Raw genomic sequence first — 56,000 nt, forward strand, 5'->3', positions numbered from 1 at the left:
ACCCGCGCTCGTACAGGTGGTGGGCGGCCTGTCGGCCCGCGTCGAGATTGTCGGTGGCGACCACGTCGGTCGGGGCGCCGTCGACCCCACGGTCCACGAGCACCACCGGGATCCCCGCCTCGGTGAGCGGCCCCAGATCGGTGCGGACGCTGTCGACCGGGACCAGCAGCACCCCCGAGACGTGCCGGCTGACCAGCTGCGCGAAGCACTCCTGCTCGAGCGCGAGCTGATCCTCGGTGTGGGCGACGGTCACCGAGTGGTTCCTCTCCCGCGCGATCCGCTCCACCTGGCTGATGATCTGCGTGAAGTACGGGTTCTCGGCGTCGGGTGCGACCACGGCGATCTGGGAGGTGCCGCCGCGGCGCAGCGAGCGGCCCAGCGCGTTGGGGACGTAGCCGGTGTCCTTGACCGCGGCCTGGACCCGCCGGCTGAGCTCCTTGTCGACCGTGGTCGCGCCGTTGATGACGCGCGAGACGGTCGCCGAGGAGACGCCCGCGGTGCGCGCGACGTCCATGATCGTGGGCCTGGGCGTCACCACCGGCTCGTGCCTGCCATCCGCTGCTCCTCGTTCCGTGCCGTCCCCGGTCCGCTTCCCCGGCCCGCTCAGGACCCGACGATGACGGCGTCGCCGCACAGGTGCACCCACACCCCCAGGCGGTGGAACAGGGCCGCCTTGGCGGTCAGCGCCCGATCGGCCGACTCCGCGTCCTCAGCGTAGACGAGCTGGGCATGGTTGGCCTTGTGCCGTCCCATGAACTGGTCGCGGCTCACGCCGTGCAGGACCACGTGCGCGATCGGCCACTCGGGATTGGTGGCCTCCTTGCGCCGACGGGTCTCCTCCTCGGGCAGCTCGACGACGCTGCCGCGTCCGAGGTCCACGTGCAGCGCCTCGTCCTGGACGTAGACGCGGGACCAGACGATCTCGCCCGGTTTGGAGACCCCGTTGATGGTCGAGCCGCCGGCCGGGAAGAACTCCGGACCCTGGCGCCAGCCCTCGGCGTCGGCGTACCCGTTCGGGAGATGGCTGGGCGGGACGGAGCCGGAGATCTCGTAGACCCACACGTACTCGCCGTCGTACTCCTCCCCCCAGCGCACGTCATGCAGCGTGGTGGCGGGATCCATGCCCATCGCGTTCCAGACCCGGTGGGTGACCAGGGCGTCGACCGCGACGCCCTCGTCGACCTCGTTGAAGTTCGGCAGCGCCTGGTCCTCCCAGAGCACGCGCGAGCCGTCGCGGCTGGTGACCGGGGGGCGCCGGACGTTGTTGAGCAGGCCCTCGACGAGGTCCGAGGCGGGGCAGACGTCCTTCATCCCCTGCTGGTACTGGATCCCCACGGCGTCCAGTCCGAAGTCGTCGCTGATCCGCAGCGCGGCGACGTACATCTTGTGCTGCCAGCGCAGCTGCGTCTCGGTGAGCTCGGTGGCCTCGTCGGTGCCGAGGCGGAAGGTCATGCCGGCCTCGGTCAGCCAGGCGCCGATCGCGTCGGCCTCCTCGTCGGGGACGGTCTGCATCTCGGCCCACAGCGCGGACTGGCTGAGGCGCTCCTTGTAGATGCCCAGAGGGTTCAGCATCTCGTCGTCGATGATCGCGTTGTACATCCCCATGCAGCCCTCGTCGAAGATGCCGATGATGGCCTTGTCCTGCATCAGCTGATCGGCGAGGTCCCGGCCCAGCTCGACCTCGGCGGTCGAGGGGAGGGCGGGCAGGGGGCGCACGTGGCTGTCGTCGTGCTCGAGCCGGCCGGTCGCGATCCAGGTGGCGATGCCCTCGCGGAACCACTCGTCGGTGCCGTCGACGGTCCACAGCGTGGAGTACTCGCGCCCCATCTTGGTCAGTCCGCCGTTGAGGTTCAGCAGCCCCACCAGGCCCGGCCATTCGGGGGCGAAGTTGGCGACGGTGAGGATCGGGCCGCGATGGGTGCGCAGTCCGGCGAGGACATGATGGCTGTACTGCCAGTTCGCGGTCGCGACGATCAGCGGGGCGTCCGGCGGGATGTCCTTGAAGACCTCGATGCCCATGCGCTGGGAGCGGATGAAGCCGTGCCCGTACTCGGGATCGGCCTCGAAGGCGCGCCGCACGCTCCAGCCGGCGGCGCCGACGGCCTCGCCGACGATGCGTTCGAGCTCCTGCTGGAACGGCCAGGCCGGGACGTTCGCACTCTCCCGGAGGTCGCCGCTGGGGACGAGGAACGCCGTGCGCTCCGGGGCCGGGAGCTCCTCGCGGACGGACGGGTGCTGGTAGGTGGTGGTCATGAGGAGTCTCCCTCGGAGGTGACGGGGGCAGGGTCAGGCGCGGGCGGGGCCGACAGGACTGTGCGGGCCGGGACCGGTGCCGAGATGGATCTCCATCGCGTCGTAGCTCGGCGGCGCGGGCCGCGTCGTGGCGGGGCGGTCGAGGTAGAACAGCGCGGTGGAGGCGATGTCGTCGCGCAGCGGCAGGTAGCGGCCGGCGCTCTTCCAGCCCAGCGCCTGGATGTCCACGCGCGGCAGACCGGTGGTGAAGTGGATCGGGTCGGCGACGTGCCAGCGGTACATGCCGAAGCGCTGCTGGGCGACGTAGAGACCGTCGGGCCGGATCACCTGCGGCATCCCCAGGTACGGGGTGGAGAAGGCGGTGTACCCCTGCCCGGGGACGTCGAAGTTCCAGGCCCCGCCGAAGTAGTCCTCGGTGCCCGTGCCGACGATCGTGGGGAAGCCCGCCTCGGGATCGTCGTCGTCCATGTAGAACTTGATCTCGCCCTCGCCCCACCAGCCGTTGGAGTTCACGCCCCAGGCGAGGTAGGTGCCCACGTACTGGCCCTGGCCCTCGACGCCCTCGAGCAGCACGTGCGGCGCGGCCTCGTCCAGCGGGTTCGAGCGCCGCCACTGGGCATGGAAGTAGGCGTCCTCGCTGTGGTCGCCGCCGAGCTCGTAGGTCACCTGGTAGTAGACACGCGCATCCTGGTCGGAGGTGTTCTCGAGGGTGAGACGGGCGCCCTCGCGGAAGGGCATCGGCCAGTAGGAGTTGAAGCCGCCGTGCGGGTTCGCGGAGACCATCTGGGAGTCGACCTGCGCGAACACGCCCCAGCCGTTGGCGAAGAAGTCCCCGTAGGGCACCTCGACAGCGGGCTCCTCGGCGCCGTCCCAGTAGGCGCGCAGCACCAGCTGGCGCCAGTGGTCGGTGTGGGTGGTGATCCAGACGTGGGTGATCACGCCGGCGGAGTCGATGTCCGCCAGGGTGAAGGTCTCCCCCGCCTTCACGTCGACGCTGGGCGAGACCTTCCAGCCCTGACCGAGGTCGCGGGCCTCGCGGGCGCCGGTGCCCTCGGTGGCGCGGCCGCCGCCGCCCGGACTGCCGTCGACGTTCTCGGGACTGATGGAGCGGGTCCGCACGGGCCGCAGCGCGGCGAGGCCGGCAGGGGTGCGGGAGGGGATGGCGGGACGGGTCACGGAAGCACTCCCGGAGTCGTGGTGGTCACCGGCGCCGGCGGCGAGGCCGGAGCCCCGGACGGTCGCAACGGTGCGAAAACGTTTACTCACACGATAATGCCGAGGATGCGCGCCGTCAATCACCGGTCGATCACCGATGACAGGCAGGGACAAGACAGGGCGGTCCCGGACTTCGCGGGGGCCGTTGACGGGACGGAGCGGGACGCCTACGGTTCGGAGGAAACGATTACTAGCCACCGTTCACACATCGACGTGTCCCTCAGGAGGCTCCGCCTTGCGGCTGCGACCACACCGACCCCCACCCTCCTCCACGGTGTCCCGGCGCCTTCTCCTGGGAGGCTCCGCGGCCGCCGTCGGCGCCGGCCTGCTGAGCTCGTGCGGCGGCGGTAGGAGCGACGACGCTCCGCTGAGCTTCTGGAACTTCTACAGCCCGGCACCGCAGCAGGATCCGAACCTCGTGGCCCAGTCCGAGTGGTTCGCGACCGCGATCGACCGGTGGAACTCCGCCAACCGGCGTCAGATCGAGCCCGTGTACATGACCGGCGACCAGATGAACCAGCGCATGCCGGTCGCCTTCGCCTCGGGCGACGGGCCGGACATCTTCCTCATCTCCCCCGGCGACTACCTGCGCTACGCCAACGGCGGGGTTCTCGAGGACCTCGCGCCCTACATGGAGCAGGAGGCGATCGACGACTACTTCCCGCAGGCGCTGGCCACCCGCCGCGACGGCGAGGGGATCTACGGCCTCCCGATGGAGCAGGAGCCGCTGGCGCTGTTCTACGATCCGGACCTCCTCGAGGCCGCCGGGCTCTCCGAGGGCGACCTCCCCGCGGACTGGGAACAGCTCCTCGACCTCGGTGGGCAGCTCAGCGAGGGGAACCAGACCGGCCTCGTGCTGGACGTGGACCCCGGCTACTACCAGAACTTCACCTTCTACCCCTGGCTCTGGCAGACCGGCGGCGACGTCATCGACCCGAGCACCCAGACCCCGGTCTTCGACGCCGACGGCCCCAGAGCGGCCCTGGACCTGTTCGGCCGCGCGATCGCCGACGGCGCCACACCCCGGACGCGCCCCGCCAACGGGGACATCGTCGGCGCCTTCACCTCCGAGTTCGCGGCCTTCTGGCAGACGGGCGTGTGGGACGTCCAGAACCTGCTGCTCAACGCCCCGGACAAGAGCTTCGGCGTGATGCCGCTCCCCCCGCCCCCGGGCGGGGAGCAGGTGACCGCTCTCGGCGGGTGGGCCTGGTGCGTCAATTCCCGCGGGACCGACCCGGACGCGGCGGCCAGGTTCGTCGTCAGCGTCCTGGGCAGCATGGACGAGCAGTCCGTCGCCCACCACGCGGCCTGGAACAGCCCCACGATCAAGGGCAACATGCCCGCCCGCGCCTCGGTCGACGAGGTCCTCGACGCCGAGGACGCCTTCGCGGACGAGCGCTACCGGGTGTTCCGGGAGGACATCCTCCCCACCGGACGTGCCGAGCCCCGCTTCCCGCCGGTGGTCTACAAGGCCGTCTCCGATGCCCTGCAGGCCGTCCAGCTGGCCGGCGCGGATCCCGCGGAGGAGACCGAGCGAGCACAGACCTCTCTCGAGGGATACCTGGAGACCTACCGAGGAGGGAGCCTGATATGAGCACGCAGGCCACCACGACGACCGTCCCCGGGCCGGCGCCCGCACGGAACCCGGGCGCCGCTCCCAGATCCCTCGGCCGACGGCGACGGGAGACCCGGGCGGCGATGCTGTTCCTGGCGCCCGACGCCCTCGGACTGCTCGTCTTCGTCGCCCTGCCGATGGTGCTGTCCGTGGTCCTGGGCTTCTTCTGGATCGACGGCTTCGGGAACTTCGACTTCATCGGCGTCGACAACTACGTGCGCATGGCCCAGGACCCGCAGTTCTGGAACAGCGCCCGTGTCACGCTCGTCTATCTCGTGGTGCTGGTCCCCCTGATCTTCGTCACCGGGCTGGGACTCGCGCTGCTCGTGCAGCAGAAGTTCCCTGCCGTCGGCTGGATCCGCAGCGCCCTGTTCATGCCGTACGTGGTCTCGATCGTCGTCGTCTCGATGGTCTGGCAGTTCATGCTGACCGATCGCACCGGCGTGATCGCGGCGGTGCTGTCGTGGATCCGGGTGGACGGCATCTCGTTCCTCGGCGACCCGCGGTACGCCCTGGGGACCGTGATCGTCGTGACCATCTGGCTGCAGATGGGCTACTACATGATCATCTTCCTGGCCGGGCTGCAGGACATCCCCGGCGAGCTGTACGAGGCGGCCCGCATCGACGGGGCCGGCCCCTGGGCCCGGTTCCGCCGGATCACCCTCCCGCTGCTGGCTCCCACCAGCTTCTTCGTGCTGCTGACCTCGATGATCGCAGTGGTCACCGGCGGTCTGGACATGATCTTCGTGCTGACCAGCGGCGGCCCGGCGAACTCCACCTCGCTGCTGATCTTCTACATCTACCAGCAGGCCTTCCTGTTCGGCGACCTGGGCTACGCGGCCGCCATCGGCTCCGTGCTGGTCGCGGCGCTGCTGATCATCTCCGCGGCGATGTTCGTCGTGACCCGAGGAGGACGGTTCACCCATGACGACTGAGACCACTGCTCCCGCCGCACCTGCCGGCACCGCCCCGCTGCGGCCTCGGCGTCGGCGCCGCCCCGGTCGCTGGATCCTCCTGGCCATCGGTGTCGTGCTGGCACTGCTGACCGTCTTCCCCCTGGTCTGGATGGTGATGGGGTCGGTGAAGACCCCCGAGGAGGTCAACTCCCCCTCCCTCATCCCCTCGACGGTGACGCTCGAGAACTACGTCTACGTGTTCTCCCAGGTGCCCTTCGCCCGGTATCTGTTCAACAGCTTCTTCATCTCCGCCGCGGTCACCGTCCTCGCCCTGTGGTTCCACTCGATGGCGGCCTACGCGCTCGCGCGGCTCGATTTCCCCGGCCGCGAACGGATCTTCCTCGCGATCTTCGCGACGATGCTGGTCAGCGCTCCGGTGACCATCATCCCGACGTTCATCATCGTGCGCACCCTGGGCATGGTGGACAACTACGCCGGGCTCATCGTCCCGGCGATCTTCAACGCCTTCGGCATCTTCCTGCTGCGGCAGTTCTACATCTCGCTGCCGGACGAGCTGGAGGAGGCCGCCCTGGTCGACGGGGCCTCGTACTGGACCATCTACTGGCGCATCGTGCTGCCGCTGTCCAGGCCCATCCTGTCGGCGCTGGCGGTGTTCTTCTTCCTCGCGAACTGGAACTCCTTCGTGTGGCCGATGACGGTGACCTCGGATCCGAAGCTGCGCGTGGTCCAGCTCGGCATCCAGACCTTCCAGCAGCAGTACGCCGCGGACTGGAACTACATCCTCGCCGCCTCGACCGTCGCAGCCCTGCCGACGCTCGCGATCTTCTTCGTCTTCCAGAAGCAGATCGTCGCCTCGATCAAGACCTCCGGACTGAAGTAGTCCGTCAGCCCGCGTCCGAGGAGAGGTCCTCGGCGCCGAGGTCGAGGGCGCAGCACCAGTAGGCGGCGCCGGCCATGAGGGCGACCGGGACGGGCAGCAGCAGGATCAGCGAGGAGTGGAGAGCCGTCCCCGCCCAGGCGGCGAGGACGCACACCACCGCGGGGGCGAGGAACCTGACAGGCCACCGCCCCAGCAGATGCCACGCCGTGATCCACAGCCGCACTCCGCGCAGCCCCGGGCGTGCGACCGCGAGCGGAAGGAGGGCGAGGAGACCGACGGCGGTGAGCACCGAGCCGCTCGCCGCGAGCGCGAGCGAGACGACCACCGCATCGCTGCCGGTGCGAGCGTGCACCTCGAGCGCCGCGAGCAGCGCGCTCAAGCACAGGCCGACCGTCAGCGCGTGGGCCGTGCCGCGCAGGGCGGAGCCTCGCAGCGCCCGCGCGTAGAGCCGCAGCTCGGTGTCGTCGTGCACGAGCGCGTCCTGCACGACGGAGAACAGGGGCAGCAGCGTCGGACCGCACAGCAGGGCCGCGAGCAGCGGCGTGGGCACACGGATCCCGCCGGTGATCCACAGGGCGGTGGCCAGGGTCAGCGCGGTCGCGGCTCCCGCCGCCGCGAGCGAGGGCAGGTGCCGCCAGGGCGAGGTCCACACGCGCCGCAGGATCGTTCCCTGGCGCGCTGAGCTGCGCCGGCCGGCCGCCCGGGTCACGAGGCGGGTCCCGCCGGAGGTCACCCGCGCACTCCCGCCGTGGCGACGCTCGCGATGAACGCCCGCTGGAAGAGCAGGAACACCACGAGGGCCGGCACCACCACCGCGGTGATCGCCGCGAAGACGACCACGCTCGAGCCGCTCTGACCCGCCTGGAGGGTGACCAGCCCGAGCGGCAGGGTCATGTGCTCCTCCGTGCGGATGAAGATCAGGGGCCCGAAGTAGTTGTTCCAGGTGGCTTCGAAGATCAGGATCGTCATCGCCGCGATCGCGGGCCCCGACAGCGGGACCAGCATGCGGAAGAGGATCCACCCGTGCCCCGCGCCGTCGAGGGTCGCCGCCTCGTCGAGCTCTCGCGGGATCGAGGCGAAGTACTGCCGGAAGAAGAAGATCGCGAAGACGTTGATCAGCGCCGGCAGGATGAGCGAGCCCAGGGTGTCGACCAGTCCGAGGTTCCGCATGAGGAAGAAGACCGGGATCACCGTCATCTGCATCGGCACCATGAGTGCGGCGAGCATGAGCGCGAACAGGCGGTCCCGGCCCCTGAAGCGCAGACGGGAGAAGGCATAGGCGGCCATCACGCTGACCAGCAGAGCACCGACGGTCGCGGTCACCGAGACGACCACGCTGTTGAGGAACATGCGGCCGAAGGGGATCAGCTCCGCCATGGCCGTGAAGTTCTCCGTGGTGACGTCGCGCGGGATCCAGGACGGCGGCAGGTAGAACGCGGATCTCTCCTGCGTGAAGCTCTCGCTCATGAGCCATACCAGCGGAGCGAGCATGATGGCGCCGAAGACCACCAGGACCGTCGTGAGGATCCAGGTGCCGAATCGTCGAGCCCTCATCGATCGTGCACCCACTTCCGCGAGACCCAGAACTGCAGCGCCGTCACCAGCGCCATGATGACGAAGACGACGAGCGCGACGGCGGAGGCGTATCCGGCCTGGAAGGCCTGGAAGCCCTGCTGGTAGAGGTACATGACGATCGAGAGGGTGGACTCGTCCGGCCCTCCGTTCGGGGTGATGATCTGGATCGGGTCGAAGATCTGGAAGGCCCCGATGAACGTGATGACGCTGGCGAAGAAGATCGTCGGCGACATCATCGGGATGGTCACGTTCCACATCCGCTGCCAGGCGTTCGCCCCGTCGATGCGAGCCGCCTCGTGCAGCTGGTCCGGCACGGTCTGCAGTCCGGCGAGCATGATCACGAAGGTGAAGCCGACGGTGTGCCACCAGTCGATCCCGATGATGGCCGGAAGGGCCCACTGCGGGTCCGTGAACCAGTTCGGGGTCGAGATCCCGAGACGTTCGAGATAGTAGGTGCCCATCCCGAACGTCGGATCCAGGACGTAGCGCCACAGCAGGGCGACCGCCGCCCAGGAGATCACGAAGGGGAAGAACAGCGAGGTGCGCACGAAGTAGGACGCGATCCGGCTGCGCAGCCGGTTGACCGCGAGCGCGAGGACGAAGCCCGCGACCAGGTGGGAGATCATCGAGGCGAGGGAGAACGCGAAGGTGTTCCGCAGCGCGTTGTAGAAGCTCGCGTCGGTCGCGAGGGCGACGAGGTTCTCCAGGCCGATGAACTCCGGCGGGGTGAGCATGTCCCATCGGAACAGGCTGAGCCCGATGGCGACGACGAAGGGCCCGAGGACGAAGACGGCGAACAGGAGCATCGCCGGGCCGAGGAAGATCAGCCCTGCCAGCCGGTCCCCGCGACGGGCCGGTGCAGGACGGGACGGGGTCCCGGGTCGACCGGAGGACCCGAGCCCCGTGGCGACGGCAGCGCTCACAGCAGTTCCTGGATCGCCGCGTTCGCCGAGCCCAGCGCCTCCTCGACCGGCTGATTGCCGAGGATGGCGGCCTCCCAGCCCTTGTTGACCTCGGTGTCCACCTGGGCCTGCTGGTCGGGGCTGGGCACCGGGGTGCCGACCTCGATCGCGGTCGCGATGAGCTCGGTCCCCTCCGGAGCGTCGTCGAGGAAGGAGCTGCTGGCGGCCACGTCCTCGCGCACGGGGACGTTGGTGCCGCCCTGCTCCGCGTAGAACTCGGAGGCCTCGACGGACATCAGCCACTTCAGGAACGTCCAGGCGGCCTCCTTGTTCTGCGAGGACTTGAAGACGGCCCAGCCGTCCCAGCCGACGGGGGTGCCGGGCCCGGCGTTGTGCGGGAAGTTCAGGATCCTGGTCTGGTCGACCATCTCGAGCCGGCGGACGTCCGGCAGGGTGTACCGCCCGCCCGTGAGCGTGGCGAGGGATCCCCGCTCGTACTGGGTCGCTCCGTCGAACTCGCCGCCTGGCTGGGGCACGAGCTCGTCGTCGACCAGCGCCTTGACGAACTCCGCCGCCTCGATCGCCTCCGGGCTGTCGAAGGTCGCGGTGGCCCAGTCCTCGCTGAGCGTGCTCGCACCGTTGGTGAACAGCCAGGGCAGGATCTGTCCGAAGGGGAAACCCGCACCGGCCGTGGTGAGGAAGGCGCCGGTCTCCTCCTTCACCGTCTCGGCGATGGAGCGGAACTCGTCCCACGTCCAGTCTGTGTCCGGCAGCTCGACCCCGGCGGCGTCGAAGACCTCCCGGTTGGCGTACATGACCACGGTGTTGTACCCGCCGGGGATGAAGTACGTGCTGCCGTCCGGCGAGCCGTAGGTGTCGAGCCACTCCCCCAGCCGGGGTGAGACCTTCTCGTAGAACTCCTCGGTCACGTCGCTGTCGCGTGAGATCAGCTCGTCCAGCGGTTCGAACAGCCCTTTGGAGGACATCAGCCGCTGTCCCTCGGTCGCCACCGAGATGATGTCCGCCTTCTCGCCGCCCGCGATGCGGGTCGAGACGGTGTTGCCGAACGTCGCCCAGTCCCCGGCGGCGATGCCGTTCGCCTTCAGGGTGATGTCCGGGTGGTGGTCCTGGAACTCGTCGAAGAGCGCCTGGAAGGTCTCCTGCTGCGTCGCGTCCCCCATGTAGATCAGGGTCAGCTCTCCGGTGCCGTCGCCCGCATCGCCCTCACCGTTCCCGCCGCAGGCGGACAGCGCACCGAGGGTGGGGACGAGCGCGGCGAGGGAGCCCGCCTGGAGGACGGACCGCCGACGGAGAGGTGCCGTGCTGGACGGAGGCGTGGTGCTCATCGGAACTCCTTCGTTGTCGCAGTCAACGATTGCTCTCCTCGATGTCCGGACGACCGGGGGCGCCACCGCCACTGCAGTGTGGAGGGATCATGCCGTGCGTAATCGTTTTCTCATCGTCCCACACTCGTCGGCGAACTGCCAGGGGCCGGACCCGTCACGGCGTGCGGAGCGGCCGTCGGATCCGCCGCCGCGGAGTCCGCCGTGGAGTCCATCAGGGTCGGCCTGCTCCGGCGCGGCGACAGGCTTCAGTCCCAGCGCTCGCGCACCAGCGGCAGCAGGGAATCGCGACGTGCGCGTCGATGCGGCAGCAGGAAGGGCAGCGAGGGCTCGTGCGGCCACCGAGCGGCGTCGACGAAGAAGCCCAGCACGCCCGCGAACACGTCGGTGCCCACCTGTCGCGGCAGGTCGTGAGCTGCCAGCACGGCGTCGACCCGCGCATTCACCCCGAGGGAGCCGCCGGGGTCCTCGACGGAGGAGAGCAGCTGCAGCGCATCGGCGACGCGGCTGCCGCGCGAGGCCCAGGCCCAGTCCACGAAGCGCACCGTCCCGTCGTCCGCCAGGAGCATGTTGTCCGCCCGCACGTCGGCGTGGCAGAGCGTGTCCCCGTCGAGCGCCTCGATCCCCCGCTTCGCGGCGGCGCGCAGCGCGTCCAGCCGCTCCCGGATCCACGGGTCCAGGTCCTCGGGCGGGTCGGCGGCCACCTGCTCGAAGCCCAGCATGTCGGGCCCGAGGGTCTCGACCACGGAGCGCAGTCCGTCGAGGGGACAGGGCGTGGTCACGGCCTGCAGGGCGTCCAGTGCATCGAGCGCCTTGTCCAGCTGCGCGGGCGTCCACGGCTGACCAGGCAGGGCACCTCGAGCCACCTCGGTGACCAGAACGAACCACTCCCCCTGCGCGAAGGCGTCCACCAGGGCGGGGACCGGGGCGGATGCGGGCAGGGACGCGAGAACCCTTGCCTCGGCACGATTGAGGTCTCGTGACCTGGGGTTGTCGAGGTCCCGCACGGCCTTGACGAACAGCTCGCGACCCGAGGCGGCGGTGAGCACCTCGGCGCTGCTCGGGGAGAAGCCGCCCGTGCAGGAGCGGGTGCTCACCACCGAGCCGCCCAGCAGCCTCTCGAGCCGTCCTCGCAGCGCGGGCGGGAAGTCGTCCCAGGTGCGTCGGTGCGTCATCGGACCAGCCTGTCACGTCCTGCTCGACGGCACTTTCGACCCGGTGCGCCGGACGGAATCGGTGCGAAAGGACCATGGACGGGAGCCGCGGACCGGAATGAGGTGGAAGGACCACCTGCTCCCGACGTCGACCGGAGGCCATCATGGTGAGCCCGCACGACTCCCCCCGTCCCGACCCCTCCCACCCTGGGACCGGCGGCATCAGCCGCGGCTCCTTCCTCGCGCTCGGCGGGCTGACCGCCGCCGCGACCGGCCTCGGCGCCGTCGGGCTGCAGGCCGGGCCGCTCGCGGCCCGCGCGTCGGCCGCCCCCTCCGTGGCTCGCCTCGGCGAGGTCACCGGGCCCGGCCTGACCGACCGCTGGGGCGCGAACGCCACCGACCTGGGGATCCCGGTGCGCACGCCCGACGGCCGGATCCTCACGGTCTTCGGCGACACCTTCGACGCTCCCCGCGCGGAGGAGGGAGACCACCGGGCGCCGATCGCCCTGTACGCCGACCCGGACCGGCCGCTCGCGGACAAGGTCGCCTGGACCGAGGCCGTCGGCGGGGACTACGCCGCCGATCTCGTGCCCTACGACCTGCCCGTGACCACGATGCTGCCCGGGGACGTGATCACCCTCGGCGACACGATGTACCTGTGGCTGATGGCGAACCACGGGTTCGGCAACGTCGACCACACCGAGATCTGGACCTCGACCGACTCCGGGCAGACCTGGCAGCACGGCGCCACGATGTTCGGCGGCGCCGAGCAGGGCGGGCTCCTGCAGCAGGCCACCTGGACCTACAACCCCGAGGACGATCACGTCTACGTGCTCACCACGGGCTTCCAGCGCGACAAGCCGATCATCCTGCACCGGGTGTCCGGCGGCGCGATCCTGGACCCGAGCGCGTACGAGCCCTGGGGATTCGCGAACGGTGAGTGGGCCTGGGGCAACCCGCCCACGCCCGTGCTCGAGGGCTCCTTCGGGGAGATGTGCTGGCGGATCGTCGACGGGACCTGGGTGCTCTCCTGGTTCAACGCCGGCGAGGGCACGATGGACGTGCTCCTGCACGACGGGCCGACGGCGAACCTCCACGAGGCCACCCACCACCAGCTCCTGCACACGGTGCCCTGGGGCGCCGAGACCGAGACAGGCATCGCCCAGCCCTACGGCGGCTACATCGTGCCGGGCTCGACGCTCGAGGACCTCCACATCCTGGTCAGCCAGTGGTACAACGACGGCACCCCCACCAGCCCGAACTGGCCCTACTGGACCCAGCAGTTCCGCATCCGCGGGCTCGCCTGAGCTCCGCGCGCCCTCACACCCGCAGGATGCCGGCCGTGGTCCGGCGGAAGAGCCCCTCGGTCATGTAGAACGGCCCGAGGTCCTCCTCGAAGTCGACGTGGAGCCATTCCACGGGAGCGGCCCGGCACTCCTCGATCGCGCGGGTCACGAGCTCGCGGCCGATGCCGGTGCCCTGACGCTCGGGGTGGACGGCGGTGTCGAGCAGGAAGGCGTGGCGGCCGCCGTCGGTGATGATGTTGCAGAAGCCGATCAGCGCCTCGCCCCTCCGGGCCGTGACCCAGCCGAGGGAGTGCCGCTCGAGCCGCTCGTTCCAGGCCTCGAGCTCGTACTCGTGCCCGAAGGCCGCGGCGTGCAGCGTGGAGAGCTCGTCGTCGGTGACCGCCTCGCGCCAGGCCAGGCACGGCTGCTCCCTGGTGTCCATGCTCACCAGTGTGCCGGGCCGATCGATCCCCCGTCGACCCTTTCGCGAGGAAACCCGGACCGGACGGGCCGGTGCGCCCTCCCCTGCGCTGTCATGATGCGCCTCCGGGGCCCGGCAGCCTCAGCCGGCGCGCAGCGCGAGATCGAACCCCGGGCCGCTCGGCAGCACGATCGCGCCGTCGTGCAGCGAGTACGCCGAGGCGTCGACGCCCTCGGTGGTGCCGGGCACCGCTTCGACCACGGGCACGTTGCCGAGCCCGGCGGCGAGCTGCGCGGCGTAGAGAGTCTTGAGCGGATGCCCCCAGGCATGCGGCGAGGCGAGGACGCCGAGCTCGCGCACGGTCGGCATCAGTCGGCGCCAGGCCGTGATCCCGAAGGAGAGCACGTCCATGAGCAGCACGTCCAGCAGGCCCTGCCCCGCCAGCTCGAGCACCTGCTGCAGGTCGGGGTCGAACTCGCCGTCGGCCACCAGCACGCCGGAGCCCGTGCGCTCCCGGTGCTCGCGCACCTCCCGCAGCCCGGCGGCGTGCTCGGCGAAGGGCTCCTCGATCCAGAACAGGTCGCAGTCCGCGGTCTCCTCGAGGTAGCGGATCGTGCGGGCGGGGTCGTAGCCGTCGTTCATGTCGACCAGCAGCCGCAGGTCCGGGTGCGCGGCGCGCACGGCCCGGGTCACCTCGACGTCGCGGCGGAAGCCCTCCTCGGCGGGCATCCAGCGGTTCCCGCGGCCGATCTTGAGCTTCAGTCCGCGGTAGCCGGCAGCCCGGTCCTCGGCGCAGGCGGCGAGCACGCCGTCGAGGCCGCGGGGCGACTCCGCCGGGTCGAGGTCGTCGAAGTAGATCGCGCCGGAGTAGCAGGGCACGGGCGCCGTGCCGTGCCCGCCGAGCATCTCGTGCACGGGCTGGTCGAGGATGCGCGCGACGAGGTCGTACAAGGCCGTGTCCAGCGGGAGCGCGACCGCATCGAGCACGCCGGTCCCCGGGTCGAACAGCTCGTCCAGGGGGCGGCCGATGCAGGCGTCCAGGTCCACCTCGGGCCCCTCGACCAGGCCCCACCCGGTGGCGCCCTCGGAGGTGCGCACGGTGAGGGCGCGGGCGGTGGGGCCGTCGCCGTGGCTGCCCAGACGGGCGTTGCGCCCGATGGTGCGCGGATAGCGGCTGCGGATCTCGACGGCGGTGACCGACTCGAGGCGATGGCCGCCGAGGGCGGCAGGGCCGGGACTGCTCATGCGGGGGGCTCCGGAGGTCGGATCTGCGGTGATCGGATCGTCAGGGGACGGATCGTCAGGCCGCCGCGACCCCAGCCGCCGCCGGTGATCCAGGTGCTCACGCCGTCCGCGACGATCTCGGCACAGTGCTCGTCGAGATCCACGTCGATCCGGCCCGAGTCCTCGAAGCGCAGCGGGTCGTGCGAGAAGCGGGCGAGGGTGCGATCGTACTCGGTGGACTCGCAGACGAACAGCACGAATCCTCCGCCCGCCCGGATCACGAAGGGGGACTCGGTGGGACCGCCGACGGTCCCGGACTCGGCGGACTCGTAGGCGACCGACGGCGCGGACCAGGTCACGAGGTCCTCGGAGGTGCGCACCGCGACCTGGTGGCGGCCGCCCTCGGGGGTGGAGGTGCGCGTGTAGTACAGCAGCCACCGTCCGCCCTCGCGCAGCACCATCGGATCGCGGGCGTCGAAGCCGTCCTCGAACAGGACCGGCTCGTGCGGGGTCCAGGTGACCAGGTCCTCGCTGGTCGCGAGCGTCATCCGGTAGGCGGTGTGATCCCTGGTGCCCCCGGCGTAGAACATCCAGTAGCGGTCCTCGTGACGGATCACGTGCGGGGCCCAGACATGGGTCTCGCCGAGCTCGGAGCGGGCGGGCAGCACCGGGTCGTGGATCGTCCACGGGGCACCGGTGAGGTCCGCGGCGCTCGCATGGAGGAAGAGCGTCTCGTCCAGCGGCGCCGCCGGCTCCCGGTGCCAGATGCCGAAGACGTGCCAGCGCCCGTCGGCCGCCCGGATCAGCGTGTGGTCATTGATGTACCAGGGCTCCTCCGCCGAGGGCGAGGCGTCGAGCAGTCGACGCTTCTGCCCCGGGACCAGCTCGACCTCACTCACCGTTCTCCCGGGCCTTCAGCGCCTCCTCGAACTCCGAGCGCATGTCGTCACCGCCGCGCGAGCGCCACTGCTCGCGGTAGGTCTCCAGATCGGACAGCGGCCGGTTGCCGACGATGATCTGGTGGATGTACGTCTCGAACAGCTCTTCCAGCTGGGGCTGCGCCGTGGTCGCGGCGTCGGAGAACAGTCCGGCGCACGGGTCCATCTCGGAGTTGTTCACGTACTGCTCGTTGACGGCGATCGCGTCCGCGGCGCCCGCGAAGTCGTAGACCACCGGGGACAGCCCGTAGGTGAGCTGGTTCGCCTCGGCCGCGAAGTTCGCTCCCTCCACCGGCTGCGGGTCCCCGCCGCCGTAGCGGGTGTAGTAGTCGCCCTCGGCGCCGTGGTGCAGGAAGTAGTGCTCCTCGCTGCCGAAGGGGGCGCGCAGGTAGTTGCAGTAGTCCAGCAGCATCCCCAGGCGCTCCTCGTCCTCCGCGGCCTGGGCGGAGATCCCCACCCGGGCGAACACCCCGGTGGAGCGGCCGAACAGACCCGCGCCGTCCCCCTCGTGCTGCGGCGGGACGAAGGCGGTCCAGCCCTCGGGCTCCTCCTGCAGCGAGTCGTAGTAGACCCCGGGGGTGTACCAGTTCGCGGTCGCGATCCAGGACAGTCCCACGGTCCCGGAGGGGATCATCGACAGGGTCTGGCCGACGTTCGATCCCAGTGCGAGGGCGTCGGGGTGGAAGGCGCCCTCCTCCCACAGCTCGGTCATGAACCGCAGCGCGGCCTCGAACTCCTCGGTCTCCTGGTGGTAGGTGAGACTGCCGTTCTCGAGGCGCCAGCCGATCGGCACCCCGAACATGGCGCTCGCGGCGACCATCGCGGCACCGGGGGCGTCGGAGAGTCCGTAGCGGCCGTCCACGCCCATCTTGGAGAAGGAGACGAACAGCTCCTTGAACTCCTCCGCGTTCGCAGGCGGGTCCGGGTAGCCGTTCTCCTCCGCCCAGTCGCGGCGGTAGCGGAACTCGTTGTTGTAGGCGGGCAGGTCGATCGGGAAGCCGACGATCTTGCCGTCGTAGGCGACGTAGCGCCACTGGTCCTCGCGGATGGTGGCGAGGTTGGGCCATTGGTCGATCGCGTCGCCGGCCAGCAGCGGGCTGAGGTCCGCGAAGGCCCCGTCGCGGATGGCGCGCGCGGACTGCGCGGTGTCCAGCAGCTGCACGATGTCCGGCAGGTCGCCGCCGGCCAGCAGGGTGGCCAGGCGCTCGTCGTAGTTCGCCGCCGGGGCGATCTGCGGGCGGTAGTCCACGTCGAGGGTCTCGTTGTAGGACTGCCAGAACAGGTTCTCCTCGAGCGGCGGCGCCGGGGCGTCCCAGGTGATCTTGAACTCGGTGAGCACGCTGCCGTCCCCCGGCGGGGACTGGACGGTGGTGATCAGATCGGCGGGCAGCTTCTCGTAGCCCGGCGGGACGCCCTCCACGTCGGAGATGATCGCGCCGTCGACCTCGGGCGGCGGGGTGTGGTTCGGCAGCTCGAGACCGGTGGCGTTGTCGATGGCGACGCCGCTGCCGGGGGCGTCCTCCGCGCAGGCGGACAGCGCGGCGAGCGGGGCGATGCCGCCCGCGACCATCAGGGAGCGGCGGGTGAAACGATGGGACATGGTCTCCTCCTCGAGACGGTCACAGCGTGGCGGGGTGGGCTGCGGGGCGGGATGGGCTGCGGGGCGGGGTGGACGGTGCTCAGCCCTTGATGGCTCCGGTGAGCACCCCCTTGGTGAAGAATCGCTGGGCGAAGGGGTAGACGCACAGGATCGGCACCGTGGCCAGCACCACGATCGCCATCTGGATGGCCTGCGGGGTCATCGAGCCGGCGGCGTTGGGGTTCTCGATCTGGCTGATCGGCGAGCCCTGGACGGCGTAGGTGTTCAGCACCAGCTGGATCGGCCATTTCGAGGTGTCCTGGATGTAGATCAGGGCGTTGAAGAAGGCGTTCCAGTAGCCCACCGCGTAGAACAGGGCGATCACCGCGATCACGGCCTTGGACAGCGGCAGCATGATCCGCACGAACACCTGCCTGTCGCTCGCGCCGTCGATCCGCGCGGAGTCGGTGAGCTCGGCCGGGATCTGCATGAAGAAGTTCCGCACGACCAGCATGTTGAAGGCGCTGATCAGCCCCGGCAGGAGCAGGGACCAGTAGGAGTTCAGCAGCCCCAGCTCCTTGACCAGGAGGAAGTTGGGGATCAGGCCGGCGCCGAACAGCATCGTGAACAGCACCACGTAGAGCACGCCCTTGGAGCCGGGGATGTCCTTGGTGCGGGTGAGGCCGAAGGCGAGCATGGTGGTGAAGGCGACCGAGAGCACGGTGCCCACTGCGGTGATGCCGATCGAGACCATCAGGGCGCGGGGGATGATGCGCCCCGAGAGCACGGAGCGATAGGCGTCCAGGGTCCAGTCGGTGGGGATCAGACCCAGTCGCAGGGTCTCGCCGGGCGGGGTCAGCGATGCGAAGATCACGTAGGCGAAGGGGTAGAGCATCAGCATCACGATGATCGCGATCGCGAGCACCTTCGCCGCTCGGGTGAGCGGTCCGGGCTTCTCCATCCAGGGGGCGCGTGAGGCTGCCATCAGAAGAGACCGTCCGTTCCCAGTCGTTTGGCCACTCTGTTCGCCCCGAGCACGAGCACGGTCCCGACCACGCCTTTGACCAGGCCCACCGCGGTGGAGACTCCCCAGTCCCCGCCGGCTATGCCGCGGAAGTAGACGAAGGTGTCGATGACCTGAGCGGCGCCGGCGCCCACCGCGGGCTGCTGGAGCAGAAGCTGCTCGAAGCCGACGGTCAGCACGTTGCCCAGCTGCAGGATCAGCAGCATCACGGTCACCGGCAGCAGGCCCGGGAGGGTGACGTGCCAGATGCGCCGCCAGGCCCCGGCGCCGTCCACGGCCGCGGACTCGTAGAGCTCGGCGGAGATGGTGGAGATGGCGGCGAAGAAGATGATCGTTCCCCAGCCGACGTCCTTCCAGATCACCTGGAGGACCACCAGGACCTTGAAGAACGACGGATCGCTCATGAGGTTCACGTTCTCCACTCCCAGCAGGGAGAGCCCGTGGGCCAGGGAGCCGGCACCGCCGAGGACCTGTTGCCACAGCGCGATGACGATCACCCAGCTGAGGAAGTGCGGGAGGTAGACGACGGTCTGGATCCAGCGCTTGACCCGCTCGGACAGCAGGGAGTTGAGGAAGATCGCGAGCGCGATCGGGGCCGGGAAGGCGAAGGCCAGCTGGAGGAAGGAGATGATCAGCGTGTTGGTGATCGCGCCCAGGATCTCCGGATCGCGCAGGATCGCGGTGAAGTTCTGCAGCCCGACCCAGCGCGAACCGGTGACGCCGAGGTACGGGGAGTAGTCCTGGAAGGCGATCACGTTGCCCAGCAGCGGCACGTAGTGGAACAGGACGAAGAAGGCCAGACCCGGCGCGATGAAGGCGTACATCCAGGGGTGATGGCGGATCGCCGTGGCCAGGCGACGCAGGAACGGGGCCGGGGCGCTCGTCCCGTCGGCCGTGGGAGCGAGCGGCGGCGACGGATCCGCGGCGCCCGGGCCCGCCGGTCCGCCCGGCTGCACCGTCGGGTCCTGGCCGACGACGGCGCGGGCGGCGGGTGCCTCGGTGGGGGCGGCTCCGTCCGCCGGAGGGCCCGGCTTGCTCGGATCGGTCACGGTCGGCACTCCATCGCGTCGAAAATCGTTTTCTCGCCCTGGCGTCACCGTAGGCGAGGAGCGGGCGCCGGTAAACCCCTGTCGAGAATCTCGCTGCGCCCCGAGCGGCGCCGCACTCGGGACCGGGCCCCCGCAACCTGCGGCTGACCAGCCTCATCGCTCCGGAACAGGGATCCGCGAGGGGAGGCCCGGCGTCCGGCACGTCGAGCCCGTCTGCCGTCGACCATCAGTAAACGATTGCCCACAGCGGCGTCAGGCCGTAGCCTGAGGTTCCGTTCCGTGACCCGCACCACATGCTGCGGTCGCACGCCGGGACCACATGCCCGGGACCCGATGCCGAGGGAGACTCCGATGCGTCCGACGAGACCTGCCGCCCCCACCTCCGACGCCACCGCCGGCGACCCGCCGCCGGGAGAGGAGGAGGTCTCCCGTTCGGGATTCCTGCGCGGCGGCGCGCTCGCCCTGGGCGCAGGCGCCGTCGGGACGGCGCTCGCCTCCGGCCCCTCCGCGCTGGCGGCCCCGACCGAAGGCGGTGACCGCCGCGGCGGTCGTGGAGTGGACCCGAATCCCGACTACCGCCGCCCTCGGATCACCCGGCTGAAGACGGTGACCGGTCCGGGGATCACCACGCGCTTCCGGATGGAGGCCACCGACCTGGGCGCTCCGGCGCTCACGCCCGACGGGCGGATCCTGGTGATCTTCGGGGACACCTTCGAGGAGGCCGCCGTGGGCGGCGGCTGGTGGCGCTCCCCCGTCGGCCTGTACGCCGATCCCCGCCGCAGGCTGGACACCGGGCTGTCCTGGACGAGCGCCGTGGGCGGCGAGACCGCCGAGGGACTGGTCGAGTACGAGCACGACAGCGACCCGGTCTCGACGATCCTGCCCGGGGACGTCCTCACCGTCGGCGACACCATGTACGTGTGGGTGATGGTCAACCACGGCTTCGGCAACGTCGGCTCCACCGAGATCTGGACCTCCGAGGACTCCGGCGAGACCTGGGAGCGGACGGCGGAGATGTTCCCCGGCGACCACCTCGACGGCTTCTCCCAGCAGTGCACGTGGGCGCTGCATCCCACCGACGGCCATGTGTACCTGCTGACCACCGGTTTCCAGCGCGACAAGGAGGCGATCCTGCAGCGGGTCCCCCAGGACTCGGTGCTGGACCCCGAGGCCTACGAGACCTGGGGCGCGACCGGGGAGGGCGAGGACCAGGAGTGGGCCTGGGGCAACGACCCGACCCCCGTGCTCGGGGGCGAGGTGGGCGAGATGTGTCTGCGCATCGTGGAGGACAGATGGGTGCTGACCTGGTTCAACGCCGGGCTGTACCGTGCGGACGTGCTGATCGCGGACTCTCCCACCGAGATCCAGGAGCCTCGCTTCACCGAGACCCTGCTGTGGGGCTGCACCTGGGGCCAGGAGGACGACGAACGGGTCGCCCAGCTCTACGGACCCTACGTCCTGCCCGGCTCCACGCTCGAGGACATGCACCTGCTGTGCTCGCAGTGGAACACCGGCGAGGGCTGGCCGTACCACGTGCAGCAGTACCGGGTGCAGGGGCTGGGCACCGCGGCGGGCCTGGGCTGAACCCGCCCGCTCAGCGGGCGTTCCGGGAGTGCGGCAGCACCGCCACGGAGAGGAAGACGGCGCACTGGCCGTCCCGGGCGCGGTAGCGGTGGACGTCCCCGGCGGGCGAGCGCCCCGATCCCCCGGCCTCGATCACGCACCTCGCCTCGCCGACACCCGCTTCGAGCGATCCCTCGATGACGTGGAGCATGATGCCGCCGACCGCCCCGCCGGGATCGCCCGTGTAGACGTCCTCGCCCACGAGCTTCCACTTCCAGGTCTCGACCGAGACGCCTCCGTCGTCGATCGCGTCCAGCAGCACCGCCCAGCTGCCGCCGTCCGTCGACCAGATCTCGACGCCGTCGGGCGGGGCCCCCGCCCCCATCCCCATGAGGGCGGCGAAGGTGGTGCCCAGGCCGGCGGCGATGCGGTCGAGGATCGCGACCGAGGGGTTGGCCTGCCCCAGCTCGATCTGCGTGAGCATGCGGCGGGAGACGTCGCTGCGCTCGGCGAGGGCACCGACGCTGAGGTCCAGCTCCTGGCGCGCGGCGCGGATGCGGTCGCCGAGATGCTCGACCACCGCAGGGCGCATCCCACCGTTCATCCCGGGCCTCCTCGAGCTCGTCCGCCGTGCCCTGCTCCCGAAGCCTAGCGAGGGTGACGGGAACTATATTGCGCACCTCCTGAATTGCGCACTATGTTGCGCAGTGGGGCGATGGCCCCTGCCCATCCTGCGCATCGAAGGAGGTCCTCCCATGGCCGGACGCACCGTTCCCGCCCCCGTCCAGCACGCCCCTGCGCGCAGGCACGACGGGGCCCTCCTGCGCTGGTTCGCCTCCTACGGAACGTTCACGGTCCCGCAGGCGGCCGCACCCATCGCCTTCTCGCTCATCGCGCTGCCGCTGACCGGCGACGCCGCGAGCGGTGCGGCGATGATGCTCGCGATGACGATCGCCCAGGTGCTCGGCGCCGTGCCGATCACCCGTCTGGGTCGGCGCTTCTCCCCCATCCCGTTCCTGCGCACCCTGATCGGGCTGCGCACCCTGGCCCTGATCGGGATCGCCGTGCTCGCGGGGATCCATGCGCCCTTCGGCCTGGTGGTGGCAGGTGCCGCCCTCGCCGGTCTCGTCAACGGCGCCGCCTACGGGACGCTGCGCGCCGTGCTGAACCACTTGGTGCCCTCCGGTCGCCTGCCGCGCGCCCTCGGCGTCGCGGCGACCCTGAACGAGGTCGCCTTCGTCGCCTCCCCGGTGCTCGCCGCGGCGCTCGGCAGCATCTCCCCCCAGGCCGCGGTGTGGGCGATGGTGCTGCTGGGGATGGGCCCGATGCTGCTGCTGCCGCGCATCGCCTCGGCCACGGCGCCCGGTCCCGAGCGGCGCCGCAGCCACCTGCGCCTCAGCCCGTCGATCCTGCTGTGGCTGGTGTGCGGCGCGGCGAGCTCCGCCTCGATCGCCGCGATCGAGATCGGTGCCGTGTCGATGGCGGTCTCCTTCGGGATGCCGGCCGCCTGGGGCGTGCTGTTCCCCGTCGCCATCTGCGTCACCTCGATCCTCGGCGGGATCTGGGTGAGCGTGCGCAACCGGGTGCCGCGCCGACGCACCGTGCTCGCCTGGCTCGCCGTGACCGCCCTCGGTGTCGCCGCGGTGGGCTTCGGGGACTCGATCACCGCGACCGTCCTCGGCGCCCTGCTGGTCGGAGCCGTGCTGGCACCGCTGGCCACCTACTACTCGCTCGTGCTGGACCGCCTGGTGGCCCCCGAGCACCGCGCCGAGGTGTTCGCCCAGCTGCGCACCGCGAACGCGCTGGGCATCATCACCTCGAGCGCGCTGCTCTCCCTGGCCTCGCTGCAGGCCACGTTCACGGTGGTGATCTCCGTGATGAGCACCGTGCTGGTGCTGACGGGCCTGGTCTTCACCGTCGCCTGGGTCAACGCCCGCCGGCGCCGCCTCGCGCGGGAGGCGGCCGAGCAGCGGGCGACCGAGAACCTCAGGACCTCCGCCGCGGCGACCGCGCAGCGCGGCTGAGACAGAACGGCTGAGGCAGAACGGCTGAGGCAGGACGCCTGAGCTGAGCCGCGACGGGAGCGCCGCGGCGGGGCTCAGCCCAGCCCGTGCCCGATCGGGAAGGCCTCGCCGGTGCCGTCGGACTCGGGGATCGCGACCGGCAGGGTCCCGCGGGCCGTGACCTCGCCCGCGAGCACGCCGGCGATCGCCCGCAGCGAGGCGTCGGAATCGCCGTAGGCGGCCAGGGAGGCCGCGACCCCGCCCACGTGCACCACGTCGTAGGGATTGCGCAGGGAGGCGTGCACCACCGGGGTGCCGGTCGCGGCGAGCGCCTCGACCATCGCCACCTGTCCCTCAGGCGTGGCGAACCCGGAGGACGAGGTGAGCACCAGCACCGCGTCCACCGCTGCGGCCGCCTCGGCGGCCTCCTCCGCTGAGGCCTCGGCGAGGGCGGTCGCGGCGTGCCCCAGCTCGGTGAGGGCGTCGACCGCCACCTCGAGCTTCGCGGCGCTTCCGGCGCCGGTGACCAGCACGGTCGCACCGTCCGCGAGGGGCAGTGCGCCGCCGTCGTCCGTGATGAGGGTGATCGAGTCCTCGGCCATGCGCTGAGCGGCCCCGAGGGAGCGCCCGGTGCCGATCTTCCCCGCCGCGGCGGCGGCGTCCACGTGGACGTCGTCGAAGAGGCCGCGGCGCAGCTTCTGGATCAGGAGGCGGCGCACCGACTCGTCCAGGCGCTCCTCGGTGATCTCGCCGTCGGCCACCGCGTCGCGGACCCCGCCGAGGGCGACGGTGAGGTCCGGCGGCATCAGCATCTGGTCGGCGCCGGCGAGGATCGCCTCGACCGGGACCCGGTCGTCGCTGAACAGCGTGCGCACGCCCTCCATCGCGAGGGAGTCGGTGACGATCACGCCGTCGTAGCCGAGCTCCTCGCGCAGCAGTCCGGTGAGGATCGGGTGCGAGAGGGTCGCGGGCACGCCGGAGTCGTCGAGCGCGGGGACCATGATGTGCGCGGTCATGATCGAGTCGATGTCCTCCTCGATCGCGGCGACGAACGGCGGCAGGTCGAGCTCGTCGATCTCGTCGCGGGTGTGGTCGATGACCGGCAGCCCGATGTGGGAGTCCACCGAGGTGTCCCCGTGACCGGGGAAGTGCTTGGCCGCGGCCGAGCAGTTCGCCCCCTGCAGGCCCTTGACCTGAGCGGCGGTGAGCCGGGCGACCGCCTGCGGGTCGGCGCCGAGGGAGCGGACCCCGATCACGGGGTTCTGCGCCTCGACGTTCACGTCCGCCACCGGGGAGAAGGCCTGGTGGAGCCCGGCGGCGCGCATCTCGGCGCCGACGATCTCGCCGGCCCGGCGGGCGTGGGCGCGCGACCCGGCGGCGCCGAGCGCCATCTGGCCGGGCAGCGGGGTCGCGGGCTCGGGCAGCCGGTAGACCACGCCGCGCTCCTCGTCGGCGCTGATGATCAGCGGGATCCCACCGGAGTCGAGGGCGGCGTCCTGGGCGTCGTTGCTGAGGGTCGCGATCTGCTCGACGTCCTCGAGGTTCTCGCTCCACACGAAGTAGATCAGGCCGCCCACGTGGTGGGTGCGGACGATCTCCTCGATGGTGTCGACACCGGTGGTGCTGGTGTTCTCGGGGTGGGGACCGTCGGCGGTGGCGCCGTAGCCGACGGCCACGAACAGCTGGCCGATCTTCTGGTCGAGGCTCATGCCGGCGAGGATCTCCTCGGCGCGGGCGTCGTGCCGACCGGCCGCACGCGGGGCCGCCTGGGCCGCGGCGGGCAGCGCGACGGCAGCACCGGCGCCGGCGAGCGCCGCGGCGGTGAAGCCGCGGCGGCTGAGCCGCGGGCGGAGGGGGCGCGACGGGAGAGGACGCGGAGGGACGGGATTCATGGGGTGCTCCTGCTCGATGGAGGGCGGTCGGGGAGGTCGACGCGGTCGGGGCCGCTCAGTAGCGGCGGTAGCGCTGGGTGATGAGCTCGAAGCGTCGGGCCTCGCGGCGCCAGGCGGTGACGATCGCCTCCGCGCTCGCACCCTCCTCGAGCATCTGCCGGGTGCGCTTGGTGCCCGAGAGGCTGTCGATCCAGCAGACGTCGTCCTCCGTGCGGCAGTCCTCCCCCTCGCGCCAGTCGACCTCCTCGACGTTGCGCAGCAGCGCGGAGACCACGTGGACGCCCGTGCGCACCGGCTCGTAGGCGTCGGCGTCGGTGACGTGCAGCTGCACGCCGCCGCAGAACTCGCCCTCGTGCTTGGAGGTGGTGGGGGTGGCGAACATGGGCCGGAACAGCACGCCGGGCAGCTCGGCGTCCTGCAGGTCCGCGATGATCGTGTCGACCTGCGCCTCGGTGATGAACGGGGCCCCGAACCAGAGGAAGGGGGTCGTGGTGCCGCGCCCCTCGGAGACGTTCAGCGACTCGAGCAGCCCGGTGCCGGCGTAGACCGCGGCCGTCTCCGGGGTGGGGATGTTCGGGGAGGGCAGCACCCAGGGGAGGTCGTGGGCCGAGGGGTCCTCGGGGTCGTAGCCGCTCATCTCGATCACCTCGAGGGTGACGGCACCGTCGAGGAACTCGCCGTTGAACAGCAGCGCGAGCTCGCCGACGGTGAGGCCGTGGGTCTGCGGGATCTCGCGCAGGCCCACGAAGGTGGACAGCTCCGGGTCGAGCAGGAAGCCCTCGACGTCGGTGCCCAGCGGGTTCGGGCGGTCCAGCACGATGAAGCGCTTGTCGTTCTCCCCCGCGGACTCCATCGCGTAGTAGAGGGTCCAGATGTAGGTGTAGAAGCGGGCGCCGATGTCCTGGATGTCGAAGATCAGCACGTCGACGTCCTCGAGCATCTCCGGAGTTGGCTTCTGCGTCTCCCCGTACAGCGAGCGCACCGGCAGGCCGGTCTTCTCGTCGATGTAGTCCTCGACGGCGCCGCCGGCCGGCTCCGCGCCGCGCACCCCGTGCTCGGGTCCGAACAGGGCGCTCATCGTGAAGCCGCCCTCCTCCTGCGCCGCGACCAGGAGATCGATGGTCGAGCGCAGCTCGCGGTCGGTGCCCGTGGGGTTCGTGATCAGGCCGACGCGCTGGTCCCGCAGGGTCTCGAGGGCCCCGGGCTCCACCAGGCGCTCGACGCCGAGACGGAACTCGCCGCCCCCGCTCGGGCCCCTGCCCTTCTCGGCGGGTGCCGCCTGCGCGGTGCCGGCAGTGGCCAGGACCGCGCCCGCGGGGAGCGCCCCCAGGCCGGCGAGGACGCGGCGCCGCGCGGGCCGCGCCCCCTCGGCGTCCGAATGCTCCGTCGGGCGGCTGGGCGTGCGGTTCACGGGGACCTCCGTCATCGTCGTCGGATCGTGCGCGCACCGGAACGGCGCTCCGGCAGAGGGCGCGGTCCAGAACGCTACCCGGCTGTGTCCCTGGTCACAACCGCACTCGATGTCGTCGCACGTGGTGCCGCGCGGCGCGCGGGCTACCGCGAGGTCCGTCCGACGACCTGCGAGCGGCGGGAAGCGGCGGGGAGCGGCGGGGAGCGGCGGGAGGCGGCGGAGGGTGCGGTCGATCGTCGATGTGCTCGCCCCGGGCGCGCCGGGGCGGCTAGTGTCGTCACCGGCCGGACAGCGTGTCGACGACACCCCCGAACGGAGCGCCCCATGGACCCACAGGACCCGGACCTGGCACAGGACGACGCGGGCGTGCTGGTCGTCGGCTCGGCCACCGTCGACGTCACGACCTTCTCCTCGCGCCTGCCGCGCCCCGGTGAGACCTTCCTCGGGGATGCCTTCACGCTGGTCCTCGGCGGCAAGGGGGCCAATCAGGCGGTCGCCGCGGGCCGCGCCGGTGCGCCGATCCGCTTCGTCGGCTGCGTGGGCGACGACCTCTTCGCGCCGATCGTGCGCGAGGGCCTCGCCGACGCGGGCGTGGACATCACCCGTCTGCGCGCCGTCGAGGGGCAGACGGGCGTGGCCCACATCCGCGTGGACGCCTCGGGCGAGAACGACATCGTCATGGTGCCGCTCGCGAACGCCGCGCTCTCGACGGAGCAGATCGACGACGCGCTGGAGGAGTTCGCCCCCTCCAGCCGGGTGCTGCTCACCCAGCTCGAGATCCCCGTCGAGCTGACCATGCACGCCATCCGGGGTGCTCACGCACGAGGGCTGAGCGTGGTCCTCGATCCGGCCCCGGCCCAGGAGCTCGAGGAGTCCCTCTGGCCGCTGGTGGACGTGGTCACCCCCAACGAGACCGAGGCCTCGCTGCTCACCGGGATCGAGGTGGACTCCCCCGGGACGGCCGTGCGGGCCGGGGAGTGGTTCGTCGAGCGCGGCGTCACGCACGCCCTGATCACCCTCGCGGGCGCCGGCAGCGTGCTGGTCGGGGAGGACGGGGCCCGCACCATCCCTGCGCATCGGGTCACGCCCGTGGACACCACCGCCGCCGGGGACGCCTTCGCCGGCTACCTGGCCGCGTCCCTCGCCGCCGGAGCCGAGCTCTCCGCGGCGATCGAGCGCGCCGGGGCCGCCGGCGCGCTGGCGGTCACCCGGCGCGGGGCCTCCCCCAGCATCCCCCGCGCCGCGGAGGTCGACGAGCACCTGGCGGGGAGGACGGACGGCACGGTGTGACGTCGAGCGGCACATCGGCCGACCGGGACGCCACCGCACCTCCCCCGCAGAGCGCGCGCCTCACTCGTAGATCATCTGCTGGATCTCCCCGTCGTCGATGTTCTCCGCGTCGAACCAGTAGGAGCCGGTGTCGGTGAACTCCTCGACCTCCTCGCCGTTGACCACTGCGACCGCGGCCTCCACGGTCAGGCGTCCGATCGCGATGGGGTCCTGGGTGACGGCGCCGAGCATGACACCGTCCCGGATCGCCTCCTGCTGGGCGGAGCCGGAGTCGAAGCCCACGATCTTGATGTCGTCCCCGCTCAGCCCGAGCTCCTGGACGGCGTTGACGATGCCGATCGCCGACCCCTCATTGGTCCCGTAGAGGCCTACGAGGTCGTGCGCCCCGATCATCGCCTTGGCGATGTCGGCGGATTTCAGGTGATCGCCGTCGCCGTACTGGATGTCCACGATCTCGATGTCGGGATTGTTCTCCTCGAGGTGTTCGACGAAGCCGTCCCTGCGGTCCACCCCGGTGGAGTTGATCTGGCTGTGGCCGACGATCCCCACCTCGCCCTCGCCGCCGATCGCCTCGGCGAGGTGCTCGGCGGCCAGTGCCCCGGCGGCCTTATTGTCGGTCGCGGCGAGGTTCTGCGGGTAGTCGCTGTTGCAGCCCGCGTCGAACTCGACCACCGGGATCTCGGCGCTCTCCGCGCTCTGGTACAGCGGGATGCAGGCCTCGGGGTCCAGCGCCGCGAAGCAGATCGCGTCGGGGCCGCGGTCGACAGCGGCCTGCAGCATCTGCAGCTGCGAGTCGACCTCGGTCTCCGCGGCGGGGCCGTCGAAGGTGATCGAGACGCCGTTCTCCTCGGCCGCCTCCTCGGCCCCCTGCTGCACGGCCTGCCAGAACTGGTGCTGGAAACCCTTGGAGACCAGGGCGATGTCGAGGCCCTCGCCCTCACCGCCTCCGCGATTGCAGGCGGTCATGGTCACCAGCAGGGGTGCGGCGGCCAGTGCCGCCATGCCGGTGCGTCGGGTGAACTCCATCGTTGCTCCGTTCCTCGGTGCCGGGTGCGGCACGTGGTGGGTGGTCAGGACGCCCGCTTGTTGCGCAGGGTGTCGAAGAAGACGGCCAGGGCGATCACCACGCCGAGGACGACGTTCTGCCACTCGGTCTGGATCGACAGGATCCGCAGGCCGTTGATCAGCACGCTCATGATGAGGGCACCGATGAGGGTGCCGACGATCGAGCCGCGCCCGCCCATCAGCGAGGTGCCGCCGATGATCACCGCGGCGATCGCCTGCAGCTCGTAGCCGACGCCCAGCTGGGGCTGCGCGGAGCCCAGGCGGGCGGCCATCACCACGCCGGCGACGCCCGTGAACAGCCCGCCCACGACGTAGATGATGAGCTTCCACCGTCGGGTGTCGATGCCGGAGAGCCGAGCGGCCTCCTCGTTGGAGCCGATCGCCACCGTGATACGGCCCAGGATGGTCTTGGACAGCAGGAACCAGGCCAGGGCGGCGACCACGAACATGATGAGCACGGCGTTGGGCAGGCCCGGGATCAGCGTGCCGAGGGCGATCGACTGGAACCCGGGCACCTCGTGGAAGTAGATCGGGGAGACGCCGGAGATCACCAGCGCGAGTCCCTGGGCCACCATCATCATCGCGAGCGTCGCGATGAACGGCGGCAGGCCCAGCACGGCGACGTTGAGGCCGTTGACGAGGCCCATCACCCCTCCCGAGAGGATGCCCAGGATCACCGCCACGACCATCGGCAGCCCCATGTCCACGGCGAAGATCCCGGTCATCACCGAGCAGAGGGTCATCCCCGTCCCCACGGACAGGTCGATGCCGGCGGTGGTGATGATGAAGGTGGTGCCCAGGGCGAGGATGCCGATGACCGCGGTCGCCAGCAGGATGCCCGAGATGTTCGACCAGGTCAGGAAGCGTGGGCTCGCGGCCCAGAAGAACAGCACGAGGACGATCAGGGTGCCGAAGGCGAGTCCCTGCTGCAGCCAGGTCCGCCAGGCGGGGGTCGCGGCCGCGGTCGGCGTCGCGGGAGGCGTCGGCGCCGCCGGGGCGGCGCCGGAGCGGTGGCCGGTGCTCATGCTGCGGCTCCTTCTGCGGCGTCGAAGCGCGTGGCGAGGTCCATGATCGAGGTCTGGGTGGCCTCGTCGCCGCCGAGCTCCCCGGCGACGCGTCCGTTGGCCATCACCACGATGCGGTGGGACAGGCGGAGCACCTCGGGCAGCTCGCTCGAGATGACGATGATCGACTTGCCCGCCGCCGCGAGCTGCTGGAGGAGGCGGTAGATCTCCTCCTTCGCGCCGACGTCGATGCCTCGGGTGGGCTCGTCGACGATGAGCACGTCGCAGTCGCGCACCAGCCACTTCGCGAGGACGACCTTCTGCTGGTTGCCTCCCGAGAGCAGCTTGACCGGCTGCTCCACGCTCGGGGTCCTGGTGCGCAGCTCCTCGACCTGCCGGCGGGCGACGCGTCGCGCCCGACGGTCGTTCATCACGCCCAGCACTCCCGCGAAGCGGGAGAGGGAGGCCGCGATGGTGTTCGCGGTGACGGACTGCTCGAGCATCAGACCGAGCCCTTTGCGGTCCTCGGAGAGATAGCCGATGCCGTGGCGGACGGCGTCGGCGGGATGTCGGATCCGCACCGGACGGCCGTGCACCTCGAGGGTGCCGGAGATGGAGCGGTCGGCGCCGATGATCGCTCGGGCGGTCTCGGTGCGGCCGGCGCCCATCAGCCCGGCGACGCCGAGGATCTCCCCGCGGTGGAGCTCGAACCCGACGTCCCGGAGGAGCGCTCGGGTGCTCAGCCCCTGCACGCGCAGCACCACCTCGCGGTCCGTCGCGTCGAAGGGCTCGGGCCCGGAGCCGGTGTCGATCGAGCGCCCCACCATCATCTCGATGATGGTGGGGACATCGATCTGCTCGCGCTCGAGGCTGCCGATGTGCTCGCCGTCGCGGAGCACCGTGACCCTGTCCGCGAGGCGCTTGAGCTCCTCCATGCGGTGGGAGATGTAGATGATGCCGGTGCCCGTGTCGCGCAGCGAGTCGATCAGACCGAACAGTGTCTCGACCTCGGTGTCGGTGAGCGCGCTGGTGGGCTCATCCATGATCAGCACCCTCGCGTCGACGGAGAGAGCCTTGGCGATCTCGACCATCTGCTGGGCCGCGACGGTGAGGGTGGAGACCCTGGTGCGGGGATCCAGCTGGATCCCGAGGCTGCTCAGCAGCTCTGCGGCCCTCCGGTTCAGCGCCCTCTCGTCGAGCATCGGGCCACGGCGCGGCTCCCGCCCGAGGAAGATGTTCTGCGCGACGGTGAGGTCCGGCATCAGGGTCATCTCCTGGTGGATGATGCTGATGCCCAGCTCCCGCGCTGCGGTGGGCCCGGCGATCTCCACCTCGCGGCCGTCGATCGAGATGGTGCCCTCGTCCCGCTGGTAGATGCCGGAGAGGATCTTCATGAGCGTGGACTTCCCTGCGCCGTTCTCGCCGACGAGCACGAGGACCTCACCGGCGTGGAGATGGAACTCCACGCCCTGGAGCGCCGTGACGCCCGGGAATCTCTTGCTGATCCCGTGCACTTCGATCAGAGGTTGTTCCACTGCGGCCCCGCTTCATCGGAGGAGGATGTCGACCCCGCTCCGGCAGGAGGTCCCGAACCCTGTGCTGCCCGGGTGCCGACGGGTGTGACGCGTGCCCCAACGTAGCAAGGAATCGATTACTCGCCAATGGGTGCCGGCCGCGCAGGACGCGGCGCGGCCTCGGCCGGCGGGAGCTCAGGCGGCGCGGCGGCCGGCGGCGAGGTCGAGCAGGTGGTCCAGGACGTCCTCGCCGCTCGCGCGCAGGCCGTTGTGCTCGTACTCGGAGGTGACCCAGGTGCGCAGGCCGGGCACCAGCGCGGCGGTGGCCAGCGAGTGCTCGTGCGGCACGTAGGCGTCCCCGAAGTAGACGGCCGCTGCGCCGGGCACCTCGCAGCGGCGCAGCGCCTCCTCGTCGTACAGACGCGGCCACCGGTGCTCGGCCAGGAGGTCCGCGGCCTCGGCCCACACGCCCAGCTCCGGGTCCTCGGCGAAGAGGTCGCGGTGCACGTGCTCTCCGCCCAGCAGCGTGGGGTCCTCGCGTACGGCGGTCGGCATGGTGCGGTCGGCCGCCCAGCGGGTGGCCGCGCCGTCGGCCCAGCAGCTCTCGTGGATCACGGCGTAGAGCGGGTTGCGGCCGCCGAAGGGCAGGGCGGCGGCGAGGTCGTGGGCGAGGGCGGGCGCCGACGGGTCGAGGTCCAGGAGGTGATGGAGCCGCTCGGCGCCCTGGGAGGCGCCGAGCAGATGTCCGAGCCGGCGCAGCCGCTCGACCCCGACCCGCTGCCCGTCCGGCAGGCGCAGACGCCCCGCCGCGGCGGCGTCGGCGAGCGCGCGGAAGCGGTCACGGTCACCCGGGAAGCGCGCCCAGTAGCGCTCGCTGCGCTCGATCATGCCGTCCCAGGTGCTGCGGTAGACGGCGTCCATGTCCGGGCCGACGCTCGGCAGCCCGCCGGTGAACAGGGCCGTCTCGACGCTCCCGGCGGAGGCGCTGAGGTAGCGCAGGGCGGTGAAGCCGCCGAAGGACTGTCCCAGCAGCGTCCACGTCCGGACCTCGAGGTGCTCGCGCAGCAGCTCGGCGTCGCGCACGATCGCGTCCGCCCGGAAGTGCGTGAGGTACTCCGCCTGCTGAGCGGGGCTCGCCGCGCGCAGGGTCGCCGCGCCGACGCCGTCGGGCAGTGCGGAGTCGGGGCCGACGGGGGTGGAGCGGCCGGTGCCGCGCTGGTCGAGCATGACCACACGGTGGTCGCGCAGGGCGCGGGCGAGCCAGCCGGGAGAGTCGGCCGCGAGCGGCCGCGGGGCCTCGGAGCCGGGCCCGCCCTGCAGGTAGACCAGGTACGGGCGGTCCTCGCCGCCGTCGGCCGTGACCACTCGGGCGAAGAGCTCGATCTGCGCACCGGCGGGGTCGGCGTGGTCGAGCGGGACGGGCAGGGTGATGTCCCGCAGCTGCAGGCCGGGCAGGGTCCAGGTGGTGGTCATCTCGCTCATTCGTGGTCGCGGGTGGTGGTGCCGGGGAAGAACTCCCAGTCGAAGGAGTGGAGCACGCCGGGGCGGTCCTCACGGTCCGTGGCCCGGCCGATGATGATGCTCGAGAGTCGCGCGAAGACGTCGTCGACGCCGTAGTAGCTGATGGGGCCGAAGAACTCGGAGTTGGCGGGGACGTCGCCGATGGAGATGAACTCGAGGTCCTCGGGGACCGAGATCCCGACGCGGGCCGCGGCCAGTCGCAGCGCCACCGCCTGGTAGCCGGTGTGGCAGACCACGGCCTCGGGGCGGTCCGGCCCCGAGAGCCACTCGACCGCGGCGAGGTAGGTGTCGTGGCTGCCGCCGGGGACCACGTGCACGAGCTGCTCGGCGGGCCCGTCCCCGGTCTCGCGCGCCGCGTCGAGGAAGGCGCGGGCGCGGGCGTTGGCGAAGGTGCCGCCGGCGCGGTGCCCGAGGTCGGGGGCGAGCATCTGCACCCTGTCGTGGCGCTCGCGCAGCCGGGCGTAGGCGCGGTGGATCGCGAGGACGGGGGTGGAGGAGACGACGTCGAAGCTCTCCGGCTCCATCACCGCGCTGAACGCGACCAGACCGGTCTGGGTCGCCGCGGCCAGGCGCCGCATCCGCTCGACCCCGCCGTCGACGAAATCGATGCTGGTCACGAACGCCCCGTCGGCGGAGGCGCCCACCAGGTACTCGAACCAGCGCTCGTCGGCGAGCACCAGTGTCGAGAGGTCGTGGGCGAGCGCGTCGTCGCGCACCTGCGAGGTCAGCTGCACCGCCCAGGGGTCGTCGAGGGTGCCCAGGGTGAGCACGATGCCGCCGCCGCGCCCGGTGCGCATGGCCTGGGCATGGCGGTTGGGGACGTAGCCGAGCTCTGCGGCGGCTTCACGCACCTTCGCCTTCGTGGCCGCCGATCCCGCAGAGCGGGAGCCGCCGCGGCCGGAGAGCACGAAGGAGGCGGTCGCCACCGACACGCCGGCGGCGCGGGCGACGTCGGCCAAGGTCACGGTGCCGGCGACGGCGGGATCTCGGGTCATCTCTGCGGGGTCTCCTGAGGGGCGGGGCGGGGAGCGGCCAGGTGCACGTCCACACCGGCGGCGCGCAGGGCGTCGAGGACCGACGGGTCGGCGGCGTCGTCGGTGACGAGGTCGTGGAGCTGTGCGGCGGGGGCGATGCGGGCGAAGGCGCCCGCCCCCACCTTCGCGGAGTCGGCGACCACGACCACCCGTGCGGAGCGCTCGATCAGACGGGCGGTGATGGCGGCCTCCGACTCGTCGTGGGTGAGGGCGCCGTCCTGCGCGGTGATCCCGTCGACCCCGAGGAAGAGCGTGTCGATGCGGATCTGGGCGAGCAGCTGCTCCGCCCAGGTGCCCACCAGCTCGAAGCTCGATTCCCGCACCACCCCGCCGGTGACCACGAGCTGGAGGTGGCGACGCACCGCGAGCTCCTGGGCGATGTTGATCGCGTTGGTGACCAGCACCGTGGGGCGGGACGCCGCGCGGAAGTCCTCGTGGGCGGCGAGCTCGTGGGCGAGCGCGGTGGTGGTGGTGCCGCCGTTCATGCCGATCACGGAGCCCGGCTCGGCGAGGCCGACGGCGCGGCGCGCGATGGCCTCCTTGGCGCCGGCGTTGCGGGCGGCCCGGTAGCGCATGGGCAGGGAGCTCGCGTCGGGATTCGCGGAGGCGCCGCCGTGGGTGCGGATCACCAGCTGCTGCGCGGCGAGATCGTCCAGGTCGCGGCGGGCGGTGGCCGCGGAGATCCCGAGGCGGGCGACGAGGTCGTCGACGCCGAGATGTCCCTCCTCGAGGAGGAGGTCGAGCTCGAGATCGAGGCGTCGTCGCCTGCCGCGCACCACCGGGGCGGGACGGGCGGAGTCGCCCACGGAGCGCGCCATCGTGCTGCCCTCCCTCGAGCTGCTTCGCGCGGCACTGCCCGCGCCCGGGTTCGTCGGCTCGGAGTCTACCGGCCGGTCTCTGCCCGGACTCGCGCTGTCCGCTCGCTGTCGGCTCCGTGTCCGCTCGCGGTCGGCTCGCCAGCTGCTCGCAGTCGGCACACGGCGTGCTCGCCGCCTACTCCCTGCCTGCGCACTGTCTGCTCGCCGCCTGCTCGGCGTCCGCCCGCCGAGCACCGGACTCGAATGATTGCTTTTGATTGTTCGCGATGCGTACACTCAGAGTATTGCACTTCATGGTGCGCTCGCCCCTGCCTCTGGAGGATCCATGACCCACTCGGACACTGCCCCCGCCACAGCCGCCGCCACCGGCACCTCCACCGCGCCCGCCACGGCCACCGAGACCGAACTGCGCAGCCAGCCCGACACCTGGCGCGCCGCCCTCGAGCTGCTGCCCGCGGTCGCGGACCGCCTCCCCCGCCCCGGCGAGCGGGTGCTCGTGGTGGGCTGCGGGACCTCCTGGTTCATGGCGATGGCCTACGCGGCGCTGCGCGAGGCGGCCGGCCAGGGCGTGACCGATGCGGTGACCGCCACCGAGGTCTCCCCCGCCCGCGAGTACGACCGCGTCCTCGCCCTGTCCCGCTCCGGCACCACCACCGAGATCATCGATCTGCTGCGCACCACCCCCACCCCGTCGGTGCTGATCACCGCCGTGGGAGAGGGACCGGCCGCCGAGCACGCGGACGGCGAGGTCGTGCTCGACTTCGCCGACGAGACCTCCGTGGTCCAGACCCGTTTCGCGACCACCGCTCTGGTGCTGCTGCGCGCGAGCCTCGGCGAGGACCTCGCCGCCGCCGTCGCCGACGCCGAGTCCGTCCTCTCCCGCGAGCCCGAGGCGGCCCTGGTCGAGGACGAGCAGCTGACCTTCCTCGGCACCGGCTGGACCAAGGGCCTGGCGGACGAGGCCGCGCTGAAGATGCGCGAGGCGACGCAGTCCTGGACCGAGGCGTACTTCGCGATGGAGTACCGCCACGGACCGATCTCGATCGCCGAGCCCGGTCGCGCGGTGGTGGTGCTCGGCGCCGCCCCCGAGGGCCTCGAGGCACAGGTCACCGCCATCGGCGCCACCTGGGTCGCCTCCGAGCTCGACCCGCTCGCGCAGCTGGTCGCGGTGCACCTGGCGTCGGTGCGACGTGCACAGCGGCGGGGCCTGGACCCCGACTCCCCGCGCCACCTCACGCGCGCGGTCCACCTGGAGTCCTGACCGTGGACGACGCAGAGACCGATGGCGCCGGAGCCGACGCCTCAGGGACGGACGGCGCCGGGGCCCGCGGCGCCGCAGGGGCGATCGCGCCGGTCCGGCACGCGATCGGGGTGGACGTCGGCGGCACCCGCACCAAGATCGGGCTGGTCGCCGAGGACGGCTCCCTCGGCATCCCCTACTCGCTGCCCACCCCGTCGGATCCGCACGAGCTGGCGGCGATGATCGCCGCCGAGACCGCCTCGCTCGCCGAGAGGGCGGGTCTCACGCGCGAGGCGCCCGTCGGCATCGTGGTGCCGGGGATCCTCGACGAGACCCGCGAGGTGGTCGAGCTGGCGGTGAACCTGGGCTGGGAGGACCTGCCGCTCGGTGCCCTGCTGCGCGAGGCGATCGACCTGCCGCTCGCTCTCGGGCACGACGTGCGGGCCGGCGGGCTGGCGGAGGCCGCCTGGGGTGCCGGGCGCCTGTTCGAGCAGAGTCCGCCGTCGACGCCGGGCACCACCCGCGACGACCTCGCCCCCGCTCATGAGCACGGCCCGGAGGCGCGCCGGCCGGCTCTGCCCGCGCTCGCGGACCTCATGTTCGTCCCCATCGGCACCGGCATCGCCGCGGCCGTGATCCGCGACGGCGGCGTGCTCGGGGACCGCTTCACCGGCGAGATCGGACAGGTGCGCGTGGAGGAGCCCTACACCGGGCAGACCCTGCGCCTCGAGGAGGTCGCCTCCGCCTCCGCGATCGGTCGCCGCTTCGCCGCGCTGACCGAGCCCGCGGACCAGACCCTGGTGCTCACCGACGGCGGCCGCCCGGCCGCGCGACAGGTCGTGGATCTCGCCCGCGAGCACGACCCGGCCGCGGAGAAGATCCTGTTCAGCGCACTGGACACACTCGCCCAGGCGCTCGCCGCGATCATCTCGAGCGTGGGCACCGTGCCGATCGTCATCGGCGGCGGCCTCGCCGAGGGCGGCACCATCGTGCTGGACACCCTGCGCGACTCGATCGCCTCCCGCCTCGGCGTGGTGCCCGCTCCCCCGGTGCTTCCCTCCTCGCTGGGCATGTGGGCGGGCTGCCAGGGCGCGGGCCTGCTGGGCATGATCCGCGCGACCCGGGAGGGGCCGCGGCCATGATCCTCACCCTCACCCCGAACCCCGCCGTCGACGTCACCTACGAGGTGGACGCCGTCGCGGCCCGTGCCGAGCACCGGGTTCGCCGGGTCCGCACGGCCGCCGGCGGCAAGGGCATCAACGTCGCCCGTGTGCTCGCACAGCTGGGCCGCCCCACCGCCTGCGCCGGGCCGCTGGGCGGCACCACCGGCGAGGAGATCCGTGCCCTGCTGGAGGACACCGAGCACCTCCGGCAGGCCTGGACCCCGATCATCGGCCCTTCGCGCCGCACCGTCACCGCGGTCGATCCCGAGGGCGCGACCGGCTTCAACGAGCCCGGCCCCGACCTCACCGCCGACGAGCGCGACGCACTGCGCGCGGACCTCACCGCCCTGCTCACCGCCGGAGAGCCCCTGGTGGAGGCCGTCACGATCAGCGGCTCCCTGCCGCCCGGCCTCGACTCCGCGGACCTCGCGGCACTGGTGCGCGCCTGCCGCGAGCACGACCGTCCGGTGCTCGTGGACACCTCCGGCCCGGCCCTGCGGGAGGCCGCGCACGCCGGAGCCGAGGTGCTCAAGCCCAACGCCGCCGAGGCCCTCGCCGCGACCGGTGCCGACACCCCGCTCGCCGCGGTCGCCGCGCTGCTCGGGGACGGCGCCGGGAGCGTGGTCTGCTCCCTCGGCGAGGAGGGCATGCTCGGCGCGCGGCGCACCGCCTCCGCGCCGGGTGAGCCCGGGAGGCGACCGGAGATGCGGGCCTGGCGGGCCAGGCTCGAGCAGCCCCTGCGCGGGAACCCCACCGGGGCCGGCGACGCCGCCGTCGCCGTGATCGCCTCCCGCCTGCTGGTGGACGGTGCCGCGCTGCCCGAGGTGCTGCGCGAGGCCGTCGCCGTCAGCGCGAGCGCCGTGACCCGACCGGTCGCCGGCGCGATCGATCCGGAGCTGGCCGCACGCCTCACCCCCGCCGTCGTCCTCGAGGAGATCCCATGCCGCTGAGCACCCTGCACCCCGTCGCCGAGCGCGCCCGCGAGCGCGGAGAGGGCCTGGCCGCCTTCAACGTCGTCCACCTCGAGAATGCCGAGGCCTTCGTCGGCGCCGCCGCCGCGGCCGGCACCCCCGTGGTGCTGCAGATCAGCCAGAACGCGGCCCGCTACCACGGGGCGCTCGCGCCGATCGGCCTGGCGACCCTCGAGATCGCTCGTCGGGCGGGGACCGACGTGGTGGTCCACCTCGATCACGCCGACGACCTCGACCTGGTCCACGAGGCGCTCGACCTGGGCTTCACCTCCGTCATGTACGACGGCTCACGGCGTCCCGATGAGGAGAACCGGGCCCGCACCGCGGAGGTGGTCACCGCCGCGCACGCTCGCGGCGTGAGCGTCGAGGCGGAGCTCGGCGAGGTGGGCGGGAAGGACGGCGTCCACTCCCCCGAGGCGCGCACCGATCCCACCGAGGCGGCCCGCTTCGTCGCCGAGACCGGGGTGGACCTGCTCGCGGTCGCCGTCGGCTCCTCCCATGCGATGACCTCGCGCGATGCGAGCCTCGACGAGGACCTCATCCGCGAGCTCGCGGCCGCGGTGCCGGTGCCGCTGGTGCTGCACGGCTCCTCCGGGGTGGCCGACGAGGACATGCAGGCCGCGATCCGCGCCGGGATGACCAAGATCAACGTCTCCACCCACCTCAACGCGATGTACACCGGCGCGGTGCGGGAGCATCTGTCGGAGCACCCCCACGAGGTCGACACCCGTCGGTGGATGCGAGCGGGCCGGGAGACGGGCGCCGCGGAGGCGCAGCGCCTGCTGGAGCTGTTCCGGGACGCGGCCGGGGCACGGGCCGGCCGGGCCTGATCCCCCCGGGGGGCCCGGGACCGCGTGCCCCTCAGGACACGGCGCCGCCGGAGAGCCAGGCGAGCGCGGGACCGATCGTGTTCAGCACGACGATCACGCCGATGATCCCGACGGCCCAGGAGAACGCGCTGCTGACGTTCTTCACCGACCAGTCGTGGACCCGTTCCAGGACGGCGTCGCCCCGGTCGCCGAGCACGGCCCGCACCCCGCACAGCACGGCCCCCGGCATGATCATGACCAGGCAGTAGCCCACCAGGATCAGCGTGCCGTGGGCCAGGCCCACCCCCATGTCGGCGAGGATCCCCATCGCCGCGAGGTAGGGGATCATCGACGCCGCCTCGATCACGCCCGCGGCGAGCGCGAGGCCGATCAGCAGCGTCGGCCGACCGGAGGCGCGGCGCGCCCGTCCCGTCCAGCGTCGGGCCGAGGCCTCGGGGTCCCCGCCGCGCTTGGCGACCGCCTTGGGGTCCATCCGGAAGGAGAGCACGACCAGCAGCACGCCGAGCACAGCGAGGACCAGCATCACCTGCGGAGAGGCGAGCAGGTGCCCGAAGGACTCGATCAGCGGCAGCAGGCCTGCCAGCAGCCCCACCCCCAGCAGCAGGTAGAACACCCCGATCACGGCCAGATAGAGCAGGGTGCGCCCGGCCACGCGCAGCGCACCGCCCTCGCCCACGACCAGCAGGATCAGCGGGATCACCAGGGTGCCCATCGAGGTCGAGTCCACCAGGGCCAGCAGCACGAGCCCCAGCGGGCCGGCAGCATCCATCAGTCCGTCCATGCTCCCCATGCTGTCGTCGGCCGCGCCGCAGCGTCCTCCTCCCAAGGGACGAACTCCCTGTCGCACCGGGGAGGGGCGGGCCGGTGCCGCGTAGTCTCGAGACATGTCCAGCGCTCCGCGTCCCGCGCCCGCGGACCCCGACGCGCCCGTGGACCCCGACGCGCGCGCGGATCCCCCCGCGGATCCCGATGCGCCCGCGGCCCCTCCGGTGGGGCCGCGGGATCTGCTGGTCGCGGCGCTCTACGCGCTGGTGGTGGTGCTGCTGGCCGCCTCGGGCGTGAGCAACTCCGGGTTCCTCGTCGAGTCCGGGTCCTGGTCGCGCACGGTCTCGGTGGCGCTGCTGCTGGTGGCCTGCGTGAGCCTGATCTGGCGGCGTCGGCACCCGATGATCACCCTCGCCGTCGCAGGCCCGATCGGGGTGGCCGAGATCATCGGGGGCGGGCAGATCTCCGCGTACTTCCTGCTGTTCGAGGCACTGTTCGATCCGGTGATGCACGGCAGCCGGCGCCTGGCCCTGTGGACCACGCGCATCGCGATCGCCACGGCCGCGGCCGCGATCCTGCTGGGACTGGGCCTGGGCCTGTCCGGCCCCCTCGTGTTCCTCATCGCGATGATCGCGACCCTGGTGGTGATGACACCGCTGCTGTGGGGGTGGGAGGTGCGCCACCATCGCGACGCCCGGCAGTCCGCGGAGCAGCTCGCGGACCTCGAGCACGAGCTCGCCGCCGCCCGCGCCGACCACGCCGTGGAGACCGAGCGGCGCAGCATCGCGCACGACCTGCACGACGTCATCGCCGGGCACCTCAGCGCCGTCTCCCTGCACACCAACCTCGCCTCCGCCCTCGAGGATCCCCGCGACCGCGACCGCTCCCTGGCCACCGCGCGCGACTCCGCCCACGCCGCGCTGCGGGATCTGCGCTCGATGATCGGGGTGCTCTCCGCCGAGGACGCCGGCGCCCAGCCGCAGGTCACCCTCGACTGGCCCTCGCTCACCGCGCGCCTGCGCGGCCGAGACCCCGAGGCGCGGGTCACGATCGATCCGGCGGTCACCGATCCCGCCCGGGTGGAGCCCTCGGTGCAGGCCGCGCTGCTGCGGATCGGCGCCGAGGCCGCGACCAACGCGGTGCGCCACGGCCGGGCCCCGATCACGATGGATGTGCAGGTGGGTGAGCGGGCAGTGATGCTCGCACTGCACAACCGCCGTGCCGACGACTCCCTGCCGGGCACCGGCGTGGGACGCGGCGCGATCGCCCATCGCGCCACCGCCGTGGGCGGCACCGCGACCTCCGGCCCCGCCCCGGCCGACGCCCCCGAGGCGGGCACCTGGCGGGTGCGGGCGGAGCTGCCCGCCCGAGCCGTGGCCGCTGCGCCCGTCGAGGCCGAGGCGGAGATCGCGGCCGGGGCCGGGACGTCGACCAGGCCGCCGACCGGGACCGACGACACCGGGACCGACGACGCTGCCGCCGCCCCCGCTCCCGTGCGCTCCGTTCCGGCAGATCACGAGGCCCGGTCCACCGTCCCGTCCACCGAGGAGCCCTGCCGATGACCCCGCCCCCCTCTCGAGGACCTGCGCACGACCACACGACCGCCTCGCAGATCCGGGTGGTGGTCGCCGACGATCACCCGGCCGTGCGCTCGGGGCTCGTCGCGCTGCTGAGCTCCGCACCGGACATCACCGTGGTGGCGGAGGCGGCCGACGGGGACTCCGCACTCGCGGCCGCCCGTGCGCACCGCCCGGACGTGGTCCTCACCGACGTCCGCATGCCTGGCGCGACCGGCATCGAGATCACCCCGCGCCTGCGGGAGACCGGCGCGAACGTGCTGGTGATCTCCGGCTTCGATCTCGACGACTACGTTCTCGGGGCGCTCGCGGCGGGGGCCGACGGCTATCTCGTGAAGTCCGAGGACCCGCAGCGGATCCTCGCCGCCGTGCGGGACGTGCACCGCGGCGATGCGGTGCTCTCGGCCGCGGCGACCCGAGCCGTGGTGGGAGCGCTGCGCGAGCGGGGCGTCGACGCGGGGGCGCAGGCTGGTGGCGGCTCTCCCGTCGCGGCCCGTGGCAGCGGTGGGGTCCGTGCCGAGGGCGCGGGCGGTGCTGGGGCCGGTGGCTCGGGCGGTGCAGGGGCCGGGGGCTCGGGCGGTGCCGGGGCCGGGGCCCGTGCCGGCGACGGGGGCGGCGACCTGCAGGACGTTCCCGCGGGAACGCCGGGCGCGCCCCGAGCCGGGTCGCGGCCGGACAGCAGCACCGGCTCCGACTCCCCCGCCGTCGTGCCCGAGAACCCGGGCCGGGCCCCTGCCGGCCCCGCGCCGACCTTCACCGGACGGGAGGAGGACGTGCTGGCGCTGGTCGCGCAAGGGATGACGAACCAGCAGATCGCGAGTGCGCTCTTCGTCGAGATCACCACCGTGAAGTCGCACCTCTCCCACGCGCTGACCAAGCTGCAGCTGGACTCCCGGGTGCAGGCTGCCCTGTGGTGGCAGCAGCACCGCGGCTGAGCGCATGCCCCGATCCCGCACGACCGCGCCTCCCGGACGTGGCTCCCCGCAGCATGCCGGCGCCCACGTCGCCTGACACGTCGGTACAGCCACCCCATACCGACACACCAGGCGACGAGGAACCTCGCAGGAACGCGCAGACGAGGGACGGCGCGTCTCGGCGTGGGGCTCAGCGGCCGTTCCGTCGTGGGCGGGTGAGGCTGAGCACGAGGGCGATGCCTCCGCCGAGCAGTGTGCTGAGCGGCAGCAGCAGCGGCAGCAGCACCAGGCCGAGCGTCGTCACCTTCCCGTCCGCGATCAGCGCCTGAGCGAGCACGTCCTGGAGGACCACACCGGCGAGCAGGCCTCCGAGCAGGCCGAGCAGTGTCATGCCCACGTGGCGCATCAGGCTCTCCCCTCTGGGCGGGAGGTGCGCAGACGCTGCACGGCCAGTGCGAGCAGTCCCGCGATCACTCCCCACAGGGCGTTGGTCGCGAGAATCGGCACGATCGCGATCGGGTTGGCGAGCGGACCGGCGAGGTGCCCCAGCAGCAGCGGGGAGAGGACGCCGCTGAGGATCATCGCGCACACCGCGTAGGCGATGCCGGTCAGCGTCAGGGTGAGCACGGGGCGAGCGGTCCGGGTCAGGCCCACCGCCGCCACCCACACCACGGTGATGACCGCCGTCCAGAGCAGCGGCATCATCGGGCCGAGGTCGAGGCCCAGCTGATCCAGCACCGTGTTGGAGATCGGGCGGGCGAGGGCGAGGAGACCGAGGCCCAGGATCAGCGGCCAGGACAGCGGCCCTGCGGCGGTGGAGGTGCGGGGCCCGGTCGACGGGCCCGAGTGCACAGGGCCCGAGTGCGCAGAACTCGAATGCACAGGGCCCGAGTGCGCAGGACTCGAATGCCAAGGGTCCGGGTGCGCAGGGCTCGAGGACAAGGGATCCGGCTGCGATGAGCTCGGGTGCGAAGGGTCCGGGTGCGGCGGGGTCTGAGGCGAAGTCATGTCCCAGACGCTAGGTTCCACCGCACTGCCTGCACATCCGTCGCGGGGAGCGCCGTCGGTCGCGCGCCGTCGAGGGGACGGGTACGTCGAGAGGCGACATCGCGACGGCCCCGGGGCGGAGGCGCCGCCGTCCTCGCCCTCCTAGGCTGGAGGGGTGACCTCCGCCCCGCTCCTCCCCACCCGCCGCGCGCCCTGGGTGATGGACGCGGTGCTCGCCGTCGCCGTCGCCGTCGTGCTGGCGGTCGTGGTCACGATCTCGCAGGCGGCGGAGGGCCTGCCCGCCTCGCCGCTCGCGCTGGTGTTCGTGGCCGGTTTCGGTGCGGTGCTGCTGCTTCGCAGGCGCCTGCCGGTCGCGGTGCTGGTGCTCAGCGCCCTGGGCACCTTCGCCTATTACACGTTGGATCTGCCCACGATCGGGGTGGCGCTGCCGGTGGTCGCGGCTCTGTTCTCGGCCGCCGAGCAGGGTCGGCTGCGCTGGGCGATCGGCGTCGGGGCGGTGGTGGTGGCCGTCGCGATGGCTTTCCGGGTGCGGGACGACCCGCAGCCGCTGGGCATCCTCCTGGGCACCGACGCGATGACGAACCTCGCCCTCAGCGCGGCCGGGATCGCGCTCGGGCACGCGGTGCGCTCCCACCGTCTGCGCTCGGCGCAGCAGGCGCAGATCGCCCGGCTCCAGGAGCAGCAGGGCCGGCGCGAGGCGGAGCTGCGACTGCGGGACGAGCGCGAGCGGATCTCGCGGGAGCTGCATGACACGGTCGGCCACTCGCTCTCGGTGATCTCCCTGCACAGCGGGGTCGCGGCCGACGCCGTCGGGCACGATGACGCCGCGGCCACCGAGGCTCTCGCCCGGGTGCGTGACCAGGCGAGGCAGTCCCTCGCCGAGCTGCGGGCGATGGTGCGCCTGCTGCGTACGGAGGATGGGAGGGCGGCCGACGAGCGCGACGGGGGCGGTGCGGACGGCGCGCACGGTGAGGCCGACGGGGCGGCGGAGTCCGCGCGGCACGTGCGCTCCCTGGCCGACCTCCCCGCGCTGCTGGACCCGGCGCGTGCGGCCGGGCTGCGCGTCGCCGAGCACGTCGAGGTGGCTCCCGGCGATCTCTCCTCCGCCGTGGACGGCGCCGCGTACCGGATCGTGCAGGAGTCGGTGACCAATGTTCTGCGCCATGCCCGCGCGACGACCCTGGAGGTCACGGCCGGGATCGAGGACGGGAGGCTGCACGTGCTCGTGGCCGACGACGGCGGCGGGGCGGATCTGCGCGCCCCGTCGGCCGGCGTGGGCCTGCTGGGCATGCAGGAGCGCGCCCGGCTGCTCGGCGGCACTCTCGCCCTGCGCAGCACCCCCGGCGAGGGCTTCACGGTCGAGGCGGAGCTGCCGGCGCGGCTCGACCGCGACGGCGCACCCCCTCGTCGGCCCCGCAGTCACGCGCACGACAGACCCGAGCTCGACAGTTTCGCGCCCCGCAGTCCCGAGCTCGACCGTTTCGAGCCCGACAGTCCCGCGCCCGAGCATCCCCACCCCGACGGAAGGTCCCTGCCATGATCCGCCTCGTGCTGGTGGACGACCAGGAGCTGGTGCGCACCGGTCTGCGCTCCCTCGCCGAGCGAGACGGCGACATCGAGGTGGTGGGCGAGGCGGCCGACGGGCGCACCGGGATCGCCCGGGTGCGGGAGCTGCGACCCGACGTGGTGCTCATGGACATCAGGATGCCGCAGCTGGACGGCATCGCCGCCACGGCACGTATCACCGCCGATGGCGACCTCGACGGCGTGCGGGTCATCGTGCTGACCACCTTCGACGAGGACGAGGACGTGCTGTCCGCGATCCGCGCCGGCGCCGCCGGCTATCTGCTCAAGGACGTCGCCCCCGCGGACCTGCGCTCCGCGATCCGGGTGGTCGCGGGCGGGGACTCGCTGCTCTCGCCGTCGGTGACCACCACGGTGCTCGGGCAGCTCGGATCGCGGCTGCACACCAGCACCGACCCGGGCCTGCTGGAGGGCCTCACCCCGCGGGAGCGGGAGGTGCTGTCGCTGGTAGGGCGGGGGCTGTCCAACGACGAGATCGGGGCGCAGCTGTTCCTCTCCCCGGCCACCGCGCGCACCTACGTGAGTCGCCTGCTGGCGAAGCTGCAGGCCAGGGACCGCTCCCGGCTGGTCGTGCTCGCCTACGAGTCCGGGCTGGTCCGGCCGGGCGAGGGCGAGCCGACGCCCTGAACGAACGGGGCCGACCGCCGTCGACGGACGGGCCGACAGCCGTGAGCCGCCGGAGCCGACGCCCTGAGCCGACGGGCCGACAGTCCTGAGCGAGCGAGGTCAGCAGTCCCGCACGAGACGCAGCAGCACACGGGCGCCGAAGCGGATCGCGTCCACCGGCACCCGCTCGTCGATCCCGTGGAACAGCGGGGCGAAGTCGAGGTCCGCCGGCAGCTGCAGCGGGGCGAAGCCATAGCCGTCGATGCCGATCTGGGCGAGCTGCTTGTTGTCGGTGCCGGCGCTGAGGCAGTAGGGGATCAGCTCCGCGCCCGGGTCCTCGGCGCGGATCGAGCGGTGCATCGCCTCGACGAAGGGGGTGTCGTGCGGGGCGTCCAGCGAGATGCCGATCTTGTCGACGACGAGCTCCACGTGCGGGCCGGAGAGCTCATCGATGAGGGCGAGCAGATCGTCCTGGTGGCCGGGCAGGAAGCGGCAGTCGAGCTCGGCCTCGGCGGTCTGGGGGATCACGTTGCCCTTGTAGCCGGCGTGGAAGGTGGTCACGTTGGCGCTGTCGGCGAGGGTGCCGGTGACGAACTGACGCGCCCCGCCCAGCAGCGGCAGGAACGCGTCGACGTCGGACTCGTCCCACGGGGTGCCGGTGATCCCGGAGACCGTGTCGAACAGGGTGCGCACGCTGGCCACGTACTCGCGGGGGAACCGGTGCGCATCGATCGCGGCGACAGCCTGCGCCAGGCGCACGATCGCGTTCTCGTCATTGGGGACCGAGCCGTGGCCGGCGCGGCCCGCGGCCCTCAGGCGCAGCCACGCGTAGCCCTTCTCGGCGGTCTGCAGCAGGTAGGCGCGCACGTCCCCCTCGCCATCCCGGCGCGGCAGCGTGATCGAGTATCCGCCCACCTCGCTGATCGCCTCGGTGCAGCCCTCGAACACGTCCCGGCGGTGCTCGATCATCCAGCGGGAGCCGTAGGTGCCGCCGGCCTCCTCGTCGGCGAACATGATGATCACGAGGTCGCGCGGCGGCTTCTGCCCGGTGCGGGCGAGGTGGCGCACGACGGCCAGGATCATGCCGTCCATGTCCTTCATGTCCACGGCGCCGCGACCGTACAGGACGCCGTCGAGGACCTCCGCGGCGAAGGGGTCCACGGACCAGTCCTCGGCGTTCGCGGGCACCACGTCGAGGTGTCCGTGGATCACGAGGCCCCCGCGCTCGCGGTCCTCCCCGGGGATCCGCACCACCACGCTCGTGCGCCCCGGGGCCGACTCGATGATCTCGGGCGCCAGACCCACCTCCTCGAGCTGCCCGACGACATAGTCGGCGGCCTCCTGCTCCCCCGGTCCCCAGGAGGCCGGATCGTGGCCGCCGTAGTTCGAGGAGTCGATGCGGATCAGGTCCCGGGTGATGCGCACGGCCTCGTCCTGGACGAGGGCGAGCTGCTCGGGCGTGGGGTCGGTGAGGGGCACCGGGTGGGTCCTTCCGTCGGGGGCTTCGTGCGGTCGGGGGCGTCCTGTCGCCGGTCTCCCAGGTCGCCGGTCTCCCAGGGCGTGGGTCTCCCGGGGCGTCGGTCTCCCCGGGCGTCGGTCTCTCGGGGCGTCGGTCTCTCGGGGCGTCGAGCCGTCGGCCCATCGGGGCGTGGAGCCCCGACGGACCCGCGATCCGTCGGTCCGCCATGTCTTTGATATCACCGTGACGAGAACGAGGATGCCGTGAAAGGATCATGCCCGGTCGCGGACGCTGTCCGTCGGCCGCTCCGGTGGGTGACCCGACCGCTCCGACCCGACGGGTCGCAGGCGGTCAGACGGGTTCCGGCCCGTCGGACCCTCGAAGACGAAAGCACCATCTTTTCACCATGCGCGCTTCCACCCCCACCCCGACCGGCGAGCTGCCCGCCCTCGACACCCCTGGGATCGTCGCCGGCGGTGCCGCGTCCGCCGACGCCGCGGACGCCACCCGCGACGGCGCCGACGACCCGACCACGACCGTGCACGACGGCCACCCCGTCGCGGGAGTCCGTGTCGCCCCGATCATCGCGGTGCTGGTGGTCTCCGCCTTCGTGATGATCCTCAACGAGACCCTGCTCTCCGTCGCGCTGCCCACGCTGATGGCCGACCTGTCGATCACGGCGGTCGTCGCGCAGTGGCTCTCGACCGGCTTCATGCTCACCATGGCCGTGGTCATCCCCACCACCGGCTTCCTCATGAAGCGGCTGTCCGTGCGCACGGTGTTCACCGTCGCGATGCTGCTGTTCCTGACCGGCACCGCGATCGCCGTGGTCGCCCCCAGCTTCCCCGTGCTGCTGGCGGCCCGGGTGGTGCAGGCGGCCGGCACCGCGATGGTGCTGCCCCTGCTGATGACCACCGTCCTGGCGCTGGTGCCGATCACGGCCCGCGGACTGGTGATGGGCCTGGTGGGCGTGGTCATCTCGGCCGCCCCGGCGTTGGGGCCGACGACCTCCGGGTTCATCCTCGAGCGCTGGTCCTGGCACTACCTGTTCGTGATGATGCTGCCGATCATCGTCGTCGCCCTGGTGATCGGCCTGCTCTTCATCCGCAACTACACCGAGCCGCAGAAGGTGCGCCTCGACACCGTCTCCGTGGTCCTCTCCGCGATCGGCTTCGGCGGCGTCATCTACGCACTGGCCTCGATCAGCTCGATCGTCGACGGCAGCAGCCGCCTGGCTCCGCTGCTCGCGGCCGCTGTGGGCCTGCTCTCCCTGGCCGTGTTCACCGCCCGGCAGCTCCGCATGCTCGCCCGCGGCGACGAGCCGCTGCTGGACCTGCGGCCCCTGGCGGTGCGCACCTACACGGTCTCCGTGCTGGTGATCCTGATGGGCTTCGCGACCATGCTGGGCACCGTCGTGGCGCTGCCGCTGTACATGACCGGCGCGCTCGGCATCTCGTCCCTGCAGGTGGGCCTGACCATGCTCCCGGGCGCCGCCGCCTCCGGCCTGCTGGGACCCATCGTCGGCGCGCTCTACGACCGCTTCGGCCCGCGCCCGATCGTGGTGCCCGGCATCGCGCTGATGGCGCTGGTGTGCTGGCTCGAGGTGATCCTGCTCGACGCCGAGTCGACCACGGGCATGATCATCGCGCTGAACGTGCCGCTGGGGCTGGGCATGGCCATGGTCATGACCCCGCTGATGACCCTCTCCCTCGGTGCGCTGCCGCGCTCGCTGTACGGCCACGGCTCGGCGATCCTCAACACCCTGCAGCAGCTGGCCGGGGCGCTCGGCACCGCGGTGTTCATCGCGATGCTGACCCTCGGCGCGGTCGTCTCGGCGCAGACCGGGGCGTCGGAGCAGGTCGCCCAGGCCCACGGCGCCACCTGGGCGTTCGCCGTCGGCGGCGTGATGTGCACGATCGGCCTGGCGCTCGCGGTGACCCTGCGCGCCCACCCGGCGGAGGCCGAGCCGGCCCGCTGAGCCGCCCGGCCCGGCCGCGCCTCGCGCCGGCCCCGACCGCACGGTCCGGGGGCGCCCCGTCGTGCGCGGCCGCCCGCCGCACCACCGGCTCCTCCCCGTCGTGCCGTCAAGCCCTCCGGCGGGCAGGAGTACCGGGGCTGTCGTGCCGGAGGGTCCATGGATGACAATGAACCATGACGGTCACGATCAGATCCCTGGAAGTCGCGGTCCCCGGCACCGAGCTGACGCAGGAGGAGCTGCGGGACGTCTTCCTGGCCCAGGACGATCTGAGCCGGCTCGGCTCACGCCTGGTGTCCACCTCCTTCGACTCCTCCGGCATCGAGCGCCGCTACAGCGCCGTCGACGAGTGGGATGCCGCCCCGACCGACGAGGAGCCGCTCTTCTTCGACCAGGCCAGCGGCCAGTTCCTCAATCCCACCACCGGGGCCCGCAACCGGGTCTACGCCCGTGAGGCGACGGAGCTGTACATCCGCTCCGCCACGGAGGCCCTGGCCGCCGCGGAGGGGGTCGAGGCGGCCGACGTCACCCACGTCATCACCGTCTCCTGCACCGGCTTCTTCGCCCCCGGCCCGGACTACCGGATCGTGCGCGCCCTGGACCTGAAGCCCTCGGTGCAGCGCTACCACCTGGGGTTCATGGGCTGCTATGCGGCCTTCCCCGCCCTGCGCCAGGCGCAGACCATCTGCCGGGCCGATCCCGAGGCCGTGGTGCTGGTGGTCAGCGTCGAGCTGTGCACCCTGCACGTGCGCACCTCGAACGATCCCGACACCATCGTCGGCTCCTCCCTGTTCGCCGACGGGGCCGCCGCCGCGGTCGTGACCGGCCGGGACCAGCCCGCCGACACCCCGCTGCTGCAGCTGGACCATTTCGAGACGGTGCTGACCCCGGTCGGCGAGGAGGCGATGGCCTGGAACATCGGCGACAACGGCTTCGAGATGGTGCTGGGCACCTACGTCCCCCACATCATCGACGAGCACATCGTCGAGGCGCTGGCCCCGCTGCTGGCCCGCGACCCGTCCCTCACCGGGAGGTCGTACCGCGACATCGAGCAGTGGGCGATCCATCCCGGGGGCCGCAGCATCCTGGACAAGGTCGAGGCCAAGCTGGGCCTGGACGAGCAGCAGCTGGTGCCCGCCCGCGAGACGCTGCGGGACTACGGGAACATGTCCAGCGCGACCGTCATGTTCGTCCTGAAGAACATCCTGGACCGGGCCCGCCCCGGCACCCGGGAGCGGGTGTGCGGCATGGCCTTCGGGCCGGGCCTGACCGTGGAGACGGGGCTGATGACCACGATCGGCGCGCCGGAAGCGGCGACAGCGGCGACGGCGGCCGGCGCGCCGGAGGCGGCGGGCGCCCCGGAGGCCTCCGCGGGAGCGACCTCGAGGCCATGATCCTCCCGCCCCTCGAGCACCGGGACCGGCACGCGGCCGAGCGGATGGACGCCCCGGACTGCGACCGGCAGATGCTCGAGCGCACCTACGCGCAGTTCCCGGTCGTCAACGCCCTGGTCGCCGGCTGGCGCACCGCCTACCGTCGTCATGTGCGGCCGCTGCTGCGCCGCGGGACGACCACCACCGCGCTGGACATCGGCTCCGGCGGCGGAGACCTCACCCGCGCCCTGACCCGCTGGGCCCGCCGCGACGGCTTCCGGCTGCAGATCACCGGCATCGACCCCGATCCCCGTGCCCACGCATGGGCACAGCGCAGACCTCCCGAGCCGGGACTGTCCTTCCGCCGGGCGCTCAGCGGCGACCTGGTCGCCGAGGGGTGCTCGGTGGACCTGGTGGTCTCCAACCATCTGCTCCACCACCTCGACGAGCCGCAGCTCGCAGCGCTGCTGTCCGACTCGCAGCTCCTGGCCCGCCGGCGCGTGATCCACAGCGACATCGCCCGCAGCCGCACCGCCTATGCCCTGTTCTCGATCGGCACCCGGCCCTTCTTCCCGGGCTCGTTCATCCGCGAGGACGGGCTGACCTCGATCCGCCGCAGCCGCACGGCCGACGAGCTGCGCGAGCTCGCACCGTCCCCGTGGCGCGTCGAGCAGCTGGGGCCGTGGCGGAACCTGCTGATGCACGAGACCCCCGGCGCATGACGGGGCGCACCACGGGGCACATCACGCGGCGCGCGTCGGGGCGCACTGCAGGGAACAGCTGCGACGTCCTGATCGTGGGCGGCGGGCCGTGCGGGCTGCTGCTGGCCGCCCTGCTCGCCCGGCGCGGGGTGGACGTGGTGGTCCTCGAGCGGCGCCGGGCACCGTCGGCCCGTTCTCGCGCGATCGGCCTGCACCCGCCGGCGCTGGAGGCGCTGCGCGCCGTGGGGCTGGACGAGGCGGCCGTCGCCGAGGGAGCCGCGATCGCCGTCGGCGAGGCCCGCGGCCGCGGTCGACGGCTGGGCGAGGTGACCTTCGAACGGGCCTGGCCGCAGCGGCCCTACGTGCTCTCCCTGCCGCAGAGCCGCACCGAGGCGCTGCTCGAGGAGCGGCTCGCCGAGCTCGCGCCCGCGGCCCTGCATCGCGGGGTCGAGGTCACCGGGCTCGACGCCGACGGGGGCGACGTGACGCTGACCGCCCGGAGGGCCGCACCGCGCGGCGCCGCCGGCGAGGCGGGTCCGGTCCGATGGCGGGCGCGCGCCGTGGTCGGCGCCGACGGCTCCCGCAGCATGCTCCGCGATCTGGCCGGGATCAGAGCGCGCCGCACGACCTACCCGGACACGTATCTCATGGGGGACTTCGCCGACCCGGGCGCCGACGGGCGAGCGAGGATCCACCTCGAACCCGACGGGGTGGTGGAGTCGTTCCCGCTCCCCGGGGCCGTGCGCCGCTGGGTCGCGCACACCGGGACCGCCCCGTCGGCCCGCACTCCCGCGGACCTGGCCGCGGTGGTCCGCCGCCGCACCGGTGCGCAGATCGACCCGGGCACGAACACCATGATCAGCGCGTTCGGGGTGGGTCGGCGCACCGCGCGGCGCATGGTCGAGGGACGGGTGGTGCTGATCGGCGACGCCGCCCATGAGGTCAGCCCGATCGGCGGGCAGGGCATGACCCTGGGATGGCTGGACGCGCTCGCCCTGGCCCCGCTGCTGGAGGATGCGGTGCACCGGGAGCTGAGATGCCCTCTGCAGCAGGCCCCGGGTTTCCGCGAGCTCGAGCGGGCGCGCCTGCGCTCGGCCCGGGCCGCCGGGCGTCTCGCGCACCTGAACACGGCGCTGGGCCGCCCCCTGCCGCTCCCCCTCGCCCGGGCACGCGACCTCCTCCTGCGCGGCCTCCTGCGCACGCCCCTGCGCCACGGCCTCGCCCGCGCCTACTCGATGCGGCGGCGCTCGGGGATCCGGGCGCAGGCGCTCCCGCCCGGGTCACTCCCGCCCGGGTGAGCCGGGGCGCGAGCATCGGCGCTCCCAGCACCGGCGCTCCCAGCACCGGCGCTCTCGGCACCGGCACCCTCAGCACCGGCGTTCTCAGCTCCGGCGCTGCCCGCGGCGCAGCTCCGCGGCGAACCGCGATATCGCCTCCGCCCCGACCACGTCCTCCTCCCCCAGCGGGACCTCCTGCAGCGGCAGGTCCGGCAGGGCGGCGGTGAGGGTGCGGAGGTGCTCGTCCTCGAGGGCGCGTCGGCGGTCCAGGAACTCGCCGCGCCCCGCCGGGATGCGCTTGTTGACCACCAGGGCGCCCACGTCCACACCGGTGCGGGTGAGCTCCTCGTGCAGCTCGATGCTCTCCAGCACGGGCAGGCGCTCGGCGGCGAGCACGATCGCGAAGGACGAGGTCCCGGCATCGACGAGCACCTCCCGCAGGCCGGCGAGCCGGTCGCGGCGCCGCAGCAGGATGGAGCGGATCTCCTGGTCGCGCTCCTCGAGCGGATCGCGCGGCGCGGCCGAGCCGACGATCGCGGGCGCGTCCAGCCCGCGCATCGCCGCGCCGAGCTTCTCGGACCTCTCACGCCGGGCCAGCAGACCGTCGGTCCACGCCGTCATCACCTCGGGCAGCGCCATCAGCCGTGCGGTGTGCCCGGTCGGGGCGGTGTCGAAGACGACCAGGTCGTAGTCCCGCAGCCCGAGCTCGACCAGCTCCGTGATGCGCTCGAGCACCGCCGCCTCGTGAGTTCCCGGCGAGCGGCGCGAGAGCTCCATGTGCTTGTCCACCTCCCCCGCGAGGGCGGCGGGCATGAGTCGCTTGAGCGTGCGGGAGACGTCCTGCAGATGGTGGTCGGTGGTGGCGTCGGGGTCGATCTCGATCCCGTGCAGGAGGCCCTGCCCCGCGGTCCCCCGCCCGCCCGTCGTCGGATCGAGGGCGGTGGCGCGGTCCCCGATCCGTCGGTCCCAGAGGTGCCCGAGGTTGTGGGCGGGATCGGTCGAGACCAGCAGGGTGCGCCGGCCCTCCCGGGAGGCGGCGAGCGCGGTCGCGGAGGCGAGGGTGGTCTTGCCGACCCCGCCCTTGCCGCCCAGGAACAGCACACGGCGCCGTGCGGCGAGGCTCAGCAGCATCGGTACTCCTCCAGCGGGGAGCGCTCCATGCCCATCCGTCGGTGCCAGTCGTGGAAGCTGTCGTAGAGCACGGGCAGCAGCTCGGCCGTGTAGTAGGAGGCCGGGTTCGGCACGCCCAGCATCTCGCTCATCACCAGCATCCGGAACAGGTCGTCCTCGTCCCGCTGGGCGCGGGCGAAGGTGCGGCGGTAGGGGGCGACGTAGAACTCCCGCAGCCCCTCGCTCAGCGCCCGCCAGCGCTCCGCGAGGGGCCGACGGCCCTCGGGACCACGACCATCGGGACGACCCTCGGGGCCGGACTCTCCCTCGGCCACCCGTCCCACGCCGTCGGCCGCCCGTCTCACTCCGTCGGGCGCCCGTCGGCGCCGACGGAGTCGAGCTCGTCCTCGTCCTCGGGGTCCGGCTCCGCGCTGCGGGCCCGGTTCAGGGCGATCGCGGACTCGACGATCACCCAGACCGCGGCGATCAGGATGATCACGTCCATGATCAGCAGCAGCCAGTTGCCCTGCGAGTAGAAGTCGCCCATCTGCACGAGCAGCGCGAAGACGCTCACGAACAGCACGAACAGCAGCGGGATCGCGATCGGCAGCACCGGGCGGCGCTTGCGCATCAGCATCACCGCGAGGATCGACAGGGTCAGCCCGGCCAGGATCTGGTTGGTGGTGCCGAACAGCGGCCAGATCACCATGCCGCCGGTGCCGCCGGCGCCCGCCCCGAAGGCCAGGGCCAGGCACACCGCCAGCACCACGAGCGTGGCGACGGCGGTGCCGAGCCGCAGGCCCACGATCTGCCCGATCTCCTGGACCACGAAGCGCTGCAGGCGCACCCCGGTGTCCATGGTGGTGGCGGCGAACAGCACCGCCATGGTGGCGAGGATGGTCGCGGACAGCGAGGTGGGGATGCCCAGGCCGGAGTTCAGGATCGCTCCGCCGCCCTCGACGAAGGCCGCGACGCCGCCCTCGTTGAACGCCGTGTACACCGCCTCCCAGTCCGCCAGGGTGCGGTAGCCGGCGGTGGTCGCGATGATCGCGCCGAGTGCCAGCAGCCCCTCGCCCACCGCTCCGAAGTAGCCGACGAAGCGGGCGTCGGTCTCCTTGTCGAGCTGCTTGGAGGAGGTGCCCGAGGAGACGATGCCGTGGAAGCCGGAGATGGCTCCGCAGGCGATCGTCACGAACAGCAGCGGCATGATGCCGGGAGTGCCCTCGGGGACGTTCGCGTTCACCGCGGGGGCGACCACCTGCGGATGGAAGATCAGCACCGCACCGTAGAGCAGGCCCAGGCCGATGAACAGCTGCAGGCCGTTGATGTAGTCGCGCGGCTGCAGCAGCACCCACACCGGCAGCACCGAGGCGATCGCGGCGTAGATGAACAGCACCAGGATCCAGAACGGCTCGGCACCGATGCCGAGGATGTTCTCCGGCAGCACGATGGGCACTGCATCGCCGAGCAGGATCAGCGCGTACAGGGCGATCACGCCCACCGCGGAGACGATCGGGAGGTTCCACTTCAGGCGGTAGATCGCCTGCCCGATGAGCACCGCGACCACGAGCGCGCCCCAGGTGGGGATCACGGCCGTGGGGGTGGTCACCAGCAGACCGGCGATGACCACCGCGAACACGGTGTTGACCATGAGCAGCAGCAGGAAGATGACCACCAGGAACAGGCGGCTGCCGCGCTTGCCGATGTAGCGCTCGGACAAGGTGCCGATGGACTGGCCGCGGTTGCGGACCGAGGCCCACAGCGCGCCGAGGTCGTGCATGCCGGCGAAGAAGACGGTGCCGAGGGTGACCCAGAGGAAGGCGGGCAGCCAGCCCCAGATCACGGCGACCGCGGGGCCGACGATGGGGGCGGCTCCCGCGACCGAGGTGAAGTGGTGGCCCCAGAGGATGAACTTGTTGGTGGGGACGAAGTCGACCCCGTCCTTCAGCTCATGGGCGGGGGTGCGGAAGGAGGCGCTGAGCCGGTAGACGCGACGGCCCAGGAACCGGGAGTAGAGGAGGTAGCCGGCCACCATCATGGTGACGCCGACGACGGCGAGGACCAGGGAGTTCATGGAACTGTCCTTCGGTCGGGGGGCGGGAGCACGTCACCCCACCAGGTGACCGGAGCGACGGCCGACAGTGGCCGCGCTCCCATCGGGTCCTCGTCGGGCGCGATCCTCGCATCGTAGAGGAGAGCCCTCCCCGAGGCGGGCGCGCCCTGCCGCGGCGACGGTCACGATGCGGTCACCGTCGCAGGTCAGGCAGTCCCGCCCGTCAGTCGATGACGGCGGCGATCGCCTCGATCTCCACCAGCTGGTCGTCGTACCCGAGAACGGTGACGCCCACGAGGGTGCTGGGCACGTCGTGCTTCCCGAACCTCTCGCGCACCACGTTCCAGGCGGTGACCAGGTCCCGCTGATCGGTGGTGGCGACGGAGACCCGCGTGGAGAGCACGTCCTCGACGCGGGCTCCGGCATCGGCCAGGGCCGTGGTCATGTTCTCGAGGCACTTCGCGGCCTGCGCGGCGTAGTCGCCCGGGGCATGGGTGGAGCCGTCGGCCTCGAGCGGGCAGGACCCGGCCAGCACGATCAGCCGCGAGTTCGCGGGAGCGGTCGCGGCGTAGGCGTACTGGGCGACGTCGGAGAGGGCGCTCGAGCGGATCAGGGTGATGTTCATGGAGGTCTCCTCGGAAGCGGCGGCAGGCGAGGGGCCCGCGGCGGCGGCCTCGCCCGCCCCCAGTATCTCGCGGGCGTTCCCGGCGCCCCTCCCCTACGCTGATCGGCCCCTCCCCTACGCTGATCGGATGGTCAGGGTGATCTTCATGTGCGGGCCGGCGGGATCCGGGAAGTCGACCGTCGCGCGCCGCCTGGAGACCGAGGGCATGGTGAGGCTGTCGATGGACACCGAGGCCTGGGCGCGCGGGCACCGCACCATGCCGCTGCCCGAGGAGGTGCG

Annotated in this window: 51 protein-coding genes (2 of these 51 cut by a window edge); 20 read left to right on the forward strand and 31 right to left on the reverse strand. The window is 72.2% G+C overall.

The annotated features are described in order from the left end of the window. The 3 genes from ACT3SP_RS08260 to ACT3SP_RS08270 all read right to left on the reverse strand — a co-directional run. Positions 1-535, reverse strand: the 5' portion of a protein-coding gene (locus ACT3SP_RS08260; protein WP_444586790.1) for a LacI family DNA-binding transcriptional regulator. It extends 485 nt beyond the left edge of the window; only the first 535 of its 1,020 coding nucleotides appear in the window; it begins with the start codon at positions 533-535; the stop codon falls past the left edge of the window. 68 nt (positions 536-603) lie between these two features. After that, on the reverse strand, positions 604-2,253 hold the full coding sequence (locus tag ACT3SP_RS08265) for a fucose isomerase (RefSeq protein WP_444586791.1): 1,650 nt from the start codon (positions 2,251-2,253) through the stop codon (positions 604-606). A 33-nt stretch (positions 2,254-2,286) separates the two neighbouring features. Next, positions 2,287-3,429, reverse strand: a complete 1,143-nt coding sequence (locus tag ACT3SP_RS08270; RefSeq protein ID WP_444586792.1) for a glycoside hydrolase family 172 protein — start codon at positions 3,427-3,429, stop codon at positions 2,287-2,289. 313 nt (positions 3,430-3,742) lie between these two features. Between ACT3SP_RS08270 and ACT3SP_RS08275 the strand changes: the two genes are divergently transcribed. Genes ACT3SP_RS08275 through ACT3SP_RS08285 form a run of 3 tightly spaced genes read left to right on the forward strand, consistent with a single transcriptional unit; the run spans position 3,743 to position 6,880 of the window. After that, positions 3,743-5,062, forward strand: a complete 1,320-nt coding sequence (locus ACT3SP_RS08275) for an ABC transporter substrate-binding protein (RefSeq protein ID WP_444586793.1) — start codon at positions 3,743-3,745, stop codon at positions 5,060-5,062. Continuing rightward, positions 5,059-6,018 carry a carbohydrate ABC transporter permease gene (locus ACT3SP_RS08280; RefSeq protein WP_444586794.1) on the forward strand — a complete coding sequence of 320 codons (960 nt, stop codon included), beginning with the start codon at positions 5,059-5,061 and terminating at the stop codon, positions 6,016-6,018. The genes ACT3SP_RS08275 and ACT3SP_RS08280 overlap by 4 nt, the downstream gene beginning before the upstream one ends. Continuing rightward, a complete protein-coding gene (locus ACT3SP_RS08285; protein ID WP_444586795.1) occupies positions 6,008-6,880 on the forward strand; it encodes a carbohydrate ABC transporter permease in 873 nt (290 codons plus the stop codon). Before ACT3SP_RS08280 ends, ACT3SP_RS08285 begins: the two co-directional genes overlap by 11 nt. Before the next feature lie 4 nt (positions 6,881-6,884). On the opposite strand, the gene ACT3SP_RS08290 is transcribed toward ACT3SP_RS08285, so the two are convergent. The 5 genes from ACT3SP_RS08290 to ACT3SP_RS08310 all read right to left on the reverse strand — a co-directional run bounded on the left by ACT3SP_RS08290 (position 6,885) and on the right by ACT3SP_RS08310 (position 11,875). Beyond that, positions 6,885-7,532 (reverse strand): hypothetical protein, encoded by a 648-nt coding sequence (locus tag ACT3SP_RS08290; RefSeq protein WP_444586796.1) that lies wholly within the window; start codon positions 7,530-7,532, stop codon positions 6,885-6,887. 77 nt (positions 7,533-7,609) lie between these two features. After that, entirely contained in the window at positions 7,610-8,434 is an 825-nt protein-coding gene (locus ACT3SP_RS08295; RefSeq protein WP_444586797.1) for a carbohydrate ABC transporter permease, read from the reverse strand. Then, positions 8,431-9,378 carry a carbohydrate ABC transporter permease gene (locus ACT3SP_RS08300; RefSeq protein ID WP_444586798.1) on the reverse strand — a complete coding sequence of 316 codons (948 nt, stop codon included), beginning with the start codon at positions 9,376-9,378 and terminating at the stop codon, positions 8,431-8,433. The genes ACT3SP_RS08295 and ACT3SP_RS08300 overlap by 4 nt, the downstream gene beginning before the upstream one ends. Next, positions 9,375-10,703 carry an ABC transporter substrate-binding protein gene (locus ACT3SP_RS08305; RefSeq protein WP_444586799.1) on the reverse strand — a complete coding sequence of 443 codons (1,329 nt, stop codon included), beginning with the start codon at positions 10,701-10,703 and terminating at the stop codon, positions 9,375-9,377. Before ACT3SP_RS08305 ends, ACT3SP_RS08300 begins: the two co-directional genes overlap by 4 nt. Before the next feature lie 245 nt (positions 10,704-10,948). After that, a complete protein-coding gene (locus ACT3SP_RS08310) occupies positions 10,949-11,875 on the reverse strand; it encodes a phosphotransferase (RefSeq protein WP_444586800.1) in 927 nt (308 codons plus the stop codon). A 143-nt stretch (positions 11,876-12,018) separates the two neighbouring features. Here ACT3SP_RS08310 and ACT3SP_RS08315 point away from each other — a divergent pair, with 143 nt between their 5' ends. Continuing rightward, entirely contained in the window at positions 12,019-13,161 is a 1,143-nt protein-coding gene (locus tag ACT3SP_RS08315; protein WP_444586801.1) for a DUF4185 domain-containing protein, read from the forward strand. A gap of 13 nt (positions 13,162-13,174) precedes the next feature. Here ACT3SP_RS08315 and ACT3SP_RS08320 read toward each other — a convergent pair whose 3' ends face one another. From ACT3SP_RS08320 to ACT3SP_RS08345, 6 genes are all read right to left on the reverse strand, one after another. Beyond that, positions 13,175-13,582 carry a GNAT family N-acetyltransferase gene (locus tag ACT3SP_RS08320; RefSeq protein WP_444586802.1) on the reverse strand — a complete coding sequence of 136 codons (408 nt, stop codon included), beginning with the start codon at positions 13,580-13,582 and terminating at the stop codon, positions 13,175-13,177. Positions 13,583-13,702: 120 nt separating this feature from the next. Further along, a complete protein-coding gene (locus ACT3SP_RS08325; protein WP_444586803.1) occupies positions 13,703-14,806 on the reverse strand; it encodes a mandelate racemase/muconate lactonizing enzyme family protein in 1,104 nt (367 codons plus the stop codon). After that, a complete protein-coding gene (locus tag ACT3SP_RS08330; RefSeq protein WP_444586804.1) occupies positions 14,803-15,684 on the reverse strand; it encodes a glycosyl hydrolase family 32 in 882 nt (293 codons plus the stop codon). Before ACT3SP_RS08330 ends, ACT3SP_RS08325 begins: the two co-directional genes overlap by 4 nt. After that, positions 15,677-17,323 (reverse strand): extracellular solute-binding protein, encoded by a 1,647-nt coding sequence (locus tag ACT3SP_RS08335; RefSeq protein ID WP_444586805.1) that lies wholly within the window; start codon positions 17,321-17,323, stop codon positions 15,677-15,679. The genes ACT3SP_RS08330 and ACT3SP_RS08335 overlap by 8 nt, the downstream gene beginning before the upstream one ends. Positions 17,324-17,402: 79 nt before the next feature. Beyond that, positions 17,403-18,287 carry a carbohydrate ABC transporter permease gene (locus ACT3SP_RS08340; protein WP_444586806.1) on the reverse strand — a complete coding sequence of 295 codons (885 nt, stop codon included), beginning with the start codon at positions 18,285-18,287 and terminating at the stop codon, positions 17,403-17,405. Further along, positions 18,287-19,375, reverse strand: coding sequence for an ABC transporter permease (locus tag ACT3SP_RS08345; RefSeq protein ID WP_444586807.1), 1,089 nt, complete (start codon positions 19,373-19,375; stop codon positions 18,287-18,289). The genes ACT3SP_RS08340 and ACT3SP_RS08345 overlap by 1 nt, the downstream gene beginning before the upstream one ends. Before the next feature lie 351 nt (positions 19,376-19,726). On the opposite strand from ACT3SP_RS08345, the gene ACT3SP_RS08350 reads away from it, so the two are divergent. Beyond that, positions 19,727-20,959: a DUF4185 domain-containing protein gene (locus ACT3SP_RS08350; RefSeq protein ID WP_444586808.1), complete on the forward strand. Its 1,233-nt coding sequence runs from the start codon at positions 19,727-19,729 to the stop codon at positions 20,957-20,959. 10 nt (positions 20,960-20,969) lie between these two features. Here the strand turns inward: ACT3SP_RS08350 and ACT3SP_RS08355 are convergent, their stop codons facing one another. Continuing rightward, a complete protein-coding gene (locus ACT3SP_RS08355) occupies positions 20,970-21,542 on the reverse strand; it encodes a helix-turn-helix domain-containing protein (RefSeq protein ID WP_444586809.1) in 573 nt (190 codons plus the stop codon). Positions 21,543-21,693: 151 nt separating this feature from the next. Here ACT3SP_RS08355 and ACT3SP_RS08360 point away from each other — a divergent pair, with 151 nt between their 5' ends. Further along, the gene (locus ACT3SP_RS08360) at positions 21,694-22,962 is read left to right on the forward strand and encodes an MFS transporter (RefSeq protein WP_444586810.1); all 1,269 of its coding nucleotides are present in this window, start codon (positions 21,694-21,696) and stop codon (positions 22,960-22,962) included. A 74-nt stretch (positions 22,963-23,036) separates the two neighbouring features. On the opposite strand, the gene ACT3SP_RS08365 is transcribed toward ACT3SP_RS08360, so the two are convergent. Together ACT3SP_RS08365 and ACT3SP_RS08370 are read right to left on the reverse strand one after the other, a co-directional pair. Then, entirely contained in the window at positions 23,037-24,833 is a 1,797-nt protein-coding gene (locus tag ACT3SP_RS08365) for a glycoside hydrolase family 3 protein (protein ID WP_444586811.1), read from the reverse strand. A gap of 55 nt (positions 24,834-24,888) precedes the next feature. Continuing rightward, positions 24,889-26,244, reverse strand: coding sequence for an exo-beta-N-acetylmuramidase NamZ family protein (locus tag ACT3SP_RS08370; protein WP_444586812.1), 1,356 nt, complete (start codon positions 26,242-26,244; stop codon positions 24,889-24,891). A gap of 324 nt (positions 26,245-26,568) precedes the next feature. Between ACT3SP_RS08370 and ACT3SP_RS08375 the strand changes: the two genes are divergently transcribed. Then, complete coding sequence (locus tag ACT3SP_RS08375) at positions 26,569-27,534, forward strand: ribokinase (protein ID WP_444586813.1); 966 nt, start codon at positions 26,569-26,571, stop codon at positions 27,532-27,534. A gap of 60 nt (positions 27,535-27,594) precedes the next feature. On the opposite strand, the gene ACT3SP_RS08380 is transcribed toward ACT3SP_RS08375, so the two are convergent. The 6 genes from ACT3SP_RS08380 to ACT3SP_RS08405 form a co-directional block, all read right to left on the reverse strand. Next, a complete protein-coding gene (locus tag ACT3SP_RS08380) occupies positions 27,595-28,560 on the reverse strand; it encodes an ABC transporter substrate-binding protein (RefSeq protein ID WP_444586814.1) in 966 nt (321 codons plus the stop codon). A gap of 44 nt (positions 28,561-28,604) precedes the next feature. Then, on the reverse strand, positions 28,605-29,624 hold the full coding sequence (locus ACT3SP_RS08385) for an ABC transporter permease (RefSeq protein WP_444586815.1): 1,020 nt from the start codon (positions 29,622-29,624) through the stop codon (positions 28,605-28,607). Next, positions 29,621-31,138, reverse strand: coding sequence for a sugar ABC transporter ATP-binding protein (locus ACT3SP_RS08390; protein ID WP_444586816.1), 1,518 nt, complete (start codon positions 31,136-31,138; stop codon positions 29,621-29,623). Before ACT3SP_RS08390 ends, ACT3SP_RS08385 begins: the two co-directional genes overlap by 4 nt. Before the next feature lie 174 nt (positions 31,139-31,312). Continuing rightward, a complete protein-coding gene (locus ACT3SP_RS08395) occupies positions 31,313-32,590 on the reverse strand; it encodes an alpha/beta fold hydrolase (RefSeq protein ID WP_444586817.1) in 1,278 nt (425 codons plus the stop codon). Between the two features lie 5 nt (positions 32,591-32,595). Next, positions 32,596-33,633, reverse strand: coding sequence for a LacI family DNA-binding transcriptional regulator (locus ACT3SP_RS08400; protein WP_444586818.1), 1,038 nt, complete (start codon positions 33,631-33,633; stop codon positions 32,596-32,598). After that, positions 33,630-34,490, reverse strand: coding sequence for a DeoR/GlpR family DNA-binding transcription regulator (locus ACT3SP_RS08405; RefSeq protein WP_444586819.1), 861 nt, complete (start codon positions 34,488-34,490; stop codon positions 33,630-33,632). The genes ACT3SP_RS08400 and ACT3SP_RS08405 overlap by 4 nt, the downstream gene beginning before the upstream one ends. Positions 34,491-34,815: 325 nt before the next feature. Here ACT3SP_RS08405 and ACT3SP_RS08410 point away from each other — a divergent pair, with 325 nt between their 5' ends. Genes ACT3SP_RS08410 through ACT3SP_RS08425 form a run of 4 tightly spaced genes read left to right on the forward strand, consistent with a single transcriptional unit; the run spans position 34,816 to position 38,694 of the window. After that, positions 34,816-35,751 carry an SIS domain-containing protein gene (locus ACT3SP_RS08410; protein WP_444586820.1) on the forward strand — a complete coding sequence of 312 codons (936 nt, stop codon included), beginning with the start codon at positions 34,816-34,818 and terminating at the stop codon, positions 35,749-35,751. Positions 35,752-35,753: 2 nt separating this feature from the next. Continuing rightward, the gene (locus ACT3SP_RS08415; protein ID WP_444586821.1) at positions 35,754-36,872 is read left to right on the forward strand and encodes an ROK family protein; all 1,119 of its coding nucleotides are present in this window, start codon (positions 35,754-35,756) and stop codon (positions 36,870-36,872) included. Then, positions 36,869-37,843 (forward strand): 1-phosphofructokinase family hexose kinase, encoded by a 975-nt coding sequence (locus ACT3SP_RS08420; protein ID WP_444586822.1) that lies wholly within the window; start codon positions 36,869-36,871, stop codon positions 37,841-37,843. The genes ACT3SP_RS08415 and ACT3SP_RS08420 overlap by 4 nt, the downstream gene beginning before the upstream one ends. Then, a complete protein-coding gene (locus ACT3SP_RS08425) occupies positions 37,834-38,694 on the forward strand; it encodes a class II fructose-bisphosphate aldolase (RefSeq protein WP_444586823.1) in 861 nt (286 codons plus the stop codon). Before ACT3SP_RS08420 ends, ACT3SP_RS08425 begins: the two co-directional genes overlap by 10 nt. Positions 38,695-38,725: 31 nt before the next feature. Here ACT3SP_RS08425 and ACT3SP_RS08430 read toward each other — a convergent pair whose 3' ends face one another. Beyond that, a complete protein-coding gene (locus tag ACT3SP_RS08430) occupies positions 38,726-39,475 on the reverse strand; it encodes a GAP family protein (protein WP_444586824.1) in 750 nt (249 codons plus the stop codon). Between the two features lie 103 nt (positions 39,476-39,578). Between ACT3SP_RS08430 and ACT3SP_RS08435 the strand changes: the two genes are divergently transcribed. Next, positions 39,579-41,021: a sensor histidine kinase gene (locus ACT3SP_RS08435; protein ID WP_444586825.1), complete on the forward strand. Its 1,443-nt coding sequence runs from the start codon at positions 39,579-39,581 to the stop codon at positions 41,019-41,021. After that, the gene (locus ACT3SP_RS08440; protein WP_444586826.1) at positions 41,018-41,971 is read left to right on the forward strand and encodes a response regulator; all 954 of its coding nucleotides are present in this window, start codon (positions 41,018-41,020) and stop codon (positions 41,969-41,971) included. Before ACT3SP_RS08435 ends, ACT3SP_RS08440 begins: the two co-directional genes overlap by 4 nt. A 169-nt stretch (positions 41,972-42,140) precedes the next feature. Here the strand turns inward: ACT3SP_RS08440 and ACT3SP_RS08445 are convergent, their stop codons facing one another. Together ACT3SP_RS08445 and ACT3SP_RS08450 are read right to left on the reverse strand one after the other, a co-directional pair. After that, the gene (locus tag ACT3SP_RS08445) at positions 42,141-42,356 is read right to left on the reverse strand and encodes a hypothetical protein (protein ID WP_444586827.1); all 216 of its coding nucleotides are present in this window, start codon (positions 42,354-42,356) and stop codon (positions 42,141-42,143) included. Then, a complete protein-coding gene (locus tag ACT3SP_RS08450) occupies positions 42,356-42,802 on the reverse strand; it encodes a hypothetical protein (RefSeq protein WP_444586828.1) in 447 nt (148 codons plus the stop codon). Before ACT3SP_RS08450 ends, ACT3SP_RS08445 begins: the two co-directional genes overlap by 1 nt. 310 nt (positions 42,803-43,112) lie before the next feature. Between ACT3SP_RS08450 and ACT3SP_RS08455 the strand changes: the two genes are divergently transcribed. Together ACT3SP_RS08455 and ACT3SP_RS08460 are read left to right on the forward strand one after the other, a co-directional pair. Beyond that, positions 43,113-44,498: a sensor histidine kinase gene (locus ACT3SP_RS08455; protein WP_444586829.1), complete on the forward strand. Its 1,386-nt coding sequence runs from the start codon at positions 43,113-43,115 to the stop codon at positions 44,496-44,498. Then, positions 44,495-45,169, forward strand: coding sequence for a response regulator (locus ACT3SP_RS08460; RefSeq protein ID WP_444586830.1), 675 nt, complete (start codon positions 44,495-44,497; stop codon positions 45,167-45,169). Before ACT3SP_RS08455 ends, ACT3SP_RS08460 begins: the two co-directional genes overlap by 4 nt. Positions 45,170-45,268: 99 nt before the next feature. On the opposite strand, the gene ACT3SP_RS08465 is transcribed toward ACT3SP_RS08460, so the two are convergent. After that, on the reverse strand, positions 45,269-46,627 hold the full coding sequence (locus tag ACT3SP_RS08465; protein ID WP_444586831.1) for a M20/M25/M40 family metallo-hydrolase: 1,359 nt from the start codon (positions 46,625-46,627) through the stop codon (positions 45,269-45,271). 386 nt (positions 46,628-47,013) lie between these two features. Here ACT3SP_RS08465 and ACT3SP_RS08470 point away from each other — a divergent pair, with 386 nt between their 5' ends. From ACT3SP_RS08470 to ACT3SP_RS08485, 4 genes are all read left to right on the forward strand, one after another. Further along, positions 47,014-48,585 carry an MDR family MFS transporter gene (locus ACT3SP_RS08470; RefSeq protein WP_444586832.1) on the forward strand — a complete coding sequence of 524 codons (1,572 nt, stop codon included), beginning with the start codon at positions 47,014-47,016 and terminating at the stop codon, positions 48,583-48,585. 173 nt (positions 48,586-48,758) lie between these two features. Next, positions 48,759-49,976 carry a type III polyketide synthase gene (locus ACT3SP_RS08475; RefSeq protein ID WP_444586833.1) on the forward strand — a complete coding sequence of 406 codons (1,218 nt, stop codon included), beginning with the start codon at positions 48,759-48,761 and terminating at the stop codon, positions 49,974-49,976. Further along, positions 49,973-50,677, forward strand: a complete 705-nt coding sequence (locus tag ACT3SP_RS08480) for a class I SAM-dependent methyltransferase (protein WP_444586834.1) — start codon at positions 49,973-49,975, stop codon at positions 50,675-50,677. The genes ACT3SP_RS08475 and ACT3SP_RS08480 overlap by 4 nt, the downstream gene beginning before the upstream one ends. After that, positions 50,674-51,954, forward strand: coding sequence for an FAD-dependent oxidoreductase (locus ACT3SP_RS08485; protein ID WP_444586835.1), 1,281 nt, complete (start codon positions 50,674-50,676; stop codon positions 51,952-51,954). Before ACT3SP_RS08480 ends, ACT3SP_RS08485 begins: the two co-directional genes overlap by 4 nt. A gap of 84 nt (positions 51,955-52,038) precedes the next feature. On the opposite strand, the gene ACT3SP_RS08490 is transcribed toward ACT3SP_RS08485, so the two are convergent. The 4 genes from ACT3SP_RS08490 to ACT3SP_RS08505 all read right to left on the reverse strand — a co-directional run bounded on the left by ACT3SP_RS08490 (position 52,039) and on the right by ACT3SP_RS08505 (position 55,721). Next, on the reverse strand, positions 52,039-53,064 hold the full coding sequence (locus tag ACT3SP_RS08490) for an ArsA family ATPase (RefSeq protein ID WP_444586836.1): 1,026 nt from the start codon (positions 53,062-53,064) through the stop codon (positions 52,039-52,041). Beyond that, on the reverse strand, positions 53,055-53,291 hold the full coding sequence (locus ACT3SP_RS08495; protein WP_444586928.1) for a cory-CC-star protein: 237 nt from the start codon (positions 53,289-53,291) through the stop codon (positions 53,055-53,057). The genes ACT3SP_RS08490 and ACT3SP_RS08495 overlap by 10 nt, the downstream gene beginning before the upstream one ends. Before the next feature lie 113 nt (positions 53,292-53,404). After that, the gene (locus tag ACT3SP_RS08500) at positions 53,405-55,117 is read right to left on the reverse strand and encodes a carbon starvation CstA family protein (RefSeq protein WP_444586837.1); all 1,713 of its coding nucleotides are present in this window, start codon (positions 55,115-55,117) and stop codon (positions 53,405-53,407) included. 202 nt (positions 55,118-55,319) lie between these two features. Next, entirely contained in the window at positions 55,320-55,721 is a 402-nt protein-coding gene (locus ACT3SP_RS08505) for a RidA family protein (RefSeq protein ID WP_444586838.1), read from the reverse strand. Positions 55,722-55,848: 127 nt separating this feature from the next. Here ACT3SP_RS08505 and ACT3SP_RS08510 point away from each other — a divergent pair, with 127 nt between their 5' ends. After that, positions 55,849-56,000: the 5' portion of an AAA family ATPase gene (locus ACT3SP_RS08510; RefSeq protein ID WP_444586839.1), read on the forward strand. 316 nt of this gene lie beyond the right edge of the window; 152 of the gene's 468 nt are visible here — the first part of the coding sequence; it begins with the start codon at positions 55,849-55,851; its stop codon lies off the right edge, out of view.

Origin of the sequence: Brachybacterium sp. AOP43-C2-M15 (assembly GCF_052446295.1) — a bacterium.
Taxonomy (GTDB): Bacteria; Actinomycetota; Actinomycetes; order Actinomycetales; family Dermabacteraceae; genus Brachybacterium.

Excerpts from the sequence above, each read along its gene's own strand:
- ACT3SP_RS08320 (WP_444586802.1), bottom strand. The coding sequence starts at position 13,582 with ATGGACACCAGGGAGCAGCCGTGCCTGGCCTGGCGCGAGGCGGTCACC.
- ACT3SP_RS08475 (WP_444586833.1), top strand. The coding sequence starts at position 48,759 with ATGACGGTCACGATCAGATCCCTGGAAGTCGCGGTCCCCGGCACCGAG.
- ACT3SP_RS08355 (WP_444586809.1), bottom strand. The coding sequence starts at position 21,542 with ATGAACGGTGGGATGCGCCCTGCGGTGGTCGAGCATCTCGGCGACCGC.
- ACT3SP_RS08350 (WP_444586808.1), top strand. The coding sequence starts at position 19,727 with ATGCGTCCGACGAGACCTGCCGCCCCCACCTCCGACGCCACCGCCGGC.
- ACT3SP_RS08435 (WP_444586825.1), top strand. The coding sequence starts at position 39,579 with ATGTCCAGCGCTCCGCGTCCCGCGCCCGCGGACCCCGACGCGCCCGTG.
- ACT3SP_RS08470 (WP_444586832.1), top strand. The coding sequence starts at position 47,014 with ATGCGCGCTTCCACCCCCACCCCGACCGGCGAGCTGCCCGCCCTCGAC.
- ACT3SP_RS08505 (WP_444586838.1), bottom strand. The coding sequence starts at position 55,721 with ATGAACATCACCCTGATCCGCTCGAGCGCCCTCTCCGACGTCGCCCAG.
- ACT3SP_RS08410 (WP_444586820.1), top strand. The coding sequence starts at position 34,816 with ATGACCCACTCGGACACTGCCCCCGCCACAGCCGCCGCCACCGGCACC.
- ACT3SP_RS08485 (WP_444586835.1), top strand. The coding sequence starts at position 50,674 with ATGACGGGGCGCACCACGGGGCACATCACGCGGCGCGCGTCGGGGCGC.
- ACT3SP_RS08460 (WP_444586830.1), top strand. The coding sequence starts at position 44,495 with ATGATCCGCCTCGTGCTGGTGGACGACCAGGAGCTGGTGCGCACCGGT.
- ACT3SP_RS08420 (WP_444586822.1), top strand. The coding sequence starts at position 36,869 with ATGATCCTCACCCTCACCCCGAACCCCGCCGTCGACGTCACCTACGAG.
- ACT3SP_RS08395 (WP_444586817.1), bottom strand. The coding sequence starts at position 32,590 with ATGACCACCACCTGGACCCTGCCCGGCCTGCAGCTGCGGGACATCACC.
- ACT3SP_RS08295 (WP_444586797.1), bottom strand. The coding sequence starts at position 8,434 with ATGAGGGCTCGACGATTCGGCACCTGGATCCTCACGACGGTCCTGGTG.
- ACT3SP_RS08265 (WP_444586791.1), bottom strand. The coding sequence starts at position 2,253 with ATGACCACCACCTACCAGCACCCGTCCGTCCGCGAGGAGCTCCCGGCC.
- ACT3SP_RS08445 (WP_444586827.1), bottom strand. The coding sequence starts at position 42,356 with ATGCGCCACGTGGGCATGACACTGCTCGGCCTGCTCGGAGGCCTGCTC.
- ACT3SP_RS08285 (WP_444586795.1), top strand. The coding sequence starts at position 6,008 with ATGACGACTGAGACCACTGCTCCCGCCGCACCTGCCGGCACCGCCCCG.
- ACT3SP_RS08385 (WP_444586815.1), bottom strand. The coding sequence starts at position 29,624 with ATGAGCACCGGCCACCGCTCCGGCGCCGCCCCGGCGGCGCCGACGCCT.
- ACT3SP_RS08375 (WP_444586813.1), top strand. The coding sequence starts at position 26,569 with ATGGACCCACAGGACCCGGACCTGGCACAGGACGACGCGGGCGTGCTG.
- ACT3SP_RS08430 (WP_444586824.1), bottom strand. The coding sequence starts at position 39,475 with ATGGACGGACTGATGGATGCTGCCGGCCCGCTGGGGCTCGTGCTGCTG.
- ACT3SP_RS08310 (WP_444586800.1), bottom strand. The coding sequence starts at position 11,875 with ATGACGCACCGACGCACCTGGGACGACTTCCCGCCCGCGCTGCGAGGA.
- ACT3SP_RS08340 (WP_444586806.1), bottom strand. The coding sequence starts at position 18,287 with ATGGCAGCCTCACGCGCCCCCTGGATGGAGAAGCCCGGACCGCTCACC.
- ACT3SP_RS08480 (WP_444586834.1), top strand. The coding sequence starts at position 49,973 with ATGATCCTCCCGCCCCTCGAGCACCGGGACCGGCACGCGGCCGAGCGG.
- ACT3SP_RS08360 (WP_444586810.1), top strand. The coding sequence starts at position 21,694 with ATGGCCGGACGCACCGTTCCCGCCCCCGTCCAGCACGCCCCTGCGCGC.
- ACT3SP_RS08490 (WP_444586836.1), bottom strand. The coding sequence starts at position 53,064 with ATGCTGCTGAGCCTCGCCGCACGGCGCCGTGTGCTGTTCCTGGGCGGC.
- ACT3SP_RS08325 (WP_444586803.1), bottom strand. The coding sequence starts at position 14,806 with ATGAGCAGTCCCGGCCCTGCCGCCCTCGGCGGCCATCGCCTCGAGTCG.
- ACT3SP_RS08315 (WP_444586801.1), top strand. The coding sequence starts at position 12,019 with ATGGTGAGCCCGCACGACTCCCCCCGTCCCGACCCCTCCCACCCTGGG.
- ACT3SP_RS08305 (WP_444586799.1), bottom strand. The coding sequence starts at position 10,703 with ATGAGCACCACGCCTCCGTCCAGCACGGCACCTCTCCGTCGGCGGTCC.
- ACT3SP_RS08405 (WP_444586819.1), bottom strand. The coding sequence starts at position 34,490 with ATGGCGCGCTCCGTGGGCGACTCCGCCCGTCCCGCCCCGGTGGTGCGC.
- ACT3SP_RS08380 (WP_444586814.1), bottom strand. The coding sequence starts at position 28,560 with ATGGAGTTCACCCGACGCACCGGCATGGCGGCACTGGCCGCCGCACCC.
- ACT3SP_RS08365 (WP_444586811.1), bottom strand. The coding sequence starts at position 24,833 with ATGAATCCCGTCCCTCCGCGTCCTCTCCCGTCGCGCCCCCTCCGCCCG.
- ACT3SP_RS08500 (WP_444586837.1), bottom strand. The coding sequence starts at position 55,117 with ATGAACTCCCTGGTCCTCGCCGTCGTCGGCGTCACCATGATGGTGGCC.
- ACT3SP_RS08425 (WP_444586823.1), top strand. The coding sequence starts at position 37,834 with ATGCCGCTGAGCACCCTGCACCCCGTCGCCGAGCGCGCCCGCGAGCGC.
- ACT3SP_RS08440 (WP_444586826.1), top strand. The coding sequence starts at position 41,018 with ATGACCCCGCCCCCCTCTCGAGGACCTGCGCACGACCACACGACCGCC.
- ACT3SP_RS08400 (WP_444586818.1), bottom strand. The coding sequence starts at position 33,633 with ATGACCCGAGATCCCGCCGTCGCCGGCACCGTGACCTTGGCCGACGTC.
- ACT3SP_RS08335 (WP_444586805.1), bottom strand. The coding sequence starts at position 17,323 with ATGTCCCATCGTTTCACCCGCCGCTCCCTGATGGTCGCGGGCGGCATC.
- ACT3SP_RS08280 (WP_444586794.1), top strand. The coding sequence starts at position 5,059 with ATGAGCACGCAGGCCACCACGACGACCGTCCCCGGGCCGGCGCCCGCA.